The sequence below is a fragment of the Cellulomonas cellasea genome (genome assembly GCF_030372105.1).
In the GTDB taxonomy this organism is placed as follows: domain Bacteria; phylum Actinomycetota; class Actinomycetes; order Actinomycetales; family Cellulomonadaceae; genus Cellulomonas_A; species Cellulomonas_A cellasea_A.
This window is the reverse complement of record NZ_JAUDBQ010000007.1, coordinates 1-54,206: the sequence shown is the minus strand read 5'-3', so window position 1 is coordinate 54,206 and position 54,206 is coordinate 1. Positions and strand designations below refer to the sequence as shown.

At 71.0% G+C, this 54,206-nt stretch carries 65 protein-coding genes and 1 tRNA gene (1 of these 66 running past the window's edge); 17 read left to right on the top strand and 49 right to left on the bottom strand.

All coding sequences use genetic code 11. The features are described from left to right. The 5 genes from QUV83_RS08415 to QUV83_RS08395 form a co-directional block, all read right to left on the bottom strand. Positions 1-1,024, bottom strand: partial view of a TOMM precursor leader peptide-binding protein gene (locus tag QUV83_RS08415; RefSeq protein WP_289563837.1) — the 5' end (the start) only. It extends 1,136 nt beyond the left edge of the window; only the first 1,024 of its 2,160 coding nucleotides appear in the window; it begins with the start codon at positions 1,022-1,024; the stop codon falls past the left edge of the window. Positions 1,025-1,140: 116 nt separating this feature from the next. Continuing rightward, on the bottom strand, positions 1,141-1,332 hold the full coding sequence (locus tag QUV83_RS08410) for a hypothetical protein (RefSeq protein ID WP_066585893.1): 192 nt from the start codon (positions 1,330-1,332) through the stop codon (positions 1,141-1,143). Positions 1,333-1,802: 470 nt separating this feature from the next. Beyond that, positions 1,803-2,417: a response regulator gene (locus QUV83_RS08405; RefSeq protein ID WP_289563834.1), complete on the bottom strand. Its 615-nt coding sequence runs from the start codon at positions 2,415-2,417 to the stop codon at positions 1,803-1,805. A gap of 154 nt (positions 2,418-2,571) precedes the next feature. Then, entirely contained in the window at positions 2,572-4,230 is a 1,659-nt protein-coding gene (locus tag QUV83_RS08400) for a sensor histidine kinase (RefSeq protein ID WP_289563832.1), read from the bottom strand. Continuing rightward, positions 4,227-4,973 (bottom strand): response regulator transcription factor, encoded by a 747-nt coding sequence (locus QUV83_RS08395; protein WP_289563830.1) that lies wholly within the window; start codon positions 4,971-4,973, stop codon positions 4,227-4,229. Before QUV83_RS08395 ends, QUV83_RS08400 begins: the two co-directional genes overlap by 4 nt. A 169-nt stretch (positions 4,974-5,142) precedes the next feature. Between QUV83_RS08395 and QUV83_RS08390 the strand changes: the two genes are divergently transcribed. The 10 genes from QUV83_RS08390 to QUV83_RS08345 all read left to right on the top strand — a co-directional run bounded on the left by QUV83_RS08390 (position 5,143) and on the right by QUV83_RS08345 (position 16,110). Further along, positions 5,143-5,535 carry a hypothetical protein gene (locus tag QUV83_RS08390; protein WP_289563828.1) on the top strand — a complete coding sequence of 131 codons (393 nt, stop codon included), beginning with the start codon at positions 5,143-5,145 and terminating at the stop codon, positions 5,533-5,535. 98 nt (positions 5,536-5,633) lie between these two features. Continuing rightward, a complete protein-coding gene (locus QUV83_RS08385) occupies positions 5,634-6,491 on the top strand; it encodes a phosphatase PAP2 family protein (protein WP_289563826.1) in 858 nt (285 codons plus the stop codon). A gap of 115 nt (positions 6,492-6,606) precedes the next feature. Then, positions 6,607-9,420 carry a type I DNA topoisomerase gene (topA, locus tag QUV83_RS08380; protein WP_289563824.1) on the top strand — a complete coding sequence of 938 codons (2,814 nt, stop codon included), beginning with the start codon at positions 6,607-6,609 and terminating at the stop codon, positions 9,418-9,420. Positions 9,421-9,595: 175 nt separating this feature from the next. After that, positions 9,596-10,591, top strand: coding sequence for a LacI family DNA-binding transcriptional regulator (locus QUV83_RS08375; protein ID WP_289563822.1), 996 nt, complete (start codon positions 9,596-9,598; stop codon positions 10,589-10,591). 191 nt (positions 10,592-10,782) lie between these two features. Beyond that, positions 10,783-11,814: a nucleoside hydrolase gene (locus QUV83_RS08370; RefSeq protein WP_289563820.1), complete on the top strand. Its 1,032-nt coding sequence runs from the start codon at positions 10,783-10,785 to the stop codon at positions 11,812-11,814. A gap of 133 nt (positions 11,815-11,947) precedes the next feature. Further along, positions 11,948-12,829 carry an ECF transporter S component gene (locus tag QUV83_RS08365; protein ID WP_289563818.1) on the top strand — a complete coding sequence of 294 codons (882 nt, stop codon included), beginning with the start codon at positions 11,948-11,950 and terminating at the stop codon, positions 12,827-12,829. Between the two features lie 3 nt (positions 12,830-12,832). Continuing rightward, positions 12,833-13,609: an energy-coupling factor transporter transmembrane component T family protein gene (locus QUV83_RS08360; RefSeq protein ID WP_289563816.1), complete on the top strand. Its 777-nt coding sequence runs from the start codon at positions 12,833-12,835 to the stop codon at positions 13,607-13,609. Next, positions 13,609-14,448, top strand: coding sequence for an energy-coupling factor ABC transporter ATP-binding protein (locus QUV83_RS08355; protein WP_289563815.1), 840 nt, complete (start codon positions 13,609-13,611; stop codon positions 14,446-14,448). The genes QUV83_RS08360 and QUV83_RS08355 overlap by 1 nt, the downstream gene beginning before the upstream one ends. A 1-nt stretch (position 14,449) precedes the next feature. Beyond that, positions 14,450-15,262: an energy-coupling factor ABC transporter ATP-binding protein gene (locus tag QUV83_RS08350; protein ID WP_289563814.1), complete on the top strand. Its 813-nt coding sequence runs from the start codon at positions 14,450-14,452 to the stop codon at positions 15,260-15,262. Next, positions 15,259-16,110: a DMT family transporter gene (locus QUV83_RS08345; RefSeq protein WP_289563813.1), complete on the top strand. Its 852-nt coding sequence runs from the start codon at positions 15,259-15,261 to the stop codon at positions 16,108-16,110. Before QUV83_RS08350 ends, QUV83_RS08345 begins: the two co-directional genes overlap by 4 nt. 31 nt (positions 16,111-16,141) lie before the next feature. Here QUV83_RS08345 and QUV83_RS08340 read toward each other — a convergent pair whose 3' ends face one another. Then, positions 16,142-17,290: a glycerol dehydrogenase gene (locus QUV83_RS08340; protein ID WP_289563811.1), complete on the bottom strand. Its 1,149-nt coding sequence runs from the start codon at positions 17,288-17,290 to the stop codon at positions 16,142-16,144. Positions 17,291-17,429: 139 nt separating this feature from the next. Here QUV83_RS08340 and QUV83_RS08335 point away from each other — a divergent pair, with 139 nt between their 5' ends. Then, positions 17,430-18,434: a Gfo/Idh/MocA family protein gene (locus QUV83_RS08335; protein ID WP_289563810.1), complete on the top strand. Its 1,005-nt coding sequence runs from the start codon at positions 17,430-17,432 to the stop codon at positions 18,432-18,434. On the opposite strand, the gene QUV83_RS08330 is transcribed toward QUV83_RS08335, so the two are convergent. Continuing rightward, complete coding sequence (locus QUV83_RS08330) at positions 18,415-20,160, bottom strand: SpoIIE family protein phosphatase (RefSeq protein ID WP_289563809.1); 1,746 nt, start codon at positions 20,158-20,160, stop codon at positions 18,415-18,417. The genes QUV83_RS08335 and QUV83_RS08330 overlap by 20 nt on opposite strands. A 99-nt stretch (positions 20,161-20,259) precedes the next feature. Between QUV83_RS08330 and tmk the strand changes: the two genes are divergently transcribed. The 5 genes from tmk (at position 20,260) to QUV83_RS08305 (ending at position 24,696) form a co-directional block, all read left to right on the top strand. Further along, positions 20,260-20,907: a dTMP kinase gene (gene tmk, locus QUV83_RS08325; RefSeq protein ID WP_354003933.1), complete on the top strand. Its 648-nt coding sequence runs from the start codon at positions 20,260-20,262 to the stop codon at positions 20,905-20,907. Further along, positions 20,904-22,082, top strand: coding sequence for a DNA polymerase III subunit delta' (locus QUV83_RS08320; protein WP_289563806.1), 1,179 nt, complete (start codon positions 20,904-20,906; stop codon positions 22,080-22,082). The genes tmk and QUV83_RS08320 overlap by 4 nt, the downstream gene beginning before the upstream one ends. 65 nt (positions 22,083-22,147) lie before the next feature. Beyond that, entirely contained in the window at positions 22,148-23,749 is a 1,602-nt protein-coding gene (locus QUV83_RS08315) for an alpha/beta hydrolase (RefSeq protein WP_289563805.1), read from the top strand. A 127-nt stretch (positions 23,750-23,876) separates the two neighbouring features. Then, positions 23,877-23,952: transfer RNA gene (locus tag QUV83_RS08310), tRNA-Thr, on the top strand. Between the two features lie 144 nt (positions 23,953-24,096). Further along, a complete protein-coding gene (locus QUV83_RS08305) occupies positions 24,097-24,696 on the top strand; it encodes a DUF2637 domain-containing protein (protein WP_289563804.1) in 600 nt (199 codons plus the stop codon). 66 nt (positions 24,697-24,762) lie between these two features. Here the strand turns inward: QUV83_RS08305 and QUV83_RS08300 are convergent, their stop codons facing one another. From QUV83_RS08300 to QUV83_RS08255, 10 genes are all read right to left on the bottom strand, one after another. After that, the gene (locus tag QUV83_RS08300) at positions 24,763-26,382 is read right to left on the bottom strand and encodes an SGNH/GDSL hydrolase family protein (protein ID WP_289563803.1); all 1,620 of its coding nucleotides are present in this window, start codon (positions 26,380-26,382) and stop codon (positions 24,763-24,765) included. Between the two features lie 38 nt (positions 26,383-26,420). Further along, the gene (locus tag QUV83_RS08295; RefSeq protein WP_289563802.1) at positions 26,421-26,678 is read right to left on the bottom strand and encodes a hypothetical protein; all 258 of its coding nucleotides are present in this window, start codon (positions 26,676-26,678) and stop codon (positions 26,421-26,423) included. A 2-nt stretch (positions 26,679-26,680) separates the two neighbouring features. Beyond that, positions 26,681-27,580, bottom strand: a complete 900-nt coding sequence (locus QUV83_RS08290) for a M15 family metallopeptidase (protein WP_289563801.1) — start codon at positions 27,578-27,580, stop codon at positions 26,681-26,683. Beyond that, on the bottom strand, positions 27,580-27,876 hold the full coding sequence (locus QUV83_RS08285; protein ID WP_289563800.1) for a hypothetical protein: 297 nt from the start codon (positions 27,874-27,876) through the stop codon (positions 27,580-27,582). Before QUV83_RS08285 ends, QUV83_RS08290 begins: the two co-directional genes overlap by 1 nt. Positions 27,877-27,948: 72 nt before the next feature. Next, complete coding sequence (locus QUV83_RS08280) at positions 27,949-28,140, bottom strand: hypothetical protein (RefSeq protein WP_289563798.1); 192 nt, start codon at positions 28,138-28,140, stop codon at positions 27,949-27,951. Positions 28,141-28,322: 182 nt separating this feature from the next. Next, positions 28,323-29,171 (bottom strand): polymer-forming cytoskeletal protein, encoded by an 849-nt coding sequence (locus QUV83_RS08275; protein WP_289563797.1) that lies wholly within the window; start codon positions 29,169-29,171, stop codon positions 28,323-28,325. Next, positions 29,168-30,409, bottom strand: a complete 1,242-nt coding sequence (locus tag QUV83_RS08270) for a hypothetical protein (protein WP_289563796.1) — start codon at positions 30,407-30,409, stop codon at positions 29,168-29,170. The genes QUV83_RS08275 and QUV83_RS08270 overlap by 4 nt, the downstream gene beginning before the upstream one ends. Position 30,410: 1 nt before the next feature. Continuing rightward, a complete protein-coding gene (locus tag QUV83_RS08265) occupies positions 30,411-31,343 on the bottom strand; it encodes a hypothetical protein (protein ID WP_289563794.1) in 933 nt (310 codons plus the stop codon). 4 nt (positions 31,344-31,347) lie between these two features. Then, positions 31,348-32,229 carry a hypothetical protein gene (locus QUV83_RS08260; protein ID WP_289563792.1) on the bottom strand — a complete coding sequence of 294 codons (882 nt, stop codon included), beginning with the start codon at positions 32,227-32,229 and terminating at the stop codon, positions 31,348-31,350. After that, the gene (locus QUV83_RS08255) at positions 32,229-34,892 is read right to left on the bottom strand and encodes a phage tail tape measure protein (protein WP_289563790.1); all 2,664 of its coding nucleotides are present in this window, start codon (positions 34,890-34,892) and stop codon (positions 32,229-32,231) included. The genes QUV83_RS08260 and QUV83_RS08255 overlap by 1 nt, the downstream gene beginning before the upstream one ends. A gap of 43 nt (positions 34,893-34,935) precedes the next feature. Between QUV83_RS08255 and QUV83_RS08250 the strand changes: the two genes are divergently transcribed. Next, positions 34,936-35,103, top strand: a complete 168-nt coding sequence (locus QUV83_RS08250) for a hypothetical protein (RefSeq protein ID WP_289563789.1) — start codon at positions 34,936-34,938, stop codon at positions 35,101-35,103. Here the strand turns inward: QUV83_RS08250 and QUV83_RS08245 are convergent. The 32 genes from QUV83_RS08245 to QUV83_RS08090 form a co-directional block, all read right to left on the bottom strand. Then, on the bottom strand, positions 35,100-35,438 hold the full coding sequence (locus QUV83_RS08245; protein ID WP_289563787.1) for a hypothetical protein: 339 nt from the start codon (positions 35,436-35,438) through the stop codon (positions 35,100-35,102). The two genes, QUV83_RS08250 and QUV83_RS08245, sit on opposite strands and share 4 nt — an antisense overlap. A 14-nt stretch (positions 35,439-35,452) precedes the next feature. Then, complete coding sequence (locus QUV83_RS08240) at positions 35,453-36,022, bottom strand: hypothetical protein (RefSeq protein WP_289563785.1); 570 nt, start codon at positions 36,020-36,022, stop codon at positions 35,453-35,455. Positions 36,023-36,107: 85 nt separating this feature from the next. Next, complete coding sequence (locus QUV83_RS08235) at positions 36,108-36,623, bottom strand: hypothetical protein (RefSeq protein WP_289563783.1); 516 nt, start codon at positions 36,621-36,623, stop codon at positions 36,108-36,110. Position 36,624: 1 nt separating this feature from the next. Continuing rightward, on the bottom strand, positions 36,625-36,858 hold the full coding sequence (locus tag QUV83_RS08230) for a hypothetical protein (RefSeq protein ID WP_289563781.1): 234 nt from the start codon (positions 36,856-36,858) through the stop codon (positions 36,625-36,627). 41 nt (positions 36,859-36,899) lie between these two features. Continuing rightward, the gene (locus QUV83_RS08225) at positions 36,900-37,238 is read right to left on the bottom strand and encodes a hypothetical protein (protein ID WP_289563779.1); all 339 of its coding nucleotides are present in this window, start codon (positions 37,236-37,238) and stop codon (positions 36,900-36,902) included. 80 nt (positions 37,239-37,318) lie between these two features. Continuing rightward, entirely contained in the window at positions 37,319-37,708 is a 390-nt protein-coding gene (locus tag QUV83_RS08220) for a hypothetical protein (RefSeq protein WP_289563777.1), read from the bottom strand. Further along, positions 37,708-38,121, bottom strand: a complete 414-nt coding sequence (locus tag QUV83_RS08215) for a DUF6093 family protein (RefSeq protein WP_289563775.1) — start codon at positions 38,119-38,121, stop codon at positions 37,708-37,710. Before QUV83_RS08215 ends, QUV83_RS08220 begins: the two co-directional genes overlap by 1 nt. Further along, the gene (locus QUV83_RS08210; protein ID WP_289563773.1) at positions 38,118-38,537 is read right to left on the bottom strand and encodes a Gp19/Gp15/Gp42 family protein; all 420 of its coding nucleotides are present in this window, start codon (positions 38,535-38,537) and stop codon (positions 38,118-38,120) included. Before QUV83_RS08210 ends, QUV83_RS08215 begins: the two co-directional genes overlap by 4 nt. 14 nt (positions 38,538-38,551) lie before the next feature. Further along, complete coding sequence (locus tag QUV83_RS08205; RefSeq protein WP_289563772.1) at positions 38,552-38,797, bottom strand: hypothetical protein; 246 nt, start codon at positions 38,795-38,797, stop codon at positions 38,552-38,554. A gap of 11 nt (positions 38,798-38,808) precedes the next feature. Beyond that, positions 38,809-39,753 carry a phage major capsid protein gene (locus tag QUV83_RS08200; protein WP_289563993.1) on the bottom strand — a complete coding sequence of 315 codons (945 nt, stop codon included), beginning with the start codon at positions 39,751-39,753 and terminating at the stop codon, positions 38,809-38,811. Positions 39,754-39,766: 13 nt separating this feature from the next. Further along, positions 39,767-40,261, bottom strand: coding sequence for a capsid assembly scaffolding protein Gp46 family protein (locus QUV83_RS08195; protein ID WP_289563771.1), 495 nt, complete (start codon positions 40,259-40,261; stop codon positions 39,767-39,769). A 65-nt stretch (positions 40,262-40,326) separates the two neighbouring features. Continuing rightward, on the bottom strand, positions 40,327-41,340 hold the full coding sequence (locus QUV83_RS08190) for a hypothetical protein (protein WP_289563769.1): 1,014 nt from the start codon (positions 41,338-41,340) through the stop codon (positions 40,327-40,329). Then, positions 41,309-42,682 carry a phage portal protein gene (locus QUV83_RS08185; protein ID WP_289563768.1) on the bottom strand — a complete coding sequence of 458 codons (1,374 nt, stop codon included), beginning with the start codon at positions 42,680-42,682 and terminating at the stop codon, positions 41,309-41,311. The genes QUV83_RS08190 and QUV83_RS08185 overlap by 32 nt, the downstream gene beginning before the upstream one ends. Positions 42,683-42,698: 16 nt before the next feature. Then, positions 42,699-44,321 carry a hypothetical protein gene (locus QUV83_RS08180; RefSeq protein ID WP_289563766.1) on the bottom strand — a complete coding sequence of 541 codons (1,623 nt, stop codon included), beginning with the start codon at positions 44,319-44,321 and terminating at the stop codon, positions 42,699-42,701. Continuing rightward, complete coding sequence (locus QUV83_RS08175) at positions 44,311-44,541, bottom strand: hypothetical protein (RefSeq protein ID WP_289563765.1); 231 nt, start codon at positions 44,539-44,541, stop codon at positions 44,311-44,313. The genes QUV83_RS08180 and QUV83_RS08175 overlap by 11 nt, the downstream gene beginning before the upstream one ends. Before the next feature lie 925 nt (positions 44,542-45,466). After that, positions 45,467-45,868: a hypothetical protein gene (locus QUV83_RS08170; protein ID WP_289563763.1), complete on the bottom strand. Its 402-nt coding sequence runs from the start codon at positions 45,866-45,868 to the stop codon at positions 45,467-45,469. A gap of 261 nt (positions 45,869-46,129) precedes the next feature. After that, positions 46,130-46,315: a hypothetical protein gene (locus tag QUV83_RS08165; RefSeq protein WP_289563761.1), complete on the bottom strand. Its 186-nt coding sequence runs from the start codon at positions 46,313-46,315 to the stop codon at positions 46,130-46,132. After that, positions 46,312-46,824 carry a hypothetical protein gene (locus QUV83_RS08160; RefSeq protein WP_289563760.1) on the bottom strand — a complete coding sequence of 171 codons (513 nt, stop codon included), beginning with the start codon at positions 46,822-46,824 and terminating at the stop codon, positions 46,312-46,314. The genes QUV83_RS08165 and QUV83_RS08160 overlap by 4 nt, the downstream gene beginning before the upstream one ends. Next, complete coding sequence (locus QUV83_RS08155) at positions 46,821-47,669, bottom strand: helix-turn-helix transcriptional regulator (RefSeq protein WP_289563759.1); 849 nt, start codon at positions 47,667-47,669, stop codon at positions 46,821-46,823. The genes QUV83_RS08160 and QUV83_RS08155 overlap by 4 nt, the downstream gene beginning before the upstream one ends. After that, positions 47,662-47,886 carry a hypothetical protein gene (locus QUV83_RS08150; protein ID WP_289563757.1) on the bottom strand — a complete coding sequence of 75 codons (225 nt, stop codon included), beginning with the start codon at positions 47,884-47,886 and terminating at the stop codon, positions 47,662-47,664. The genes QUV83_RS08155 and QUV83_RS08150 overlap by 8 nt, the downstream gene beginning before the upstream one ends. Positions 47,887-48,267: 381 nt before the next feature. Further along, complete coding sequence (locus QUV83_RS08145; RefSeq protein WP_289563756.1) at positions 48,268-48,717, bottom strand: hypothetical protein; 450 nt, start codon at positions 48,715-48,717, stop codon at positions 48,268-48,270. 142 nt (positions 48,718-48,859) lie between these two features. Beyond that, the gene (locus QUV83_RS08140) at positions 48,860-49,903 is read right to left on the bottom strand and encodes a hypothetical protein (protein WP_289563755.1); all 1,044 of its coding nucleotides are present in this window, start codon (positions 49,901-49,903) and stop codon (positions 48,860-48,862) included. Further along, a complete protein-coding gene (locus QUV83_RS08135; protein ID WP_289563753.1) occupies positions 49,900-50,079 on the bottom strand; it encodes a hypothetical protein in 180 nt (59 codons plus the stop codon). Before QUV83_RS08135 ends, QUV83_RS08140 begins: the two co-directional genes overlap by 4 nt. Further along, positions 50,076-50,525 carry a hypothetical protein gene (locus QUV83_RS08130; RefSeq protein WP_289563751.1) on the bottom strand — a complete coding sequence of 150 codons (450 nt, stop codon included), beginning with the start codon at positions 50,523-50,525 and terminating at the stop codon, positions 50,076-50,078. Before QUV83_RS08130 ends, QUV83_RS08135 begins: the two co-directional genes overlap by 4 nt. Continuing rightward, positions 50,522-50,929 (bottom strand): hypothetical protein, encoded by a 408-nt coding sequence (locus QUV83_RS08125; protein WP_289563749.1) that lies wholly within the window; start codon positions 50,927-50,929, stop codon positions 50,522-50,524. The genes QUV83_RS08130 and QUV83_RS08125 overlap by 4 nt, the downstream gene beginning before the upstream one ends. An 8-nt stretch (positions 50,930-50,937) precedes the next feature. After that, a complete protein-coding gene (locus QUV83_RS08120) occupies positions 50,938-51,585 on the bottom strand; it encodes a hypothetical protein (protein ID WP_289563747.1) in 648 nt (215 codons plus the stop codon). Beyond that, positions 51,585-51,782, bottom strand: a complete 198-nt coding sequence (locus QUV83_RS08115) for a hypothetical protein (RefSeq protein ID WP_289563746.1) — start codon at positions 51,780-51,782, stop codon at positions 51,585-51,587. Before QUV83_RS08115 ends, QUV83_RS08120 begins: the two co-directional genes overlap by 1 nt. Continuing rightward, complete coding sequence (locus QUV83_RS08110; RefSeq protein ID WP_289563744.1) at positions 51,779-52,174, bottom strand: hypothetical protein; 396 nt, start codon at positions 52,172-52,174, stop codon at positions 51,779-51,781. Before QUV83_RS08110 ends, QUV83_RS08115 begins: the two co-directional genes overlap by 4 nt. Further along, positions 52,168-52,620 (bottom strand): single-stranded DNA-binding protein, encoded by a 453-nt coding sequence (locus tag QUV83_RS08105; RefSeq protein ID WP_289563743.1) that lies wholly within the window; start codon positions 52,618-52,620, stop codon positions 52,168-52,170. Before QUV83_RS08105 ends, QUV83_RS08110 begins: the two co-directional genes overlap by 7 nt. Further along, positions 52,617-52,886 carry a hypothetical protein gene (locus QUV83_RS08100; RefSeq protein WP_289563741.1) on the bottom strand — a complete coding sequence of 90 codons (270 nt, stop codon included), beginning with the start codon at positions 52,884-52,886 and terminating at the stop codon, positions 52,617-52,619. Before QUV83_RS08100 ends, QUV83_RS08105 begins: the two co-directional genes overlap by 4 nt. Continuing rightward, positions 52,883-53,299, bottom strand: coding sequence for a WhiB family transcriptional regulator (locus QUV83_RS08095; protein WP_289563740.1), 417 nt, complete (start codon positions 53,297-53,299; stop codon positions 52,883-52,885). The genes QUV83_RS08100 and QUV83_RS08095 overlap by 4 nt, the downstream gene beginning before the upstream one ends. After that, on the bottom strand, positions 53,296-54,075 hold the full coding sequence (locus QUV83_RS08090) for a hypothetical protein (RefSeq protein WP_289563738.1): 780 nt from the start codon (positions 54,073-54,075) through the stop codon (positions 53,296-53,298). Before QUV83_RS08090 ends, QUV83_RS08095 begins: the two co-directional genes overlap by 4 nt. Between the last annotated feature and the right edge of the window lie 131 nt (positions 54,076-54,206).

The following is a 54,206-nucleotide window of genomic DNA, read 5'->3' as shown; positions in this document are numbered from 1 at the left end:
CGTCCTGCAGTGCCGTCACCACCCCGGTGAGGGGGTCGACCTGCGAGGCGCACAGCGCGTTGAACGCGGCGGCGCTGGTCGAGCGGTAGCCGTGCGCGGGATCGACCGGCGTGGGTGGGAGCGCCGACAGCACGGGAGCCACCCGCGTCTGCTCGGAGGGCCCGCCGCAGCGCGTGCACGTGGGGAACCAGGTGAGCGGGTGCCGGGTCACGGCGAGGGCGCGCACGTCCACGACCGTCAGCTCCCAGGCGGGCGCGGTGATGGCCCCGTGCGCCGGGTCGGCCGGCGCGCCGGCCACGTCGAGCAGCCCGGCGACCCGCGCGGCGACGAGCCCACCGGCGGCGTGCTCCACCGCGCTCGACCAGCCGAGGGGCGCGTCGTGGGGCGGGTCCTGCGCGGCGCCGGGGTGCAACGAGCGGGCCAGGCACGCCGGGCAGCCGAGGTCCACATGCAGCAGCGGGCCGATCCGCAGGGTGTGCTGACCCAGCCCGACGGGCAGCACCCGGGCGCCGGCGGCCAGTGCCGCGTCGTAGGCGTCTCGCGCGGCGCCGCAGGCGAGGTCTGAGGTCAGGACGACGCGCACCGGGGAGCCGTTGGCAGGCTGCGGTGACAGGAGCCCGGCGGCGCGCAGGGCGGCCCGGACGCCGTCGCCGGTGGAGCCCCGGGTGTCACCGGCGACGACCACCTCCGCCGGGGCGAAACTGACGGAGCCGGAGCCGGAGCCGGAGTCGACGTCGGCGCCCGGCGACGTGGGCTCGTCGAGGGCGACGACGCCACGAACGGCGAGGCTCCGCAGCGCGGACCACCACTGCGCCGCGGTGGCCTGCACGCCGGGCGCCACGACCGCCTGGGCGAGGACGTCCACCAGCGCCCGCCGCCCGCCACGCGGGTCGAGGGCGGCCAGCAGCGCACGCTCGGTGGGGGAGGCGACGGCCTCATGTCGGCCCTCGCGCACCAGGCGGACCGAGCCGGGGCGCGCCCACTCCTGGGGCGCCGCGTCTGGCTTTCCTGTGCGGGGTGGCATGCCGGGACGCAGGACGACCCCCGTGCCCTCCGCCAGACTCACGAGCGAGTCGAGTGTCATGCGGACGGGCACGGGGGTCGTCGTCGCCCCGAGAGAGGTTCTCGTGGCGGGAAGGGTCACTTCGGGGCGAACTCCCCGGGGTGGAAGTGGCCGGGGACGCGGAGCGTGAACCAGTAGAACGACTCGAAGTCCTCCACGTGGGCGGCGCCGGTCGCCGGGGCGGCCGTGGGCTCGGCCGTCGGGCCGGCGGCGTCGAGCATGGTGTACAGCTCGTCGAGTGTCGCTTCCGGGCTGATGAGCGTCGTCATGTCGAGCTCCCCTCTCGTGGGCGCCGGTGGCGCCTCGGGCCCCCACTGTCCTCGACGGGCACGGGGTGGGCGTAGTGCGATGTGCACCGAGGAATCGTGGGTTTCGCCCCTTGTCGCCTGGGGCGTTGGGGCCCGCCGGGGCGCAGGGGTGGGGGATGCGCGATGCGCGCGTGAGTTTCGCACTTTCTCCGAAAGGGGACTTCCGTCCCTGCTCAGGGCCGTTAAGTTGACGGAATGCAGCCGATCGTCAGGCTCGGGCGCCGGGGGACGTCCTGACCTGATCGCGGGCGTCGCAGCACCGGAGGCAGGGGGACTGTCCACCGAGTGCGGCGGTAGGTCGCCGGCATCGGACGCGCAGGGGGAAGTCGAGGCGGGCGCTGAACGGGGCGCCCGCCTCGACTGCGTCCAGGGGCGAGGGCGCGCATCGCCCAGCGCTGACGCACGAGACGAGCGCAGCAGCCGCGGACGGATCAGACCCAGCCGTTCGCGCGCGCCATGCGCCCGGCCTCGACGGCGTCCCGGCCACCCACCTTGCGCAGCGCGGCGAGCAGGTGGCGTTGCGCCTCCGACTCCGAGAGCGCGAGCTGGGCAGCCGCGTCAGCGAGCCCGCAGCCGCACGCCATGCGGTCCAGCACCGCCGTCTCCAGCTCGTTCAACGGGCTGTTGCGCAGCCGGTCGGCAGTCGTCTCGAGCTCGGCGCACAGCACGCGCTCACCGGCGGCGGTGCGCCGGATCGCGTCGATCATCTGCCGGGGCGGCGAGTTCTTCAGCATCATGCTGCCGGCCTTCGCGCTGAGCACCGGCAGCACCGAGGTGGGCCGCCCGAGCGTGGTGAGGAGCAGCAGGCGCACCGGCGGGTCCTGGCGGTGCAGGGTCGCCGCGAGGCTCCCGGCGTCGGTGCGCGTGGAGTCGACCAAATCGAGGTCGAGCACGACGAGGTGCGGGCGCCAGGCGGCCGCCGCGTCGACGACCCCGGCACAGGTGTCGACCTCGCCGACGGTGTCGATGTCGTCCTCGGTGTCGAGCAGCGCGGTCAGGGTCTTGCGGACCAGGCTGCTCTCGTCGGCGACGAGGACGCGGATCATCAGCGGTGCTCCCCCCGGTGCGGGAGAAGGGGCTCCCGCACGAGACGAGTCTCCTGAGCGGGAGGCGGGCGCGGCGAGTCCGGACCGCACCACCTGGAGATGTGAAACGCACGACAGGCCGCACGGCGGCCAGGTGGGGCGCCGGGCGAGCTGGTCAGCCCTCGTCGGAACCCGACGGCGTCGCGGGGCCGGCGGGAGGCGTCGCGTCGGCGGCCGTGACCGCGGGCAGCGTGACGGTGAACGTGGTCGCGCCGGGAGTGCCGTCGGCGGTGATCGTGCCGCCATGGGCCAGCACGACGGCGTGCACGATCGCCAGCCCCAGCCCGGTGGAGCCCGTCGCCCGGTTGCGCGAGGAGTCGCCCCGGGTGAACCGCTGGAACAGGCGCGAGCGCAGCGGCTCCGCGATCCCCGGCCCGTCATCCCGGACGGTGAGGCGGACCTGCCCGGCGTTGGCGTGCACCCCCAGCACCACAGTGGTGCCGGCGGGTGTGTGCTCGCGCGCGTTGGACAGCAGATTGGCCAGCACCTGGCGCAGTCGGTGCTCGTCGCCGCGCACCACCGGCGGCGTCGAGTCCTCCGTCTCGTCCATGTCCAGGCGCCACACGTGGTCGCGGCTCGCGGCATGCGCGTCGGCCAGCGCGTCGACGGCCAGCGCCGCCACGTCCACGTCCTGCTGCTCCAGCTCGCGGCCAGCGTCCAGCCGGGCCAGCAGCAGCATGTCCTCCACCAGGGCGGTCATGCGGCGGGACTCGGACTCGACGCGGCTCATGGCGCGCAGCGCGTCGGGCGGCAGCGGGTCGGGCAGGCGGCGGACGAGCTCGGCGTAGCCGCGGATCGACGCGAGGGGGGTGCGCAGCTCATGGCTCGCGTCGGCGACGAACTGCCGCACCTGCGTCTCGGACTCATGCCGTGACGCGAGCGCCGCCTCGACGTGGCCCAGCAGCTGGTTGAGGGCGGCGCCCACCTGGCCGACCTCAGTGGACGGGTCCGTGTCCGGCTCGGGCACGCGCTCGGCGAGCGTCACCTCGCCCCGGGACAGGGGCAGCTCGGCCACCCGGGTCGCCGTCGCTGCCACCCGGTTGAGGGGCCGCAGCTCGCGTCCCATCAGCCACGCGCCGAGGAAGCCGGCGATCAGCAGGCCGGCCAGGGCCACCACGACCTCGACGATGACGTAGTTCTCGACGGTGGCTGTCGCGTCGGCGGTGGAGATCCCGGTGGCGACGACGGCGCCGTCGCTGGTGGTGGTCGCGATGACCCGGTAGTCGCCCAGGTCGGGGATCGCCACTGAGACGGGCACGCCGTCACGCTCCACGTCGGCCAAGGTGCTGGCCTGCTCGGACGTCAACGGCCGGAAATCCCCGGAGTCGTCGAAGTACCCGGCGACGACCATGCCGTCCTGCTCGAAGTAGTTCAGCGCGCCCACGTCTTGCTGGCCGGGCAGGCGCAGCGAGGGCGGCAGGTGCTCGCTGCCGTCCGGCGGGCCGGGCTGGTCGGAGCCGTCCTGGGAGCCCTCGGGGGGCATGGGGCCACCACCCGGGTTGATCCGGTCCGGGGCGCTCGCGGCCCGGGCGCTGGCCGCGACGAGCCGGTTGTCGATCTGGCCCAGCAGCGAGTCCCGCAGGGCCAGCGTCGAGACGACGCCCATCACGGCCGCCACCGCCGCGATGAGCACCAGCAGCACCACGACGAGCCGCCGGCGCAGCGTCCAGCGGCGCCGGCGGGCGCGCTCGGCGCCCGGCTCAGGCGCGGCGCCACCCGGGCCGGGCGCGGGGGCTCCAGGCTCGGGTGCGGGCGCGCCCTGGGCCCAGGTCACGGCGCCTCCGCGCCCTCGGCGGGCTTGAGCACATAGCCGACGCCCCGCAGCGTGTGGATCATCGGGGCGCGCCCCGCGTCGATCTTGCGACGCAGGTAGGAGACGTACAGCTCGACGATGTTCGCCTGGCCGCCGAAGTCGTACTGCCACACCCGGTCGAGGATCTGCGCCTTGGACAGCACGCGCCGCGGGTTGCGCATGAAGTACCGCAGCAGCTCGAACTCGGTGGCGGTCAGCCGGATCTCGTCCTCGCCGCGCCACACCTCATGGCTGTCCTCGTCCATGCGCAGGTCGCCGACAGTCAAGGTGGCCTCCTCGCGCTCGCTGACCGCGCCGACCCGCCGCAGCAGGGCGCGCAGCCGCGCGACGACCTCCTCCAGGCTGAACGGCTTCGTCACGTAGTCGTCGCCGCCCGCCGTGAGGCCGGCGATGCGATCCTCGACGGCGTCCTTCGCGGTGAGGAAGAGCACGGGCACCAGCGGGTCCCGGGCGCGGATCCGCCGCAGCACGTCGAGCCCCGACATGTCGGGGAGCATGACGTCCAGCAGGATCACGTCCGGGTCGAAGGACTTCGCGAGCCTCAGCGCCGCGTTCCCGGTGAGGGCATGCTCCACCTGCCAGCCCTCGTAGCGCAGCGCCGTGGACAGCAGCTCGGCGAGCGTCGCCTCGTCATCCACCACGAGCGCGCGGATGGGGGCGCCATCGCGGCGGGTCAACGTGTCACGGGTCCCCGGGGTGCTCATGACCCCATGGTGCGCGCACTGCCTGTGCTCGGTCTGATCAGTTCCTGTGGGCCTGCTGTGGCTTCTGCTCCCAGGGGATCCCGCGGCTGCTCCCAGCGTGGGCACAGCACCGCGCGCCAGGGTCGGCGGCAAGCGCGAACACGCGACAGGCCGACGAGAGGGAGCCGAGATGACTGCACAGACACAGATGGCCAGGACCGCGATCAGCCCGTCGGGAGGCGCCGGCGGCTGGATCACCGCGACCGTGCGGCCCGCGGGGGAGCTCGGCCAGGTGGACGCCGACCGGCTCGCGATACTGCTGGGCGCGCTGTCGATGAGCGCCTCCGTCGTGGTGCTCGACCTGGAGGCCGCGCGGCTGCGCGGAGGGTTCTCGGCGGCGGTGGTCGACGCGGCGGCCGAGGCCCTCGAGGCGCGGGGCGGCTGCCTGCTGTGCGTCAACGCCGACGACGAGTCGCGCGCGTCGCTGGCCTCCGCAGGCGAGCACGCGGTGCTGCTCGCGCCGGCCGATGGCGCCCTGGCCGGTGCACATGGCCCCGTGTCGTCACCTACCGTGGACGGGTGACGAACGCGAGCCCTTCCCGTGCGCTCCCGCAAACCGCTCGTCCCGCGAGGTCCCGGGGGGCAGGGGCCACGGGGCTGGTCGTCGCCGTCCTGTCAGCCGTGGGCGTGTGGCTGTGCTGGCGGCTCTTCGTGGACACGTGGGCGGGCCAACAGGTCGAGTGGGCTGCCCTGCAAGGCGCCCAGAACGGCCAGGGGCAGCTCTGGCGCGTGGCCGAGCGGGTGCTGGACGTGGTGTCCGTCGGCGCCATCGCCGCCGTGCTGATCGCGGCGGTGCTGATCGCGCTGGTGCGCCGCCGGTGGTCGCTCGCGGTGCAGGCCGCGGTGCTGATGATCGGCGCGAACGTCACGACCCGGGTGACCAAGCTCGTGCTGCTGGACCGCCCCGACCTGGGCGTCGAGGGCGTGTGGGGCAACACGCTGCCCAGCGGGCACACCACCGCCGCCGCGTCGATCTCGGCGGTGCTGCTGCTCGTGGTGCCCCGGCGGATACGGCCCTGGGCGGCGGTGGTCGGCGCCGGGTACACGGCGGCCACCGGCGTCTCGACGCTCGTCGGGCAGTGGCATCGGCCCTCCGACGTGATCGCCGCGGTGCTGGTGGTCACAGGCTGGACGGCGATCTCCTGTGCTGTGGTGGCGCTGATGCCCAGCGCCCACGACGTCGCGGCGCCGCCCCCGGGCCCGCAGGAGCGGCGGTGGTCTCGGCGCGTGACGCTGGGGCTGGTGCTGATCGGCGTCGGCTCCGGCGCTGTGGCGCTCGTCGCGTTGCAGGCCACGTGGATGCACCGGGTCGCGCTGGACTCCCAGGCGGAGATGCTCACCGCCTACCTGGGCGGCGCCGCCGGCGTGGTGGCGGCCTCCTGCCTGGCGTTCGCGTTGCTGCTCGCGCTCACCCGGGCGTCGACGGAGCCCGGCCGTCAGGCGGCGGCCCCGGCAGGGGCGCTTGACGAGACGTCGTAGAGTGCCCGAACGACGGAAGCGCACCGCTGGCCCCACGGGGCGGCCGGGTGCCTCCGCGCACGGGGGCCAGCTTCGGCATCCCCCGAATCCCAGAACTTCGAGGAAGCAGGAACGTATGTCCGCAGGTCGCAAGCTCGTCATCGTGGAGTCGCCCGCCAAGGCACGCACGATCGCCGGCTACCTCGGCTCCGAGTACGAGGTGGAGGCGAGCGTGGGTCACATCCGTGACCTCCCGCAGCCCAGCGAGCTGCCCGCCGACATGAAGAAGGGGCCCTTCGGCAAGTTCGCCGTCGACGTGGACAACGGCTTCGAGCCGTACTACGTCGTCGACCAGGACAAGAAGAAGAAGGTCGCGGAGCTGAAGCGGCTGCTCAAGGACGCCGACGAGCTCTACCTGGCCACTGATGAGGACCGCGAGGGCGAGGCCATCGCCTGGCACCTGCTGCAGGAGCTCAAGCCGAAGGTCCCGGTCAAGCGGATGGTCTTCCACGAGATCACCCGGGAGGCCATCGAGCGCGCGCTGGAGAACACCCGCGAGCTCGACGAGCGCCTGGTCGACGCGCAGGAGACCCGGCGCATCCTCGACCGGCTGTATGGCTACGAGATCTCGCCGGTGCTGTGGCGCAAGGTCCGCCAGGGCCTGTCCGCGGGCCGCGTGCAGTCCGTCGCGACGCGGCTCGTGGTGGAGCGCGAGCGGGAGCGGATGGCGTTCGTCCCCGCCGAGTACTGGGACGTCACCGGCACCTTCGCCGTCGCTGACGCCGCCGAGCCCGACTTCGGCGCGCGCCTCATGCAGGTGGACGGGCGCCGGGTTGCGTCCGGGCGGGACTTCGACGACCGCGGCGCCCTGAAGGCCAGCGGCCAGGACGGGACCGTGCAGCTCGGGGAGGCCCTCGCCACCGCGCTGGCCACCGGCCTGGCGGACGCCCAGTTCACCGTGCGCAGCCTCGAGACCAAGCCGTACACCCGCCGCCCGGCCGCGCCGTTCACGACGTCGACCCTGCAGCAGGAGGCGGGCCGCAAGCTCCGCATGGGGTCGCGGCAGGCGATGCGCACCGCGCAGTCGCTGTACGAGAACGGCTACATCACCTATATGCGCACCGACTCGCCCGCGCTGTCGACGCAGGCGATCGACGCCGCGCGCCGGCAGGCCGCCGAGTTGTACGGCGCGGAGTACGTGCCGGACGCGCCGCGCGTCTACACGTCGAAGAGCAAGGGCGCGCAGGAGGCCCACGAGGCCATCCGCCCCGCCGGCGACCACTTCCGCACGCCCGCCCAGGTGGCGCATGAGCTCTCCGGCGACCAGTTCCGCCTGTACGAGCTGATCTGGAAGCGCACCGTCGCCTCGCAGATGGGCGACGCGCGCGGCTCGACGGCCTCCGTGCGCCTGGCCGCGACGGCCTCGATCCCGGCTGACGTGCCGGCGGAGGGCTTCGCGGGGCGCGATGTCGAGGCGGTGTTCGGGGCGTCGGGCACTGTCATCACGTTCCGTGGCTTCATGGCCGCGTACGAGGAGGGCCGCGACACCGACCGGTACGACGACGCCGAGGGCGCCGCCCGCAAGGGCGAGGCCGACGCGCGGCTGCCGCAGATGGCGGAGGGCGACGAGCTCACCGCGAGCGAGCTCGAGGCCGCCGGCCACCGCACCTCCCCGCCGCCGCGCTTCACGGAGGCGAGCCTGGTCAAGGCGCTCGAGGAGCGCGGCATCGGCCGTCCCTCGACGTACGCGGCCACCATCTCTGTGATCCAGGACCGCGGGTATGTGACCAGCCGCGGGCAGGCCCTGGTGCCGAGCTGGCTCGCGTTCGCCGTGACCCGGCTGTTGGAGGAGAACTTCGACCGGCTCGTCGACTACGACTTCACGGCCGGCATGGAGGAGGACCTCGACGCGATCGCGGCCGGTAGCAAGGACCGGGTGGCGTGGCTGACCAAGTTCTACTTCGGTGACGGCGGCCCGCAGGCCGGTGTCGTGACGGCTGTGGGCGAGGACGTGGGGGGCCTGCACGGCCTGGTCGCGAACCTCGGCGACATCGACGCCCGCGAGGTCAACTCGATCGAGATCGGCGACGGGATCACGCTCCGCGTCGGGCGCTACGGCCCGTACCTGGAGGACTCCACGGCGACGGCCGAGGGCGGGGAGCCCAAGCGCGCGTCGGTGCCCGACGACCTGGCCCCCGACGAGCTCACGGTCGCCAAGGCGCATGAGCTGATCGAGACCCAGCCCGAGGGCGACATCGTCCTGGGCGAGGACCCGGTGACGGGCACCACCATCGTCGCGAAGAAGGGCCGGTTCGGCCCGTACGTGACCGAGCTGCTGCCCGAGCCCGAGCTCGACGAGGGCCTGTCCGCCGCGGCGAAGAAGCGGGCGCTGGCCGCCGCGCCGAAGCCCCGCACCGCGTCGCTGCTCAAGTCGATGCAGCTCGCGACGCTCACGCTGGATGACGCGCTCAAGCTGCTGTCGCTGCCGCGCGTGGTCGGCAAGGACCCCGAGTCCGGCGAGGAGATCACCGCGCAGAACGGCCGCTACGGCCCGTACCTGAAGAAGGGCACGGACTCGCGGACGCTGCCCACCGAGGAGGCGATGTTCGACATCACCCTCGAGGAGGCGCTGGCGATCTACGCGCAGCCCAAGCGGGGGCGTGGCGCCAGCGCGACGGCGCCGCTGCGCGAGCTGGGCGAGGACCCGGCCTCGAAGAAGCCCGTGGTGGTGAAGGACGGCCGGTTCGGCCCCTACGTCACCGACGGCGAGTTCAACGCCACGCTCCGCAAGGAGGACGCGGTGGAGACCATCACGCTCGAGCGCGCGGCCGAGCTGCTCGCGGAGAAGCGCGCGAAGGGCCCGGCCAAGAAGCCGGCCCGCAAGCCCGCCGCCCGCAAGGCCCCGGCGAAGAAGGCGCCCGCGAAGAAGGCGTCCTCCTCGAAGGCGTGAGGTTCCCCCGTCCGGGTGGCAGGTCACCCGGACGGGGGTTGTACACGCCTGCGGTCCCTGGCTACGTTCTACGCGCATAGACAACCGTGCGGAGCACCGTCCTGGTGCGGCACGCGGTCCGGGTCAACGGCGACTGGGGCAAGCAGACATGGGTGTGGCTCAATCGAGCGGGCGCGTGACACGCGCCGACGTCGCAGCGGCGGCGGGCACCTCGGTGGCCGTGGTCAGCTACGTCGTCAACAACGGCCCGCGGCCCGTCTCGGCGGCCACCCGGACTCGCGTGCTCGAGGCCATCGAGCTCACCGGGTACCGGCCCGACGTCGTCGCCCGGGCGCTCGCTGGCGGCTTCACGCACACCTTCGGGCTGCTGGTCCCCGACGTGTCCAACCGGTTCTTCGCGGAGCTCGCGCACCAGGTCGAGGAGCACGTGTACGCCTCGGGCCACCTCATCCTGCTCGCGGACAGCGCCGACGACCCCGTGCGCGAGCGCGAGCTCATGAACGCGCTGATGGAGCGCCGGGTCGACGGGATCATGCTCGCCAGCGTCGACGCCGACCCGGACCTGAGCGGCGCCATCGCGGGCGGGACGCCAGTGGTGCTGCTCGACCGCATCGCGCCCAGCGCGCTGACCTCCTCCGTGGTGCCCGACAACATCGGCGGCGCCCGGGCGGCCACCGAGCACTTGATCGAGCACGGCCGCCGCCGCATCGGCTTCATCGCCGGCCCGGCCGCGCTCCCCACCTCCCAGGACCGCGCCGCCGGATGGGAGTCCGCGCTGGCCGCCGCCGGCCTGGAGCGCGGCCCGCTCGTCGAGGCGCCGTTCTCCCGCGCCGGCGGGCTGGAGGCCGGGCGCCGGCTGCTCACCGGCCCCGACCGGCCCGACGCGATGTTCGCCTCCAATGACCAGCAGGCCGTGGGCCTCCTGCGCGCCGCCCACGACCTGGGCGTGCGCGTGCCGCAGGACCTGGGCGTCATCACCTTCGACGGCTCGCAGGACGCCGCGTTCGCGATCCCGTCCCTGTCGAGCGTGGTGCAGCCCCTCGCCGAGATCGCCGAGCACGCTGTGCGCCTGCTGCTCGCCCGGCCGCACGTCACCGCGCGCGTCACCACCGGCCACACGCTGGCACTGCGCGCGTCCTGCGGCTGCCCGGACGGGCCCACCGCGCCCTGATGGGTGTGCAGCCCCGCCTGCGCCCCGCCCCCCACACCCCCGACATCCCCGGGCTCCGGCCCGCACCGCCCCGGCACGCGACCCGCGCCGCAGGCGACCCGGCACGTCCCCGCTGACCTGGACCGCCCACCCGGCGGGGCGAGGGTCCCGAACGCTCCGGCCCCACCGTTTCGCACCGTTGGAGGCACCCCATGACCCAGAAGTTGATCCTCGACGTCGACACCGGCATCGACGACTCGCTCGCCCTGCTGTACCTGCTCGCCAGCCCCGAGGCCGAGATCCTCGCGATCACCTGCACGGCGGGGAACGTGCCCGCCCGTCAGGTCGCGATCAACAACCTCGCCTGGCTGGAGCTGTGTGGCGCCCCGCAGATCGAGGTGGCGCTCGGCTCCGAGGTGCCCGTGATCGCGCCGCTCATGACCACCGAGGAGACGCACGGCGACCAGGGCATCGGCTGGGCCACGCTGCCCGCGCCGACGCGCGCCCTCTCCGAGCGGCATGCGACGCAGGTGTGGATCGAGCATGTGCGCGCCCACCCCGGCGAGGTGATCGGGCTGGTCACCGGGCCGCTGACGAACCTGGCCCTGGCGCTGCGCATCGAGCCGGAGCTGCCCCGGCTGCTGCAGCGGCTCGTGGTGATGGGCGGGGCGTTCAACCACGAGGGCAACACCACGCCCACCACCGAGTGGAACATCGCCGTGGACCCCGACGCCGCCGCGATCGTGTTCCAGGCGTTCTCCGGGCTGCCCGCGGAGCGCCGCCCGCTGGTGTGCGCGCTGGACCTCACCGAGCAGATCGAGATGAAGCCCGAGCACATCCGGCGGATCGCCGAGCTGGCCGGGTCCACGCCCGCCGAGGTGATCTCCCCGGACGACCCGGAGGGGACGCGCTCGCAGGCGTCCAACCCGGTGGTGCGGCACTTGTCCGACGCGGTGCGGTTCTACATGGAGTTCCACCGCGACCAGGGGCAGGGCTTCCTGGCGCATATGCACGACCCGTTCGCGGCCGCGCTGGCGCTGCACCCGGAGATGGCCGCCACCCGGGCCGCCACCGTGGACGTGGAGCTCTCCGGCACGCTCACCCGCGGCACCACAGTCGCGGACTGGCGCGGCATGTGGGGCAGGGAGCACAACGCGGCCATCGCGTGGGAGACCGACCCCGCCGCGTTCTTCGACCACCTCGTCGAGCGCGTGGGCTCCTTCGCCCGCGCGTTCACCCCCTGATCGCCCGGGGCCGTCTGTCGGACCCCCTGCCACGGGCGGCCCCGGGCTCGCACCAACGCACCAACGCACCAACGCATGCCAGCACCACGCACGCATCGGCATCTTCGCCACCAGCGGATACAAGGAGGTATTCATGACTGGCCAGATCGACACCGCAACGCAGCGTGACACCCGCAACCTCGTCTTGGTGGGGGTGGGGGCCGTCGTCATCGCGGCGACCTACCTCTACCTGATCCTGTTCCAGCCCACCGACATCGCGGACGGGCTCGGGCAGTCGTCGTTCATCGCGATCGCCGGCTACCTGATCGGCGCCCTGCTGATCGTCGTCGGCACGATCCACCGGCTGCCCACCACCACCATCACCCTGGTGCCCGTGGCCATCGCGGTGAACATCGTCATCGGGCAGCTCACCACGGTGCTGGGCCTGCCGCTGTACCTCGACTCGATCGGCACGATCCTGGTGGCGGTGCTCGCCGGGCCTGCCGCTGGCGCCGCCACGGGCGCGCTGACCAACGTGATCTGGGGCATGACCATCAGCCCGGTGGCGCTGCCGTTCGCGGTGACGTCGGTGGTGATCGGCGTGCTCGCCGGGTACGCGGCGCGCACGGGCGTGTTCCGCAAGTTCTTCCTGGCCCCGCTCGCGGGCCTCGCCACCGGGGTCGTGGCGGCGCTCGTCTCGGCGCCGATCGCCGCGTTCGTGTTCGGCGGCGCCACCGCGGCGGGCACCGGCGCCCTCGTGGGGGCGTTCCGCGCGATGGGCAACTCGCTGCTCGCGTCGACCACGATGCAGGGACTGCTGTCCGACCCGATCGACAAGGCCGTGACGTTCACGGTGGTGGCGGCGATCCTGGCGGCGCTGCCGACCCGGTTCCGCCAGCGGTTCCCGTTCGTGCGCCGGTTCCGGGTGTTCTCGGCCGCGACGCCCGTCGCGGTCCCGGCCGCGTCCGCCCCGCCCATCGACGGCGCCGCGCCCACCGACAACGCCGCGTCGACGACCACCCCGCAGCAGGGCTGACCGATGGCGACGACGTTCTACCAGGACCGTGGCTCACCCCTGCACCGGCTCAACCCGGTGACCAAGCTCGTCGGGGTGCTCATGCTCATCGTGATCGTGTTCGCCCTGCCGATCTGGTGGGTGTCCGCCGCGGTCCTGGTGGGCGTCGTCGTCCCGGCCGCGGCGGTCTCCCGGTGCGGCCGGACGCTCGGGGGGATCAGCGTGAAGCTGCTGCTGCCGCTGCTCACCGCGCTCGTGCTGGTGCAGGGCCTGTTCTTCCCGGAGGGCACCACGGTGCTCGCCGAGCTGGGCCCGGCGCGGGTCACCGCCGAGGGCCTGATGTTCGCGCTCGGCATCGCGCTGCGCATCGTGGTGCTGGTCACGGCGTTCCTGCTGCTGCTGCTCACCACCCATCCGGGCGACCTGATGTCGGCGCTGAGCCAGCACGGCATGCCGCCCAAGATCAGCTATGTCATCAGCTCGACGCTGCAGATCGTGCCGGCCTTCCGGGACCGGGCCGACGCGATCCTGCTCGCGCAGCGGGCCCGTGGCCTGCGCACCGACGGCAACGTGCTGCGCCGCGCCAAGGTGCTGCTGCCGCTGGTCACCCCGCTCATCCTCGGGCTGTTCACGGATGTCGAGGAGCGGTCCACGGCGATGGAGGCGCGCGCGTTCGGAGCCACCCGCAAGCGCACCGCCCTCACGGTCGTGGCCGACACGCCAGGCCAGCGGGCCGCCCGCTGGGCGATGGCAGCCGTCGGCGCCGTGGCCGTCGTCTTCCCCTTCATCGGAGGTCTGTGATGATCGCGCTCGACCACGTCACCTACGCCTACCCGGATGCGGCCGTCACCGTGCTCACCGACCTGTCGCTGCATGTCCCGCGGGGCACGCTCTGCGGCGTGGTGGGCGCCTCGGGGGCGGGCAAGTCGACGCTCGCCAAGGTGCTGTCCGGCTTCGTGCCGCACGCCGAGGGCGGGGAACTGGCCGGCAGCGTGCAGGTGGGCGGCATCGACGTGCCGCAGACCCCGCTGGCCGAGGCCATCGAGAAGGTCGGGCTGGTCACCCAGAACCCCTTCAACCAGATCTCCGGCGCGAAGTTCACGGTGCGGGAGGAGATCGCGTTCGGGTTGGAGAACCTCGGCATCGAGCGGGCCGAGATGATCATGCGCATCGAGGCGGTGGGGGAGCTGCTGCGCATCTCGCACCTCATGGACCGCTCGCCGTATGCGCTCTCCGGCGGGCAGATGCAGCTCGTGGCCATCGCCTCGATGCTCGTGATGCGCCCGGCGGTGCTGGTCATGGACGAGCCGACGTCCCAACTCGACCCCGGCGGCACCCGGATGGTGTTCGACGTGGTCTCCGAGCTCACCCGCGACGGCACCACAGTGGTGCTGCTGGAGCACAAGCTCGAGCAGCTCCGCGACCACGCGGACCAGGTCGTGGTGCTGGCCGGCGGCCGCGTCGCATTGCAGGGTGAGCCGCGCGAGGTGCTCAGCGACGAGCGCCTCACCCAGTGGGGCACCGGCTCCACGCGCTACACGCAGGCGGCGCGGTCGGCACGCGACCGGGGCCTCGACGTGCCCGGCCCCACGCCGGTGTCCTTCGACGACGCGCTGCTCACCTTCGGACGGGGAGCCTGACATGGACCTGTACTTCGAGGACGTGCACCACACGTACCCGTCGGGCGTGCACGCGGTGCGGGGCGTGACCCTGCATGTGCCGGCCGGGCAGCGGTTGGCCATCGTCGGCCAGAACGGCGCCGGGAAGACCACGCTGGTGCGGCATCTGAACGGCATCTTCCGGCCCAGTCAGGGGACAGTGCGGGTGGGCGACTGGACGACGTCCGACAAGGACATCGCCGACCTCGCCGCCCGCGTCGGCTACGTGTTCCAGAACCCCGACGAGCAGCTCTTCGCGCGCAAGGTCATCGACGACGTGACCTTCGGGCCGCGGAACCTCGGCTTCGACGCCGAGCGGTCCGCGCAGGCCGTGCGCGAGGCACTATCGGCCACCGGCCTCACCGAGCATGCCCAGGACCACCCGTACCACCTGGCCCTCTCCGAGCGGAAGCGGGTGGCCCTCGCCTCCGTGCTCGCGATGCAGACGCAGGTGGTGGTGCTCGACGAGCCGACCACCGGGCAGGACGAGCGCGGCGTGCAGATGATCGCGCGCATCGTCGCCGACCTCGCCGCCCAGGGCCGCACCGTCGTGGCCATCACCCACGACATGGACTTCTGCGCCGAGAACTTCGACCGCGTGGTGGTCATGGCCGACGGCCAGGTGCGTGCCGACGACGTGCCGGAGAGGGCGTTCCGCCAGGCCGCGGCGCTGGCCGACGCGCAAGTCGAGCCGCCGCAGCTGCTGCGCCTGGCCGACGAGCTCGGCTGGGACTCCTCGCCGCTGACGGTCCCGGCCTTCGTCGACGGCCTCGCGGCGCGTCGGGCGGTCCGTTGATCTGGCTCGCCGTGGTCGCGGCCGCGCTGCTCGGCACCTCCGACTATCTGGGCGGGGCGCTGTCCCGCAAGGTCCCGCTGCTCTTGGTGCTGCTCGGCTCGCAGGTGGTGACGACTGTGGCGCTGGTGCCGAACCTGCTGCGCGGCGACGTCGCAGCGGGCGGCAGCACGGCCTGGGCCTGGGGCGTCGCCGCCGGGGTCGCCACAGCGGTGGCCGTCGCGTCGTTGTTCCGGGCCCTCGCGATCGGCACGATGGGGGTCGTCGCCCCCATCACCGCGCTCAGCGCGCTGGTGCCCGTCGCCGCCGGATGGCTGGACGGGGAGCGGCTCGGCGCCGTGGTGGTGGGCGCGCTCGTCCTCGCGCTGGTCGGCACCGTGCTGGCCAGCGGGCCCGAGGTGCGGGGCGCCACCGGGCACGGCGTGCGGCCCATCGCGCTCGCAGTGCTCGCGGCCGGCGCGTTCGGGCTGGCCAACCTGTCGGTGGCGCGCGGCAGCGCCACGAGCGTGCCCGCCACGCTGTTCGTCGGCGCCGTGGTGACGCTGGGCCTCTACGCGGCGGCCGCCCTGGTCGTCTGGCGCCGGCTCGCCGCACGGCCCTGGGCGGATGCGGATCGCGGCTCGCTGGTGGGCATCGTCGCGATCGGCGTGATCGGGCTGCTCGCGAACGTCTGCTTCGCGCTGGCCTCCCGCTCCGGCGCGCTGTCCCTCGTCGCCGTGCTCGCGTCGCTGTACCCGGTGGTCACGGTGCTGCTCGGCTGGCGGCTGCTGCGCGAACGGCTGCAACCGGTGCAGGTGGCCGGGGTGGCGGCGGTGCTGGCCGGGGTGGCGGTGGTCGCCGCGGCATCCTGACGGCGCCCCGCCTGCCCCCGGCCAGTCGGGCTCAGTGCGCCCGGTACGGCATCGGCTCGGGGAGCCCTGCGGCGGCCCGGACCTCGCGGGACAACGTCTCGATGGCACGCAGCGCGTCCACGAGCTCGGGGACCGTGATGGCGAACGGCATCGCGTGGATCGTCTCGCCCTCGGCGAGCGCGAGCTCTGCCACGCGGGTCAGGTCGTCCACGTCGTCAAGCGACAGGCCGATCTCCGTGAGCGTGTTCGGCAGCCCGACGCGGGTGGTGAACTCCACGAACGCCCCGATCTCGGCGGAGGGCGCGCCCTCGAGCACGAGCTGGGTGACGGACCCGATGTTCACCTTCTGCCCGTGCATCAGGCCGTGGGTCTGCGGGGCCGCTGTCAGGCCGTTGTGGATGGCGTGCGCGGCGGCCAGCCCGCCGGACTCGAAGCCCACCCCCGACAACAGCGTGTTCGCCTCCACGACCCGCTCGACGGCAGGGGTCACCAAGTGGTTCCGCACGGCCCAGACGGCGGGCAGCGCGGACTCCCACAGCACGTCCCAGCTCAGCTTCGCCAGGGCAGTGCCCGTCGTGGTGGGCTGCCCGCCGGCCATCGTCGTCGACCGTGCCTCGGCCACGGCCCGGGCCTCGATCCACGTCGCGAGCGCGTCGCCGACCCCCGCCACCAGGAACCGGGCGGGCGCGTTCGCCACGAGCTGGGTGTCGACCAGCACCAGGTCCGGGTTGTGGGAGAAGAACCGGTACTCCTCGAAGGCGCCGTCCTCGGTGTAGATCACGGACAGCGCGGAGCACGGGGCGTCGGTGGACGCGACGGTCGGCACGCTGACCCAGCGGATGCCCACCAGGTCGCCTGCCGCCTTCACCGCGTCGATGGTGCTGCCACCGCCGACGCCCACCACGACGTCCGAGCCGGTGGAGCGGATCTGCTCGGCGATGCGCTCCACCGCCGCGGCCGTCGCGAACACGCCGAAGCCCTCACGGCGCACCGGCAGGCCAGCGCCCTCGAGCGAGCTGCGGACTCTCTCCTCGACGAGCCCCCACACCACGTCGTCGGCGATGACCAGCGGCTGTCTGCCGATGGGGGCGAGCTGGACGCCCAGCGAGGCCAGGGCTCCACGGCCCTGGGTGTAGCGGGCCGGGCTGATGAAGGTGCGGACGGGCGACTGCGCGGGCATGGGTCCTCCCCGGGACGTGGCATGACGCCGCCGACGGGTGTGCGGCGTCGTCGCGGGGCGACGGGGCCGGCTGACCGGCGACACATCCACGGTAGGCGCCAACCGCCCAGGCCGCAGTGGGGGCGCTAGGTTGGTCGGCATGTCACGCACCGAGGACCCGCGCACCGCACCCCCGATCCGCTGGGGCATCTTGGGGGCTGGCGGAATCGCCGGCGTCTTCGCCGACGCGGTCAACGCGCACACCCGCGCGCAGCTCGTCGCCGTCGGCTCCCGCAACCGGGACCGCGCCGAGCGGTTCGCCACGGCGCACGGCATCCCGACGACGCACGTCGGCTACCGCGACCTCGTCGAGGACCCGCAGGTGGACGTCGTGTACGTCGCCACCCCGCACTCCGAGCACCTCGAGCACGCGCTGCTGGCCATCGCCGCGGGCAAGCACGTGCTCGTCGAGAAGGCGTTCACCCGCAACACCGCCGAGGCCGAGCAGGTCTTCGCCGCCGCGCGCAAGGCGGGGGTCTTCGTGATGGAGGCGATGTGGACGCGGTTCCTGCCGCACATCGCCGCACTGCACCAGGTGGTCGACGCCGGCGAGATCGGCGACATCGTCAACATCACCGCCGATCACGGCCAGCACTTCGCGTTCAACCCGGCCAGCCGCCTGTTCGACCCGGCGCTCGCCGGCGGCGCGCTGCTCGACCTCGGGGTGTACCCGGTGTCCTTCGCGCATGACTTCCTGGGCGCCCCCGAGTCGGTGCACGCCGTGGGCGCGCTCACCGAGACCGGCGTGGACGGCCAGGTGTCGATGGCCCTCACCTACCCGGGCGGCGTGCAGGCGACACTGACCACCACGCTGTGGGCCAAGACGCCGACCACCGCCACGATCTCCGGCACCGAGGGCTTCGTGGAGGTCGCGGGCTCCTTCTACACGCCCACGTCGTTCCGGGTGGTCCGCCGTGACGGCCGGGTGTGGACGTTCGACCTGCCCGCCACCAAGGGCCTGCAGTACGAGGCGGCCGAGGTGTCCCGGCGGATCGCCGCCGGCGATGTCGAGAGCCCCCTGCTCACCTGGGACGACACCCTCGCGGTGATGCGGACCCTCGACGACGTGCGCGCGCAGGTCGGGGTCACGTACCCGGGGGAGTGACCTCCGCGTCGCCGGGGCAGTGGCGGAGCTGCACGGCCAGCAACGCCGTGTCGTCGGACGGCTGACCGCCCACCAACTCGTCGGTCAGGGCACGGACCAGCTTGTCCGGCGGCAGGTGGCTGAGCCGGCCCGCGGTCGCGGTGAGCGTGTCGAGGCTCTCCTGGAGGGGGCGGCCCCGCCGCTCCACCAGGCCGTCGGTGTGCAGCAGCACCGTGTCGCCCGGCAGCAGGTCGTCGACGTGGTCGCGTCGCGCGCGCTGCGGGTTGATGCCCAGCAGCAGGTCGTTGGCGCCATGGCCGCCAAGGGCCCACGCGCCCGCGCCCGGGCGCACCAGCACCGGCGGCGGGTGGCCCGCGCTCGACCAGTGCAACCGGTAGCCGCCGTCCACCCTGTCAATGCGGCCGGCCAACGCCGTCGCCACGGTGCCCAGGCCCAGGCCCTTGATGGCGTGGTCGAGCCGTGCGAGCCAGGTCGAGGGCAGGTCCGGGCGGTCCCAGGCGAAGGCCCGGAGCGTCGACCGGAGTTGGCCCATGCGCGCCGCGGCGTCCATGTCATGGCCGGTGACGTCGCCCACCATCACGGCCACGGAGCCGCCGGGCAGCACCACGGCGTCGTACCAGTCGCCGCCCACCCGGTCCGCGCGGCCCGCGGGCAGGTAGTGCGCGGCCATGGCCAGGTGCTCAGGCTGCGGCAGCGCGGTGAGCATCGCGTCCTGCAGCGTGCGCGCCACGTCGCGGCGCTCCTCGAGGAGCTGGGCCCGCTCCAGCGCTTGCGCGGTGTAGGCGGCCAGGGCGGTCTTGATGGTGCGGTTGTCGTCGTCGAATGACCGCTGCTGCAGCCAGCCGATGCCCAGCACGCCGATGAGCCGGTGCTGGGACACCAGGGGGAGGAATGCCCGCGCCTCGCCCATGAACTCCATCTGCTCGACCACCGGGAAGTCCGCGATGAGCGCGGCGCGGTCCTCGTAGAACAGCGCCGTGCGGGTGCGGGCGACATGCGCGATGGGCCTGTCGTCCGTGAGCCGCGTCCGCCGCCACCGCTCGACGTCGTCGCCGGTGAAGGCGTCCATCGAGATGTACGACAGGCTCTTGCCGTCGCGCTCCAGGGCGGCCAGGCCGGTGAAGGCAGTGCCCAACCCGGTCGCGGCGACCCGGGCCGCCGTGCGCGCCACGTCCCGGACCGTCAGCGCGTCCTGGAACGCGTCGCTGAGCAGGAGCAGCAACCCGCTCTGCCGGTAGGAGCGGGTGGCCTGCTGCTGGGCCCGCCGCGCGCGCTCGCGCTCGCCGCGCAGCCGCAGCTCGGAGCTGCACGCCTCGGCCAGGTCGAGCAGCACAGCGAGGTCGTCCTCAGCCCACTCGCGCGGCTCCACGTCCAGGGCGCACAGCGAGCCCACCACCTGGTCCCGCTCGTCGACGATCGGGAACCCGGCGTAGGCCACGAAGCCCAACTCGCGCACGGCGCCGCTGTCGCTGAGGCGCGGGTCGAGCCGGGCGTCCTGGCTGATCAGCGGGGACGCGTCCGCCACCACGTGCTGGCACAGGGAGAGCGTCAGGGGCAGTGCGCGGGCGGCGTCCAGGTCCGGCGCCAGCCCCACCGCGCCGGGGATGACCTGCCCCTCTTGGGAGATCAGCGAGGCGAGGACCACGGGGGCGCCGAGTTGGCGCTGGGCCAGGCGGCAGAAGCGGTCGAAGGCCTCGTCGGCCTCGGCAGGCAGCGATGCGGACACCGGAAGCCCACTGCTGTCTTCTGCGCGCGGCGTGATAGTCACGGGACAGTGTGGCAGGTGCGGGCGCCCGCGTCAGCCATCGCGGATACCCTGACGGGCGTGACCTCGACTTCCCCCGCCACCCCGACGACCCCCGGGGTGTTCGTCTCCTTCGAGGGCGGGGACGGCGCCGGCAAGTCCACACAGTCCCGCCTGCTCGGCGAGTGGGTGCAGGCCCGCGGCCGCGAGGTCGTCCTCACCCGCGAGCCCGGCGGAACCGCACTGGGCCACCTGCTGCGCGACGCGGTGCTGCACGGCGACCACGTCGACGCCCGCACCGAGGCGCTGCTGTACGCCGCCGATCGCGCGCACCACGTGCACTCCCTGGTCCGGCCGGCGCTCGAGCGCGGCGCCGTGGTCATCACCGACCGCTACCTCGACTCCTCGGTGGCCTACCAGGGCAGCGGGCGCGACCTGGGCGCCCAGGAGGTCGAGGACCTCTCGCTGTGGGCCACCCACGGCCTGATGCCCGCGCTGACCGTGCTGCTCGACCTGGACCCGGTGCTGGGCCGCGCGCGCCTCACCGGCGACCCCGACCGGTTGGAGCGCGCGGGCGACGACTTCCACCGCCGCACCCGGCAGGCGTTCCTGGACCGTGCCGCCGCCGAGCCGGCGCGCTGGCTCGTGCTCGACGCGACCCGCCCTGTCGACGAGATCGCCGCCCAGGTGCGGGACCGGATGGCAGCGCTGTTGGAGCGCGCCTCGTGACGGGCTGGGAGACGGCGACACCGATCGCGACTGGCACTGGCGCGACGGTCTGGGACGACGTCGTCGGGCAGGAGCCCGCCATCGAGGTGCTGCGCGGCGCGGCCGAGAACCCCGCCCAGATGACGCACGCCTGGCTCATCACGGGCCCGCCCGGATCGGGCCGGTCCAACGCCGCGCGCGCCTTCGCCGCCGCCCTGCAGGATCCGAGCGGTGATGTGACCTCGCACGCCTGCGCCACGGTGCTGGCTGGCACGCACCCCGACGTGACAGTCGTCGCCACCGAGGGCGTGCAGATCCGCGCGGAGACGGCACGTCCGCTCGTCGAGCTCGCCCAGCGGTCCCCGTCGCAGGGGCGCTGGCGCGTCATCATCATCGAGGACGCCGACCGGCTCAACGAGACCAGCGGCAACGTGCTGCTCAAGGCCATCGAGGAGCCGCCGCCGCGCACCGTGTGGCTGCTGTGCGCGCCCAGCCCGCAGGACGTGCTGGTCACCATCCGCTCACGCAGCCGCTCCGTGCCCCTGCGGGTGCCGCCCGTCGACGCCGTCGCCGAGCTGCTCGTCCGCCGCGACGGGATCGACCCCGCAGTGGCGGCGGTAGTGGCCCGCGCCGCGCAGAGCCACGTGGGCGTGGCCCGGCGCCTCGCCCGCGACCCCCAGGCACGCGCGCGCCGCGCCAAGGTGCTGTCCATCCCGCCGCGCGTGCGGGGCGTCGGCGACGCCGTGCTCGCCGCCGGGGAGCTCGTGGAGACCGCGCAGGCCGACGCGAAGGCCGCCACCGAGGACCGTGACGCCGCCGAGCGCGCCGCGTTGCTGCGCTCCATGGGCGCCGAGGGCGCCGCGACCATCCCCCCGGCGCTGCGCGCCCAGATCCGCCTGCTCGAAGAGGAGCAGAAGCGCCGGGCCACCCGCGCCCAACGAGATGTGCTCGACCGCGCGATGATCGACCTGCTCTCGCTGTACCGCGACGTCCTCGTGGTGCAGCTCCACGCGGGCGTCGAACTGGTCAACCTCGAGCAGCAGGACGACGTGCGGGCCCTCGCCGCCAGCAGCACCCCCGAGCAGACGCTGCGGCGGATGGACGCCATCGGCGAGGCGCGCACCCGGCTCGCCGGGAACGTCGCGCCGCTCCTCGCTGTGGAGGCGATGACCATCGCGTTGCGCCCGCAGGGCTGACACATCGCCCGTCGGCTTTCCCAGACGGGCATGGCTGGGCGGTCGATCCCGCTTAGGGTGGTGGAGTGCCTCTCGCTCGCCGTGACCTGCGCCGCCCCATGCCCACCAGCCCCCAGGTCCCCGACCAGGGACGCGCCCGCTCGCGCCGCCCGCACCGCGGGGGAAGCGCCGTCGCCATGGCCGCGATCGGCGCGCTCGCCCTCGCCGGGTGCACCAGCCCCAAGCACCAGTCGGAACGCGACGAGCGGCCCTCGATCACCCATGACGTGCCCACCGAGCTGACGCGCTTCTACGAGCAGCAGATCGAGTGGACGCAGTGCGACGCCCTCGAGTGCGGCACCGTCGAGGTGCCGCTCGACTGGGACGACCCCGAGGGCGACGTCATCGAGCTCGCAGTGAACCGGTCGACGGCCACCGGCTCCGACGTGCTGGGCTCGCTGCTGATCAACCCCGGCGGCCCCGGCGGCTCCGGGGTGGACGCCGTCACGACAGTGGTGCTGGACCGCGCCGGCGAGCAGGTCATCGAGAGCTACGACATCGTCGGCTTCGACCCGCGTGGCGTCGCCCGGTCCCAGCCGATCACGTGCGTGGACGGCGAGCAGATGGACCAGATCGTCTCCGCCGACCCGGACTACAGCACCCAGGCCGGCGTCGACGCCGCCGAGGAGGTCTTCGGAACCGTCGGCCAGGCGTGCCTGGAGAACACCGGCGCCCTGTTGGAGCACGTCGACACCGTCAGCGCCGCCCGCGACATGGACGTGCTGCGCGCCGTGCTCGGCGACGAGAAGCTCACCTACCTCGGGTACTCCTACGGCACCCAGCTCGGCGCGACCTACGCCGCGCTCTACCCCGAGAAAGTCGGCCGCCTCGTGCTGGACGGCGCCCTGGACCCCACCCTCACCGCCGACGAGCTCGCCAAGGGCCAGGCCATCGGGTTCGAGTCCGCGTTGCGCGCCTACGTCGAGGACTGCCAGACGGGCTCCGACTGCCCGCTGACCGGCTCCGTGGACGACGGCATGGCCCAGGTCAAGAAGATCCTCGACCGGGCCCGCCGCAGCCCGCTGCCCACCGACGACCCCGACCGGCCGCTGACCGGCAGCCTCGCGTTCTCCGGCATGGCCGTGAGCCTGTACGCCCCCGACTGGTGGCCCTTCCTCACCCAAGGCCTGCGCGCCGCGATGCGCAACGACGGCTCCATGCTGCTGACCCTCTCGGACGCCTACTACGAGCGCGAGTCCGACGGGACGTACGCGTCGAACTCCACCGAGGCGTTCTGGGCCATCAACTGCGCCGACGACCGCTCCCCGTCCGACCTCGAGTCCATGCAGGCCTCCGCCGAGGACATCCAGGCCGCGGCGCCCACCATCGGCTACTACTTCTCCTACGGGGGCGTCGTCTGCGCCCAGTGGCCCGTGCCCGAGGCCGGTGGCCTCGACTCCTACGCCGCCGAGGGCGCCGCGCCCATCCTGGTCATCGGCACCACCAACGACCCCGCCACCCCCTACGCCTGGGCCGAGTCGCTCGCCGAGCTGCTGTCCTCCGGCGTCCTGCTCACCTACGAGGGGGAGGGGCACACCGCCTACGGCCGCTCCAACGAGTGCGTCGACGACGCGGTCGACACCTACCTGCTCACCGGCGAGGCGCCCGCCGACGGGACCCGCTGCTGACCATCGGCCGCCGCCCCTGGCACGCCGTTCCGGTGCGCTGACCAGGGGTCGCGTCCGCCGCTTTGGAGACTGGCCCCTCCGTTGGGTACAGTAGGCGCGCTCGCCGTGCTCCCCGGAGAACGACGATGCCGCCTTAGCTCAGTCGGTAGAGCGTCTCACTCGTAATGAGAAGGTCAACAGTTCGATTCTGTTAGGCGGCTCCACAAGGAAAGGCCCCGTGACCAGCCCACACGCTGGCACGGGGCCTTCCTCGTTCTCGGCCGAGGGTGCTCAGGTGTAGCCAACACTGTAGCCAAGTGGGTTTCGACCCCTTCCCATGTCCGAGATCCCCCGCTACGTTCCCCGCCATGCCCACCACCGCCTCCCGCATCGACCCCGACACCCGCGCCGTCGTCTTGCTGACGGTCGCCCTTGTCGCGACCCTCGGCGCCGTGTCGTTCGCGGTGTCCTTCGCCGGCCTGGTCGCGGTCGCCGAGTGGGCCGAGTTGCCGACGTGGTTGCGGTGGGCAGTCCCTGTGTTCGTCGACGGGGCGCTGCTGGCGTACACGCTGGCGATCTTGGTGCAGCGTGCGCGGGGCGAGAGCACGCGGTTCTCGTGGCTCGCGCTGGCCCTGTTCACTCTCGTGTCGGTCGGTGCGAACGCGTCGCACGTCCTCGGCACGGGTGACGTCGCCGACTGGCGGACCCTCGTCGGCGCCGGGCTCGCGGCACTGGCGCCCCTGGGTGTCCTGGCTGCGACTCACACGGTGGCGGACCTGGCCATCGCGCGTCCCGGGGTGGGGCAGCAGCGGGACGAGCCGGGACAGGTGGTGGACCAGGTCGCGGAGGCTCGGCGGCTGCGGGAGGTCGAGGGGCTGTCGCATCGGGCGATCGCTGGGGTGCTCGGGGTGAGTAAGAGCACGGTGGCGCGGTGGGTGGGGCAGGGTGGGGCGGTCGAGGTGGCGTGACCCCGGACGCACGAATCGCCCCCCACCTGGCCGAAGCCAAGCGGGGGGCGATGTCGTGTGGTGCTGCTACTGGACGCGGATGAACTCGAGGTGCGAGTACGCCTGCAGGTTGATCGACGGGGTGGCGCTCGACGCGAACAGCGCGAACTGCAAGCCGATGGTCCCCGCAGTGTCGCCGATCTCGACGTAGGCGCTCACGTCGACCGCCGTCGTGGAGGAGTGGCACCCCACCTCGATGGAACTCGCGATGGGGAACGACCTAGCCGTGACAGGATCTGCGGTCACCGTCGAGGCCGTGAGCCCTGGGCCGATGACACCCCACCGGCCAACCGTCCCGGTCGGCACCTCGAACTTGAGGTTGACGTCCCCGTCGGCGGGGCCAGTGAAGTACAGCGATCCCTTGACGAGCCACTTCGACCGCACCGGGGCGGTCACGCTGAGCTGCGGGTCGGTCGCCAGGGTCGACGTGGTGCGGTTCGCGTTGGTCGCCTTCACCTTGCGGATCGGGTCGAAGACCGTGGTGGTCGGGCGAGGGGAGACAGTCGCGGTGTCCCGCAGTGACTTGCGGATGATCCGGCCGGCGTCGCCGTAGGACCGGGCGATGCCGAAGGTGTTCGGGTGGTTGTACTGCCCGGTGTTGTACAGCGCGTCCTCGCCGTACGTGGCGACGGCATCGAAGTACGTCCGCTCGGCGTCGAGGAGCAGCGCGCCGTACTTCGCCGCGAGGAGCCGGATCGCCTGGTTTCCGCGACGGAAGCGGTACAGGTAAGGGACGGTGCGCCCATCGGGGAGCGTGAGGCTGCGGATGTGCTCGTTCCCTGGCGACCCGTTCGGCGTGTACGTGGCGTCGGGGTAGGTGATGCCGACCTGCTCCGCGGTGGTCAGCCCGCCGCCGTTGGGCACGCGGCCGGTGTGCATGTGCGGGGTCGTCGCCACGATGATGTCGCACCCGTCCGCACGCCACCGGGACAAGAGCTCCTCGAACAGGGTGACGAAGCCGGACTGCCCAGGGTTCGCGTCGAACGTCTGACCCTTGTGCCATACCGCCGGTGCGAAGTCATTCATCCCGGCCACGACGTACACGACGTCCGGGACGCCGTTCGCGGTCACCCAGGCGGTGTACCGGGCGCGCCAGTCGCCGGCGGCCGACCCGTCCTGCCCGTCGTTGTAGCCGACGAACGACACGGGGCCGACCGGGGCAAACGCGGCGTTGAGTTGGGCCACGAGCAGTGGCAGCGGCCCGTCAGTCCCGTAGTCCGTGACCCCGCCACCCACCATCACCGATGACCCGATGCCGTACACCCGGACGGTCGTCGCCGCGGAGTCCTTGCCGTGGATGACCTTCCCGAGGGACCGCTGCAGGACGGCGGAGATGGGCTGCGGGGTGAGGCCGTCGAGGTCGGCAACGTCGGCGTCGGTCGCATACCGCGCGTCGAGCTGCGCCCGGGTTGCGGTGCCAGCGGCGCCGACGAGCCCCGCGACCTGGTCATCCGCCGGCGCCGCGGCCTGTTCGGCGTAGTCGCGAGCGGCGTTGACGTACCCGACCATCGCGCCGTGGAGTGCCGCGTACTTCGCCTCGCGCTCGTTGAGCGTGGGAGCAGCGACCGGGGTCGAGGGATCGCCGACACCGGTCTTCGGGTCGTAGTTCTTCCAGAAGGTCCCGAAGTCGGACACGTCTACCGTCACGTCATGCTCCTCGCTGGGCCGGTGCTGGCGGGGGAAGGTCAGGCTGTCGGGGCACCGGGCGCGTAGTCCTCGGGGATCCCCTTGGAGAGGATCGAGAAGTACGACGCGGCGCCGGAGAGTGCCGCCGTGACGACACCGCCAGCGAGCCCGAGCCCGAGCCCGAGAGCCCAGTCGCCAGAGAGGGTGACCGCGATCGCGGCGGTGGGGATCGCGGACGAGAGCGACTGTGCAGCGGTGCGGATGAACCCGCGCTTGGCCGCGATGCGTGTCTGTGCGGGGATGAGGTCAGTGGTCATGGTCAGGCTCCTCGGCTGGGCTGGGCGGCGGTGGTCAGTGCGTCGGCGAGGTCACTGAGGGCCTCGCGTGCGGCGGTGTCTGCGATGGCGGCGACGTCGACTGTCCCCGTGGTCGCGCCGGACGCGCGCAGGGCGGCGACCTCCGCGGACAGGTGAGCGAGCTGTACGGCGAGGCCGCGTGACGGGTCGACGATCGAGTTCAGGACCGTCTGCGAGATCGTCGCGCCGGAGTACGCGTTGTCCGTGGTGATCTGCACGGCGCCCCGGACGTCGGCAACGAGGCCCTTGATCGCCTCGCAGTAGAGGTCGAGGTTGCCGGCGCGAGCGTCGATCCTCGCCAGGATCTTCTCCGCGTACTGGTTCTGGTTGTCGAACGCGGCGCGGGCTTCGGCGTCCATGATCAGGTCTCCTGTCAGGTCGATCGGGGTGGGGGCGCTCACGCCCGGGATGTGGGGGACGGCGCCGGGAAGGCTGATGTACGACGAGACGGGGACGACGCCGACAGCCTCGTGGTGCCACGGCTCGAACTGCCCGTTCGCGGGATTGCTGTCGCGCGCCCAGTCGGGATTGACCCAGCCGAACCGGGGGCCGTTCTCCCGCATCCACCGGTGCTCTGGGCTGGTCAGCGAGAAGTTGACGCCGCTACCCAGGTCGAGCGCCGCGCCCCATCCGTGGACCGACTTGCCCGGGGTGGCGGCGAACGACCCCTTCAGCGCCTTCGTGGCGACCTGCTCCTCATAGGAGCGGTACCCGTCGGTGATAATCAGGTCCCTGCCGAACTGCTCCCGGAACGCGGCGCGAAGCGCGATCGTCTGCGGCAGCAGGTCGGCCCGGACTCGCCGGGACGTGCCGGGGATGACCGCCAGCGCGCTGGCCGGCAGGCGCCCGTTGGCGTAGGCCATCACGCGCCTCCCATCGCCTGGGTGACCGTCAGCCCGAGGGCCGCGATCGAGACGATGGCGGCGGCGACGGAGGGCCAGGGCAGGCGGCGGGAGCGGACGTCGCCGCGCAGGTCGCCAATCTCTCGACCGAGCCCGGCGGTGACCGAGTCCACATGCTGATTGCGCATCATCCACTCGCCGCGACCGACGAGCTCGCCGCGCTGGGCGGTGAGTGTGTCGCTGAGGCGGGAGACATCCCCGCGCAGGTCGTCGAGTCGGGCAACTACGACTGCGAGCGTTGCGGCCTCATCGGGCATCGCACACCTCCCACGCCGTCTGGGTGATCTCGTGCATGTCGCCTCCCGGCATGTCGGTGTCTCGCGGTACGGTCATGGGATGCAGACCAGGGGGATCGTGATAGGCGCGACGGGGACCGTTGTCGCGGCGGGGCTGGCGTTCGCGGGGATCGCCGCGGCGAACGCGGACAACGCGCCGGAGCCCACGCCGACGCCGAGCGTCAGCGCGACGCCGACGCCTGAGCCGACGCCCACTCCGACGCCCGAGCTGACCGTGGAGGTCACCGTGAGCCCTGAGCCCGTCGTCGAGGAGCCCGCTGTGGTTGCGCCGGAGCCGGTGCCCGCTGTGGAGCCCGAGCCAGCAGCTCCTGAGGCGCCGAGCGCATCCGGGGATGTCGCAGTCCCTCCCCGCGACCTTGACCTCGGGTCACCTCCACCCCCGAACGAAGGCGGCTTCCCGTCAGGCATTAGCGGCTAAAGAAGGCCACGCCTTCGACCGTCACGAAGTTGGACGCATGCGCCGCGACGCTGGCGGTCGTTTGGACGTCCACCCAAACCTGGACTTGCGTTGACTCAGGGGGGATGGGGTGCGTCACAGAGTGCGGTGCAGAAACGGTCGATTGGAACCCGTTCGCGACGGTGTCCTGGCAGGTAGCGCCCGACCAGGTGTTCCGACCAACCACCTTGGAGCGAGTCTGTGTGTACAGATAGACAGTTGCTCCGGACGTGTTGTAGCAGCGAGCGATTCCCGCCCCGGAGAACGTGAACTTCGTGAATCCAGCAGGGACTGTAAGCGTGCATGTCGCCAGGGACGTCTGGCTCGTCGAGTAGTTGAGCCCTGAATCACTCGCGAACACGTCAACGAATTGAATCGGATTCATGAGCGCGTCGTTGTCGATGATCCCGGCGGGCAGCGAGAGCGTCCCGGTGATCCGCGCGTTGCCGCCGATCTCCGTGTCGCCCGAGAACGTCGCGCTACCCGTCACACTGAGCTCGCCGGTGACCGATGTCGCGGCCCCGAGCGTCGTCACCCCCGTCACGCCCAGCGTCCCGCCGATGGTCGTCTGCGCGCCCACGTCCAGCGTGCCGTCGATCTGCGTCGAGCCCGTCGCGGCCAGGTCGCCCTCGACCGTCAGGGACGACTTGATCGTCATCCCCGACGGCGCAACCCAGATGCCCGCCGACCGCAGCAAGTTCGACGTGGCCTCCCGGATCTTCTCACCCTGGCTCTTGACGACCCCGACGAGCTTCGCGACGCCATTCTCCGGGTGATGCGGGTACTGCTGTGCGATCGGTGTCGCGTACAGGTCGCTCATCGAACCTCCACCATCGGTGCCGTCGTGATCGTGACCGTCGAACCCAGGCCGCCGGAGATGCTGAGGATGCGGACCCGATGGAACCCACCCGGCACCAGGAGTGACAGCAGGGGGTGATCCTCAGGCGTCCAGATGCGCGCCCAGTCGCCGGGGCGGTACGTGCCCAGGCGCGGCATCGAGTCCGCGTCGACCGTGAACTTCCACGTCATCTCAGGGCGTGCGCTGGCCGCGAGACGACCAGATGCCCACGAGTCCAGCGTCTCCTGCCGCTCGACCGACGAGCGCGCCTCCGACACCTCCAGCAGCGGGAATCCATGGTCGATCAAGTGGGAGTCCTCGGCGGCCGCCATGAGCAGCGCCTCATCCATCCCCGAGCCCGTCTCCCACGCCCGCCCCGCCAGTCCGGTCGCGTCACGCCGCACCGAGATCCCCGACACGCCACCACGGGGGACGCGCATGTCCCAGACGTGATCGTCGCCCACCTGGTGCAGCAGCGGGTCGGCCTCCGTGCCGGTACGCATGACCCACTCGACACCCAGTCGGTCGACCGTCAACCTCGGCTCGAACGCAATGTCCGGGCCGCCAATGACACCCGAGAGCTCGTCGAGCCTCTGCAGGACCGTCGCGACCTCGTGCCCGCGGTACGTGCGCTCCCGTGTTCCAGCCTGGTCGGCGGGCAGCACGATCGGCAGCGCGCCACCCGTGTGCGACTGTGCGAGCTGCACCAGCCGTTTCGCGATCGTCCCGAGTGACATCCCCGGGTACGTCACCTGCCACTGGGCAGCAAGGCGCGGGTCCGCGAGGACGCCCATCACCATCCGGTGGTCGAAGATCGACCGCAGGCCCAGCGCGCCGACAGTCAGGATCCCGCTGGCGTCGTCGTAGTCCCACGTCCAGATCGGGCCGGCCTCGAGGACCACATCGCCCTCGATCACCGCCAGGAAGCACCTCGCCGGCTCGACGGCCGCCAGGAACTCCTCACGGATCAGCGGCCCAGGACGCCACACCGGAGTCGCCTCCATCGGGAACGTCGCCGGGCCTGGGAACACGTCGCCGCCCGGGTAGAGGCCACCGAACCAGGTCCGATCCAGCTCCCGGAACTCCTCCGCCCGCAGCGGGATTCTCGCGCTGATCTGCCCCGTGCCGCGGTGCGCCATCGACCACGACGCGTCCGACACGGGGATCTGTGTGATGCGACGCCCGGTGCGGACCTCGCCGACCAGGATCGACCGGGCCACCTCACACCGGCCGGTAGGTGACGTCAACGAAGATCGAGTCCCCAGGGCCCCACGTCCAGGGCGCGGTCGGGGTGATACCGACCACGGGGGAGTCATACATGATCTGCACGACACCCGACGACGTGAGGACCGGGTGCGCGGGATAGACCACACCGGTGGCCCCGCTGACAATGCTCGCCGACCCCGTGATCCGGTACGTGACAGGAGCGCCAGCGCCCGTCCACTGCGCACCGAGCGGCAGCGAGAAGCGCGGGTTATTCGGCGCCGTGAAGCCCGTCGTCCCGAGCACCCACAGGCACCGGGCGTGCACCAGGTCACCCTCACGCCGCCACTCGGTCGTGGAGTGCGCGAGACCACCCGTGCCGACCGCGAAACCAGCCGGCGCCGCGTTGTACGCCGCCCATGGCGACGTCCCGATGAACGACCTGGGCGCCGACTGGGTGATCGAGTTCCCGGACGACGCCGTGGATGTCGCCGACGACGTCATGAGATTGCGGGCGAGCTCGAGCGCACCGGTCGGGATCGTGGGGGGCTGCGCACTCGACGCGGCAGCACCGGACGTCACCCCGAACACCGGCTGTGACGTCGTGTCAGAGTTCTCCGACGCCGACGGGTGGATCACCCAGATGATGTCAATGCGCTGCAGACCCGACCCCGGCGCGACCGGGACAGTCGAGCCCACGCCCGTCGCGCCGATCGTCACAGCACCGTCGTTGCCGAACAGGTGCACGCCGTCGGACGCGCCGCGAGTCGAGACAAACCCGGCCTTGCCGACCGAGTACGCCCACCCAGACGTGCCCGTCACCAGCGGAGAGTCCGCACCAGGCAGGACGCCCGGGCCCGAGAACAGCCACGCGAGACCCTTGCGGACCTCGATCGCGGCCGTGCCACGAGTCGCGTCCTTGCGTGCGCCAATGCTGCGGAAGAGGGCCATGTCTCTACCAGCTTCCTGGCCGGACAACGGCCGTCAGACGGGCGCCCAGATCGACGCCGAGCGGGATGAACGCGAGCTCGATCGAGCCGCCAGGAGGGATCAGAGGCCAGTCGCGGTACGTCAGCAGGCCGCCACGATCAGCAGACCCGTCGATCAGCACGTTGCCCGTCGCGCCGTCCAGCACGAGGACCGAGCCAGCCGACACCGGACCCGAGAACCGCAGCCGGCGATCCGAGTCGACCTGCGCGATGTCGAAGCCCGACGGATCGACCGGGCCCTCGACCTGGAAGAGGATCGGAACCGCCGCGCTGCCAGGATTCGACACCACGATGCGGCCCGTATCCGACGCCTCCCCGTAGTCCAGGTAGCCCAGGTCAGTGCCCGCGCCATCCGTGTACAGGTCGTACTCGAGACCGCCACGCAGCACCGGGAACGTCGTCGCAACCGACATTGGGGGGGAGTAGCGGAGAGGGTCAGGGGCAACCCACTCGATCGCGTACGGGAACCCGCCCGACGCCCACGCCCCACCAAACGTCGGCTTGAAGCGGGTCAGGCGGGCGAACGCCGTGAGCGTCCTCCCGCCGTGCGTGACCACCAGCTCCTCAGTGGAGCCCTGCCCACTCGGCCACGCCGCGGCGCTCTCTAACGCCAGGAGCCGTGCATCACGCTCCTCCGCCGAGTACGTCGACCCCGTGATGATGATCGTCCGCTCGTCAGACCACACAGGGCCGTCGAAGCGACCATGTGCCTGCTGTCGAGGCTCCGTGTCCCGGCGGGCCGGCGGGAGGTCCGACCAGCCCTCGAGGGTTGAGAGCCCGAACGGCGCCCCATGCACCCCGGAGAACGTCAGGCCACGCCACGTGACGGTCGTTGTCGAGAGGTCCATCAGAGGGTCCTCCCTGCCATCGCCCAGGCGACCTCGCGGCCGACATCCTGCGGCGTCCCCTGCACGACCTTCTCGACATGCACCAGCGGCCCCTCTCGGACAGACTGGGCGGGCGCAGAGGGTGCCGGCGATCCGCCGACATAGCCGCCTGTCGCGAACCGCATCGCGTTGAGGTCGTCGAAGAACCCGCGCCCATATCGCTCGACGGCCGCGGTCTTCACCACGAACTCGCCGTGCGATAGGAGTGCCGGGATCGAGTCCGACGTGGACGTGCCCGCCCCGAAGACCGAACCGCCACTGGCGCGACGGACCGAGACCGGCGACTTCGCCGGGTTGTAGTTCGGGTCACCGTCCACCCGGGCTTGGATCGTGATGCCGATCGCCGAAGCGCGCGCCCGGAACGCGTCGATGTCCCGCTCAGCGTCCGACGTGTTCACCGTCACCACCGCGGCCACGTTGCTCGGGATGAGCTTCAGTGAGTCCGCGAGGGCGTACGCCTCATCGGATGACATACCCATCGCCGTCGCGGCCTCCACGAACCGGTCGCGCGACACCTGCATCGACGCCTGGATCTCCGACTGGCTGGCGCCATTCGCCCGCAGCGACTCGATGAGCCGCCAGCTCGCATCGGCGATATCGTCGAGTGCGGACTGGTTCGCCCGCCCCTTCGACGTCGTGATGTCGAGAGTCTGCCCGTTGTCCTTGAGCGCCTCAGTCGCATCGTCGAGCGCCTGCTCAAACCCGCGCTGGGCAGCGCGCAGCGTCAGTACGACACCGGCGAGATCCGACTGCCCCTCGATGAGCGCGTCGATGGCGTCAACCTGCTCCTCGATGGCGACCGTGGTCCCCTCGTAGGAGTCCGCGACGTCACCCTGGTCCTTCGCGGCGCCCTCATCCGCCTCGGCCTTCTGGCCCGCGATGCGAATGGCTTCCTCGAGTGACTTGCTACTGCCGGCCACCGACTGCTCGACGGTCATCTGCGCCGCGACATAGTCGCTGAGCGAGACGCCCGCCGCCTTGGCCGCGGCCGACGTGCCCTTGATGTCGCCGTCGAACTTGTGGAGCTCGGCGTCCACCTTGCGCATCGCCTCGACGTTGCCCATCGCCGCGTCAGTGACGAGGTCCAGGTTCACCCCGAGGACCTTCGCGCTGTCGAAGGCGGACTCCTTCTTGAACACCCACCAGCCCTGTCGTGCGGCCAGGTCGTTCTTCGTGATCTCCCGGGTGTTCTTCGTGATGGCGCCGGACGTCGAGTCGAGCGACGCGAGCAGCTCCTGCACCTTGGCGTCCGCGCTCGCGCTCGCCTGAGCCCAGGCCGTGAGGCCGACAGTGGCGATCGCCAGCGCACCGCCGACCGAGCTCACGAGGATCCCAGCAGTCTTGGCAGACATGCCGAGGCCCTGGATCGCGACCTTCGTGCTGTTCACCCCGACGAGCAGCTTGCCCATGCCGGCGACGCCGAGCGCCACGAGCCCGGCGCTACCCGTGAGGAACAGGGTCGCCTGCTGCACGCCCGAAGGGAGCTCGTTGAACTTGTTCACGACCGCGGTCGCGCCCTGCACCAGGTCGCGCAGCATGGCGTCGCCACCACTCCCGGCCTGGATGAAGGCGGTCTCAAGGGCCCCCGTGAACTCCTCGATGTCACCCTTGAGGTTGTCCATGCGGGTCGCGGCCACCTGAGCCGCGTACCCCTGGTCGTCGACGGCCGCGATCCAGTCGCGGATCCCCACCTCGCCCTGGGTGTAGAGGATGTTCGCGGCCCGAACGGCGTCCGACCCGAACATGACGCTCATCGCGGAGTTCCGCGCCTCGGGGGTGAGGTCCTTCATCGCGTTCTTGAGACGACCCGAGAACTCTGCAAGGCCGACAAACTCACCGTTGGCGTCATATGCGCTCAAGCCGAGCGCATCGAAGGCCTTCTGCGCCTCCTCGGACTGCGGGGTGAGGCGCTGCAACATCGTCTTCAGGGATGTGCCGGCGTCGGACCCGAGCAGGCCGGCAGAGGCGAACGCGGACAGGGCGCCCGTTGTCTCCTCGATTGACAGGCCCGTCTGAGCGGCGATGAGGCCGCCCTGCTTGAGGGCCATCCCAAGGTCGGTGACGTCACCCATCGCCTTGCCCGCGCCGGCGGCCAGGAGGTCCGCGACGTGCGAGACGTCCTTGCCCTTGAGGCCGAACTGCGTCAGGGCGATGCTCGCGATCTCCGCCGCCTCGCCGACTCCCAGGCCGCCAGCGGCGGCGAGGTCGAGCGCCCCATCGAGGCCGCCGCCGAGGATGTCCGCGGCAGAGATACCAGCCTTCGCCATGTTCTCGATCGCCGCCGCGGCCTCAGTCGCGGAGAACGCCGTCCGCGCGCCCGCGTCAATAGCGGCCTCGCGCAACTCCACCATCGAGTTCCGCGCGTCGTCACCAGTGGCCGCGACCTCCGACATGGCCTGGTCGAAGTCGGCGAACTTCTTCACAGCGAGGAGCGCGACGCCAGTCAAGGCGAGCCCCATCGCGCCGACCGAATTCGTCAGCTGGTTGATGTGCTGCTCGTTCTTGCCGACCGCAGTTAGGCCCTTCGAGGCGAAGTCCTCGGTCGCCTGCTGAGCGGTCTTCATGCCGGCCACGAGGCCCTGCACATTGGCCATGAGCTTGATCGAGATGGACCGGTCGGCCACGACGAATCACCCCTATCAAGGTCGAAGGTGCTTTGATGGGGGAATGACTCGCGAGTGGTGGACCTTCAGCCGCATCTGGATGGCGGTGGTCATCGGCGCTTTAGTCGTTTTTGCGATCGTCGCGGCCGTCGCAAGCGGCAACGCGAACCGCGAACGCACGCAGTTGCTCGTCTGCATCCAGAGCGGCACGCCCGCCGCGCTCTGCGACTAGCCAGCCGTCGCTGAGAACAGCAGCGCGCGGGGCTCATCCGACTTCTCGTCGTACGGCTTTCGCGCCTTCATCACCGACGTCGTCGCGTAGCAGCGCGTTGGCGGGGTCGTCGTCCAGCGCCCCTCAGACGCCGGGTCCGTGCACACGGACAGCGGGCGCCCACACAGCGGGCACTGCCGCGATTCATGCTCGGCGAGGGCGAGCATCCACGCCCGCTCCTGCTCATCCCACTCGGCCTCACGGGTCGTCACCGACCGGATCAGCCGCCCGTCCTCGTCGTACTCGTAGTCGGTGAACTCCGCCGGCTCCCAGCCTGAGAGCCGGCGGTAGGACACACCGAGCGTGCGAGCTACTGAGAGGTCTCGGACGAGGCCCGGCTCGTCGTCGAGGCGGCGCGCGAGAAAGGGACCGAGACGCTGCCTCGGTTCAGCGTGAACACCGCGTCGGCGAAGTCCGCGTACTGCCGGTCCGTCATCTCGTCAGCGAGGGATGCCCAGTCCTTCGCCGGGTCGAACTCGACCGGCTCGTCGCCGCGCTTCACGTCCACGATGGTCCGCACGTCCCGCGGCCGGTCCTTGTCGACGTACATCAGGACGGCCTCGAAGAAGGCCTCCTTGTTGCCGCCGAACGCCTTGTGCTCCGGATCGTCCGTGGCGGGGTTCTCAGCCAGGACTTTCGCCCAGGTCGAGCGGGGCAGCCCGCGCAGGCGGAAGTGGACGACCTGCTCGAGCATCTGCCCCTCGATCGCCTGCACCTCCGCGGCCAGGCGCGTGACCTCCGCGTTGCCCGTCAGGCGGTCACTTGCGGGGGCCTTGCGTGCCTGCACGAGGGCAGCCTCAGCCCGCTCCCACTCGACCTGCAGCGAGGCGTCAAGGCACAGCGGCACAAGCTTCTCAGGGCGCTTGATGATCAGACTCATGATGGATCTCCCGGCTCAAGGGGTTCCGGCTCGGAAAGGGGGACCCCCGCCCGACCTGAGCCGGTAGGTCGGGCGGGGGAGTAGGTCACGAGGTGGCGATCGCCACGTCGGTGCGCACAGGGCCGGTGACGAACAGCTTCTGCGCCGTCTTGAGCACGCTGTTCGCCTCGGGCGGCAGGTCGCTGTACTGGCCCGGCTTGATCGGCCAGACCGAGACCTTCTGCGTGGTCGCTGCCAGAGCGGCGTCGAACGGCAGCCCGCGGCGCACCACCAGGTAGGCGCTCGACCCGGGGATGAGCGTCGACTTCGCCTTGTTGTCCGTCGCGGCGTTCGGCGAGTTCGTGTTGTCGATGTACACGACATCGAGACCGCGCGAGGATCGGCCAGGCTGCTCGAAGGTCTGCGTCGAGCACAGCCGCTCATCCGCGATGGCCTGCTCGCTCAGCGACGGAGTGAACCCGTCCGACGTCAGGTAGCACGAGATGTCGGCGACACTCACCGCGTTCAGCTCGCTGAGCTTCGGGGCGTCGGGGTCGGCGAGCGTGGGGACGATGAGCACCATGACGTTGCCGTCAGCAGGTGTCGAGGGGATGTCGGCCATGTCAGTTCTCCTTCTCGGTGGCCTCGCCCGCGCCAGATGGCTTGGGCTTCGAACGCGCGGCCGACTGGCCCGCGAGCGTCAGGTGGTGCTTCGGACGGCGCTCCATGAAGGCCGGCGGGTACCGGTCCGACTTCACGCGCTCGAACGCGGTGCCGATGCGCGGGTCGTCCTCGTAGACGTCGAACTCGTGGCGCGTGTCGACATCGCGGACGCGCACGAACATGCGTCGAGGCATGGCAAGTCGCCCCTCTCAGGGGTCAGGGGGTGAGGGAGGTGTTAGGCCGTGCGGGCTGCGGTGAACTGATACTCGAGCACCCCGTACATCGGGTGCTTCCCAGTCGTCACGACCGTCACGTCACGGTCCTCGACCGGCTCCCGCGTGTTCACGAGCTCGAGCGGCGACGTCGACCAGCCAGTCGCGACAGGACGCTTCCCCTCGAGCGCGACCTTGTCGGCCACGATCCGCGCACCCTGCGCCGTCCCCGCGTACACGAGCACACGGACACGACACGTGTAGAGCGCCGCAGTACGCGCCTGTGAGCGCTCAGAGGGCGTGGGGAGTGACATCGTCACGTACAGCCACGGCGGGGCAGGGACCTTGCCGTCAGGCGTCATCACCTGCCCGTCATGGACAGGGAGTGTGGGGTCGGCAGGGAAGAGCGCCAGGACCGCGGCACCGAGGCTCACAGCGCCCGTCATCCGAGCAGCCGTTCAGCGACATCCCCGAGGGCCTTGAGCATCCGAGGCTCCTCCTCGCGGACCGGCTTGTCGATGTCGCCAGTCCCGCCGCCGCCAATGACCCCGCCGAAGAAGAAGATGTTCCCGAGCGCACCGCCGCGGCGATCCTTGTCGGGCCCGATGGTCGACGTGATGCCACGCGGCCCCTCGGTCGTCTCGTACGTCACAGACCCGGCCATCCCACGGAAGTGCCGGGACTTCGCAGCCTGCTCGTTGAGGTCGTTCTTGATGTTCAGCGACCCCTTCTGCACCACACTGCGGATCTCAGTCGAGACGCGCGCAGGGGCAGCAGCAAGGGCCGCGATGAGGCTGTTCAGCTCCGACGTGTCGATCTCGAAGCCCGCCATCAGACGACCTCCTCGACACTCAGCCGGTACGCGGTTGCCGCCGTCTTGTGCAGTAGCGCCACCACCCGGAACTGGTTCCCCGCGAGGTGCGGATCCAGTGCAGCCGCCGTGATCGTCACGACCTGACCGATCGCCGGCGAGAACGCCCCGACCGGGACATGCACCGAGTACCGCTGGATCGTCATGGTCGCGCCGCCGACCTCGGGGTTGCGCTCGTAGGGCTCGTACGTCTGGACCTTGCAGCGGCCCCTGTGGGGCTCGATTGCCGGGCCGTAGACCGTCGCGTACGTCGGAGTGTCAACACCCGTCAGGGGGTCCGTCGTCGTGCCCGTGATGGCCTGGACGGCGCACGCGTCGGTCATCTGGCGTTCGGCGAGCTGACGACCTTGCAGGACCGCGCTGTGGGCGCTCACAGGTTGAGCTCCCACCAGTTCAGCGGGTAGCCCGACACCCAGTCAGGCTCGAACCCGGGCCGAGTGGAGAATGCCGCTGACACACTCGCTGGCGTGAGTAGCGCCCACTCGTCGTCCGTCAGGAAGATCTCACCCTTGCGGGCGTTCTCGTTGAGCCGGTAGTTGTAGTCATCGACCCCCTCGGAGACCTTCCCGTCAGGGTTCTTGATCTTCCGGATGACCGCGTTCGCCTCGACCGACAGGACGGTCGTCGCGGCCGGGAAGCCCGCGGCCACAAGGGTGAGCAGGTTCGGGATCCGGGCCAAGATCAGGCCCTCGACGTCACCGAGCCAGGCGTTGACCTGGGCGATCTCGTTGGCGTCGGCGATGGGGCGGCCAAGCCGCACGCCGACATCAGTGATGTTCGCGAACGTCATGGCCGCCCCACCTCCTACTCGGTCGCCTCGACCGCGTCGACCGCGGCCTTGATGTCCTCACGCTTGGCGTCCTCGGCGTACTCGACTCCGAGGGAGTCGGCGTACTCCGCCCACGCTTCGCGGCCGGCGTTGCCCCGCGGGCGCCCGCCCTCGTCGTCGGACTCGTCGGCAGGGCGGTAGCCGCCACCGAGGAGCTTGGCCTCGAGGTCGCCGTCAGCGTGGACGACCGTTCCGGTCTCGCGGTTCTTCAGTCGGGTCACGGGGTGCCTCCTCAGGCGGTGTGGTCGGTGTACTTCACGAACGCCGCCGTGTCGTTGATGAGGAGGCCATACTCAGCCTCCGCGCGGATCGCGACGAGGTTGTTCTCCCACAGCGACGTCAGGGCGCCGTTGATGGTGACCGTGGCCTGGGTCGACACGTCATAGGAGATGCCTCCCACGACGCCCCAGATAGCCTGCGACCAGTCGCCGCCGTAGCCGACGATGCCGCCCGTGTTCGGCGTGCCCGTCACGACGGGGGTGGCAAGACCGTCGCCGATGAACGCAGGCCGACCGATGAGACGACCCGGGGTGACGACCGAGGTCGTGTCCTCGAGTGGAGTCTCCACGAACAGGGGTCGGCCGTTGTTGTCGACGGCGCCCAGGAAGGTCGGCTCGACGACGCGGTCGAATGCGAAGCCTGTGAGCTTCTTCTTGTCCGTGACGAGCAACTTGAGGCCGGCGACGATGTCGCCATACACCCCACCGCTCGCCTTCACGGTCGTGCCCAGCTCGACGATCTTCGCCGACTGGTCCACGTGCTGCCCGAACGGGGTGCTCGTGCCGTGGAACGCCGCCGCGTCGAACGCGACCGCGAACGCCTCGGCGATGTCCTCCCGCAGGAGGCTCATGTAGTTGCCCGGGTTGGCACGCACGACCTCCGCGGAGACCACGGCGATGGCCGCGATCTTCTTCGGGGTGATGGTCTTGATGCCGAGCTCGCCCTTGGACGCCGGCTTCTGCCCGCCCTCAGCGACCCACCCGGCCGTCGCCTTGCTGGTGACGACAGGGACCTCGGCGCCATTGATGCCGAGCGGCACCTGACGGGCGAGCTGCATGAACGAAGACGACTTGCGCGCCTGGGCGAAGTACGCCTCGGCCTGGTCGGGCTTGAGGAACCCAGCGAACTCGCTGGTCTTGCTGGCGGCGGTGATCGCCATGGTGTCCTCCTGGGACAGGGAAGGGCGTCGCCTACGCGATGCCGAGAGCGTTCTTGAGCGCCGACTCGATGCCGTCGCCGTTCAGTGCGAGCGCGCCCGTGGACCCCTGGGAGGGGTCGGGCCGCGGTGTCGTCGGAGCGTTGAGCCGCGCGAGGAGGACGTCCGCCTTGGTCGAGATCTCGTCCTCGGTCTCGCCCGTCAGGAACTCCACGAGGTCAGCCGGCACGCCCTTGGCGAGCGCGACCTTGTTCACGGTGTTCTGACGGGTGACCTCAGCGAGCTGGTCGCGGTACGCCTGAGCGTCCTGCTGCGCCTTCTCGAGGTCGGACAGGTTCGCTCGGCTGATCTCGTCGAGCTTGGCCTGCAGTTCGGCCGCCGACTTCTCGGCTGCCTTGCGGGCCGCTCGCTCGTCAGTGAGCGCCTTCTCACCGTTGGGCCCGAGCGGCTTGTCCGCAGGATCGCCCTGCTGGGCCGCCGGCTCGGTGGTCTCTGCGCCCGGAGCGGACGCGGTCGTGGTCTCCGACATGGGTCTCCCAATCGCTGGGGTGGAACCCGACACCGCATCGCGCGGGCGGGAGGATGTGAGGAGGGTCAGAGGACCCACCCATAGAGCCGCAGGAGGCGTTCCTGGTCGGCCTTGCTGGTCGCGATCTGCGCGATGGACTCGGGCATGAGCCTCGGCGCCTTGAGCTGCATGTAGCGGCCCGACTTGGACTCGCCCATGGCGCGCACGTAGCCCGCCTGGGACATGCGCGCGCGAGCGAAGCCGCGACGCGTCGTGCCCTCGGTCGTGTACTTGATGCCGCGCCCGTAGACCTGCGCCGGCCGGACGCCACCGCCCTTGCGGTAGGCGTTGAGGATCTGGTTGATGTCGGCGTCGTGGTCTCGCACCGCGGCGGCATTTGCCTTCGACCCCATGAGCCGCGCCTGCCCCGCCTCGTCCAGCGAGTCGAAGTACGCGCGCGAGTCGATCGTCAGGTCATCCGCCAGAGACTCCGCGGCGGGGATCGACCGGCAGTCGCAGCCCGGGTGCCGCTGGAACGCCACGGACGAGTGCGACCGCTTCCCAGCGAGGACCACGCATCGGCCGCACGACGGCGGGTTGAGCATCCGCACGTACCCCGTGACCGGGCGGGCCATCGTCGCGAGCTTCTCCGACGACCGGCCCGTGTCCGACAGGAGCGTGCCGACCGCGGTCGACAGCCACTGCGACGACGACGCCAAAGCCTCACGCGTCGACGCGCCGGCAGCCACACGCTGCTTCGCGTGGATCACCGACCCATACAGCAGCGAGTCCGTCGGCATCCCGTCGCCCGCGAAGCCCACCAGGGACTCTGCGTTGACCGCGAACGCCGCAGACAGTGCGCGACGTTGACCCGTCTCCTCGAGGACCGCGGGGATGTACTCCTGCGCACCCGCGAGGACCCGGGCCTGCGCCGTGTCCGCGATCGTCAGCAGCGCCGGCTCGATCGTCAGATACGACGCGTCGAAGTCCTCGCCCATCCGGCGCCACTGGCGCTGAATGGCCGACACTGCGGCGCTGATCTCCGCGCGCTGGTCTCGCGCGTACGCCTCAGCCGACGACGGCAGGCTCTGACGCAGCACGGTCAACCTCCCCCTTCTCCCTCACCAGAGCGAGATACGGGTCGACCTCCTCCGCCCGCTCCCGGGCCAGGTACTCCCGCTCCTTCGCCTTGCGCGCCTCGGACCAGCCGAGCTCGTCCCAGTAGCCCTCGCGGGACAGCACGCCGGCGGCGCGCCGCTTGGCGAGCGCGTCCTCACGCTGCGAGACGGTCGGCGTGGCGGGGTCGAAGAAGTCCACGCGAACGCGGTTGCCGTCCACCCATGTGTCGGTTGCGAACCGCAGCGCGAGCGCCGCGACCCACCCCAACGTCATGCCGACCTGCTCGTTGTCCGCCTCGATGCCGCGAGTCAGGTTCGCCTCGTCAGCGTGGATGGCGCCCTCGGTGGGCGGGTTCGTCGACGTGATGCCCCAGTAGCGGGCCGGGAAACCCGTCACCGTGGACGCCTGCGTCCCGTACACCTTGAGCGCCGTCTCGAAGTTCTTGAGGTCGGCAGCCGAGAACTGGCCCCACTTCGAGTCCTTGTCCGACAAGATCTTGATGACGTCGAAATACGCCTCGAACTGGGGGACAGGCTTGCCCTGGGCGTCCACAAAGTCGCCCTTGGTGACGCCCGTCGCCCAGATGCCCGGGATGCCATGCGCCTCCTGGGCGAACTGCATGTTCGTCAGGGAGCGGGTCGCCGCGTCCACCAACGGGATCAGGTCGGTCAGCTCCGACTCGCCCGACCAAGAGCCCGACCGGCGCCTGTTCAGGTGCATCACGACCGGCACCGAGCCGAGCCTGTGCTCGTCCCGGCTGGTCTCGACCCACACGCCCTGATCCTTCGCCGCCCACACGGTGGCATCTGGCTGCAGCAGCGTCACGAGCTTCGGGCTCAGGTCTTCGTCGGTCGCCCCGTACAGCCGGCACGCCGAGGTGATGACCTCGGTGCGGGGGTCGACGAACGCGCTCATCTCCCGCGGGGACTCCACGCGCACCAGGGGCAGCGACTTGTCCTTCTCGTTCGCCCCCACGCTCATGAACGCACGGCCGTAGACCATCCGGTCGACGTTGAACATCGACGTGTGCGCCGACAGGTTCGAGGCGTCCCAGATGGCACGCAGCTTCGGGTCCGCAGTCTCCTCACCAGGCAGGATCAGCGACCGCACCTGCTGCCGAGCGTTCTTCGTGTCAACGAACGTCCGGCACCAGTTCGCGATGACCATGAAGCGCCGCAGGTTCGGCGGGATCGCCATACCCAGGTGCTCCACGCGCTGCGCGCCGAGGTAGTACCGCAGCAGCAGCTCGTCGGTGTGTGCACGGCTCTCGAGGTCGCGCTGGTGCTTCTCGATCAGCGCCAGTTCGCTGGGGGTCAGTGCCACAGGTCCCCCTTCGAGGTCAGCGTGGAAGTCGGATGTACGCCGGCCCGGACTCGGTCCAGCCGTCAGCACGCATGTCAGCGGCGGCCTCGTGCGCGAGCACGTCGGCCATCAGGACGTCGATCTTCTGGTTCTCGGACGGCTTACCGAGGATGTACTTGTCGCCCGCCTTCGCGACCTTCCGGGCCGCGAGGGCATGAAGCGTCGCCGTGGGGTCGCCGTCATGCGTCGTGGCGAGCTCCGTCGTGTCCTCAAGGAACCGGGACAGCGCGTCAAACATGCGGCTGATCTGGTTCGTCGGCCACAGCACGACAACGTCGTCACCATGCTCGAGCGCCCACTCATCCGCCTGCGTCTCCCAGTGCCGCGGGTCCACGTACATCCGCGCGACCTCGTACTTCGCGAAGATCTCCGCGACCGCGGCCTTGACCTCCCCGCGGGGGATGCGACCCTCCCAAGCGGCCGGGTCCCAGATCGTCGGGCGATTGTCAGGCCCGTACGTCGGCGTGAACCGGTACCCATCCGCCGTCTCGCAGCGAATCGCCGTCCAGTCGCCCGAACGCGACCCGTCGAACCCGATCGCGATCCGACGCTCCGAGGAAGGCGTCTTCGCGGCGGAGTTCGTCCAGAGCTTCTCGGGCATGTACGACCCGAGACCCTGCACCAGGCGGTTCCCGTAGAACCGCTCAGCCTGCGTCGGATCCGTCTCGACAAGCTCGTTCGCCTCGGCGTCAATCGACTCCGGGTCAACCCATGGCGAGTCCGCGTACACGTGCACGTGGATCTTGTGGCGCTCGGCCTTCTTCTTGTACGACAGGTTCACCGGCGGCTTCCGGTAGTACCGGAAGATGTCCGTCTGGCGCGAGTCGAACGCGATCTGCGCCGCAGAGTTCTCCATCGGGTCCCACGGGTTCGTGAGCTCGATCGTGCGCCCCTGCATGGCGGCGATGCCACGACGCATGGTCTGCCACGTGTCGAGCACCTTGTTCCGCGCCGTGTAGAGGCCAGACTCATCAGCGAGGCCACCAGTCAACGGCTGCCCCAGCTTCGACTTCGCAGCCGCCGACAACGGGACGATCTTCCCCCGGTTCGGCAGGCGGATGAAGCCCTCACGGACATGCACGAAGTCACGGAGCGGACCCGACTGGATCATCGTCTGCAACGGCTCGTACACGTTCTGCGTCTGCGACTCCGCATAGGCGAGCAACCCCAGCAGCGACTTCCGCCGAGGGGCACCCATCGCCTCGCCAGGCGCGTACTCGTACTCCCACCCGCACCCGCACCCGTGGTCCTCGCAGCGGTACACCTCACCGCCGGCCGCCCAGCCCGCGAACGTCGTCGGGCCCACACCCTCAGCCAGCAGCATCCCCGCGCCCCAGGGCGACTTCCCGCACTTCTGCGGGCCCACCACGATCGAGCGACGGTAGTGGAACGGCGCCAGCAGGCGACGAGGGTCAACGACCGCATCCGGCTTGATCCGGTAGTGGTTCGCCGTGCAGTAGAGCTGCCAGCCGTTGAACAGCAACGGCTCGCCCTCGTACACGCCACCAGGCACCTTGCAGTGCTGCTCAACCCAGTCAGTGACCAGGAAGCCGAGCGTGTGCAGCGGGTTGAAGTCGAGGGCGAGAGAGTCAGCCGCCACCGTTGACCACCGACAGGCGGTCACGCGACGAACGACGCGGGGGAGCGGCAGCCTCAGCGTTCGCAGCAGCCTTCGCCGCAACCTCGTCGGCGGCGATCGCCCAGCCGTTCTCCTTGAGGCCGGCAGGAGTCAGACCAAGATCCGCACGGGCAGCACGAAGAGCCGCGTACACCCCAACCGGGGCATCCTCACCCTCGCCACGCACCTGCATACGGACCATGTCAGCGATCTGCCCCCACCGCCACGACTGCATCGACCACGCACACGCCTGCGGAGTAGCCCACAGGCCATCCCACACGGCGAGCTCACGGTCAGACGCGCCAGGCAGAGGGAAGTCAGGGACCTCACCCTTGTAGCCCTCACTCGGGAGAGCCGTCAGTTTGTAGCCGCGACGCTCACTGCGGCCCGAGTTGGGGTCCGCAGCAGGGCCGGACCGGTTGCGTGCACCGCCTCGAGCCATGTTCATCACTCCTCGACGGCATCGCGCCGCCATCAGGGTCGGGGGAGCATCGCGCTCCACCCAGAGACTTGACCAAACCATGACCAAAGTGGGCCCAGTGCGGAAGGTCTGAACCCTCCGCACATCTGAGGCCCCTCACCGGCGGTGCGGCAGGGTGCCCCTCGGCCCCATCCCCTGGGGTGTTCATGGTCTTCCTTGACCTGTCCTTGACCTACTCGTGACGCGCTCTTGCTCCACGTCGACCACCGTCGCCCGTGTTACAGGTGACGGTCTGCGGCCCGAGGTAGGCACTGCGGTCCTCGGTGTGCCCGAGGTGCCAGATGCGTCCGGTGATGCGTTGCCCGCAACCATCGGCGCACATGACGATCTCGCCGGCGTTGATGCGGCGCTGCCAGTCAGCTCGCAAGGCCGCGTGCTCTGCCCCATACCCACGCTGTGTGGGGGTGCCACGTCGGGCCTCGTACTCCCGTGCATGGGTGGGGCAGTAGCGCTCGGTGCCGGTCAGGATGGTCGGGCATCGCTGGCCTGGGCATCGTCGTCCGGCCATCGTCACCCCCTACGACGTTGCCCCCACCCGCGCATGGTCGCTCGCCCCGGTCAGCACACGTGTAGGTCGGGGGGTTCCAGACGCGCGGGTGGGAGTGGTCGCGGTGCCGCGCCTAGGTGCGGCCCGCTGTCTGTGGGGTCAGGCGACTCGCTCGCCGTAGTACCCGTGCGCGTAGAGCGCGTTCACGAGTGCGTCGAACAGGTCGCTGTAGAGGTGGGCGAACGGCTCGTTGGTAAACACCAGGTGCTCACCGTCGGGCTCGCCTCGCACTGCGGCGCCGTAGATCCCGGTCGCAGCGTGGTGCACCTCGTGGGAGACGATCATGTTGCTGAGGTAGCCGCGAGCAAGGCGGATCACGGGGACGAAGCCACCGTCGGCAGTGATGTACCCCTGCGTGATGCCGCCCGAGCCGGACAGGTCGTTGCCGTTGAAGCGCTGGCCGGCGTCGCACATCTCGTCGGCGGTGTCGTAGACCCGGACGATGACGCGGTGCTTGGGGCCGAGGGCACGGCTGCTGATGCGGATCCGGCGAGAGGCCATCGTGCGACCTCCCGCTGTCTGTGAGACGCGCACCATCGCCCGGCGGTGACGCGAGGTCGGTGCCGGGCGAGAGGGTGCGCTGCCAGTAGCCCGTGCCACAGTCGATCCGACTGGCCGTCTCTCCCTGACCGGCTCCAACGGATTGCATGATCCCTTGGCGACTGTGGTTGTCCGGGGCATGCGAAGAGGCCGGGAGCGTCTGCTCACCGGCCTCATGGCTAAATCCCTACCGTATCAACATAGGGCCGCCACGCCCTCACGTCAAGTCGGGGTCAAGCGCCGCCTGATCTCGGCGAGGAAGCGGTCCACCGCGACCACCATCGGCGTCAGGATCTCGTCCTGGGTCACCCACCCGAAGGCGTGGAACTCCCGGTGCGCCTCCATGCGGTCCCGCATCAGGGGCGACTCGGCCACGGTCGGCACGTCGCACCACTCGCAGACGCTCACGCCAGCACCTCGATCGGGGTGTCGAGCAGCATCTCACCCGAGTGCCAGCCGTCTACCCCGATCCGCGCCGTCACGCTTCCGATGACGAACCGGGCGATCGTCGATGAGAGGTCTCGCTCTTCGATGATCGCGCCCTTCGCTTCGACCTCGGTCAGCACTCCCTCGTGCAGCGCGTCTCCGCTGCGCACCCGCACCCGCCGACCGATGTCGTTCGCCGTCACCTCACCGAGCGTCTTCCTCGTGCCCGCGGCGGGGGCTCGGACCGCATCCAAGTACCGAGCCGCGGCGTCTGCCGGGACCTGCACCGTGCGCTCCACGAACCGGTCCTCGGCGTTCGGTCCCGGGTGCGCGTCACGGTCGAAGATGTGGACCCGCAACTCCGTGCCGTCGAGCCGGAAGCCGTCGTCGGCCAGAACCTCTGACGGCGACAGGCCGACCTCGTTGAGCAGGGTCACCCTCGCCCTTCGGACGATCTCGACCTCGCGCTCGTAGTCCTTCATGCTGCTCACGCCGCCACCTCCACCCTCACTGTTCGCTTCTCCGCCAGCGCCTTAGCGTCCGCCAGCGGGTACAACCCCATGCCGCCCTCGACCTTCACGGCCTCGACGAGATCCCCTCGCGCGATCCAGCGTCGCACCGTCGACTCCGACGCGGGGCAGTCCAGCATCTTGAGCGCCACGACGATCTCCGGCACGGTCATGAGCCGGTCGTCGAGCTGAGCGACCAGGTACTTCCACTGGTCGTCAATCGCCGTCCGCTCGCCACACTCAGGGCATAGCGCACTCGTCGACGAGCCCTTCACCACGAGCATCCCAAGGCAGTCCTTCGCCGGGCATGGTCCGAGGTAGCCGGGCGCCACACGTGGGTCGAGCGTCATCGTCACCCGCTCCCGGAAGTCGTGCGCCATGTCGGCCAGGTCCAACGCCTCACGCTCGTCCGCGGCGAAGTGCCCGACATGCCGGGCGACCTGCTCGAGCAGCGTCGGCATCGTCGACGTCGTGATCGGGTCGCGCCGCTGCGGGCAGTCCCACCCGGTTGGCACGGGCAGTCCGGGCGTCTGTGCTGCGGCAGCGAACCAGTCGGCCACGCACTTCCCGTCGCACCCGTGCTCGGGCTCGACCTCGTCGTCGATGACCTGACCGTAGAACCGCGCCTGGTCCTCGATCTCCCGCATGAGGTCCGACACGTACACGTCGATGGGCACCCCGGACGCCTCGCCACCGCGCGGCATCCCCGTCAGCGCTTTCCCACCACCGGGCACGAGCCGGGCGACGAGCTGGGGCCACGCTGCGACGATGGCGAGCAGGTCGTCCCGTGCGTCGAGCGCCGAGACCTGCGGGCGGGAGTCAGTCATCGTTGGCGGCCCCCTCGTCCATCATCGGCATCTGCCTGGTGACCGCCTGCGCGGTCCGACACGGGGACTCTTGTCCACACTCGGGGCAGATGGTCCAGTTGCCGTCGTGCAGGTCGAGGACCGCGATGATGGCGTCTTCGAGGATCGGCTGCGCTATGAGCGTGTTCCGCGTGAGGGTCGCGCTCATCGCCGCAAACTCGGCGTCGATGTCGCTCACGCGCGCCACTCCCCACAAGCCGACAGCCTGGTAACGGTTGAAACAAGGGCTGAGCCTTGTGCGACATCGGCCTTGTGCTCCCGATGCCACGCCTTGCGCTGGCTGCTCGACGGGAGGATCGGCGAGAGGGTGCCGCACACACACTTCGCGCACCCGCTGCCGCCGGTGGTGAAGTTGTTGGTCCAAAGATGGCGCCCGGACTCATCGAAAGGACCGCCTTCATTCAGCAGCCCATGTCCCGCGATTCGCACCACACGCCCCCTCCGTCGCCGTGCGCACATTCTACCGGAATACCCGTGCATCCCCTAGCCGGGAATGCCCACCCGAGGGTGAATGGCGGGACGGTGGAATACCGCCCCGCCATTCGGGTCCGGGGCATTCTCAGCGCTGGGTCTCGGGCGTGCAGTACGGGTTGGGTGTGTCGTCGTCCTTCGCGTCGGTGCCGAAGTTGCCGTCCTGGCAGTGCTCCCAGCCGACCTCGAACCCCTCGTCCCACGCCTCCGCCCGCACTGCGGCGAGCATCGCGTCGAATTGCTGACCCCACCCGCTTGAGATGACCCCCACCTGCATCTCGCGGTCAGCCACGTAGATGTCACGCACCCACGAGACGTCGAGGATGTCGGACGTGACGGCCGTCGGGCCGGGTGCCAGAAGACCAGCAGCGGCGAGGGCTTCGGCGACGTGGCGTCCGTGATCCACGGCCCACGCGAGGCTGGACGACCCCAGCCATCCGCACCGGCACTCGGGGAGGAAGGTGAACCGCTGATCACGCACGGGCGGCTTGGCTGCGTGTGCCGCCAGCACCTCCACCGCGCTCGGCTGGCCCGTCATCGCTGGACCTCGACGCGGCTCGGGCACCCGTTCTTGCATGTGGCAGACCCTGGCCCGCAGATGCAGCACGACCCGCGGTGTCCTGGCGACATCGTGCAGCCCGGGTGGGCGCGGCAGTATTCCGCCGCACGCAGGTCGGCGCTCATCGCTGGACCTCCCCAGCACGGGCAGCGGTGAGGGCGGCGGCCGCGATCCGCGCGGCCCAGGGGCACACGGTCACGCTCGGGTCTTGCGGCTCCTCCCCGTCATGCTCCATGCAGTACGAGAACCGGTTCTGGCATCTGCACGGCATCGAGTCGTCCATGTGTGCGCAGTCGGCGTCCTCGACTCGGACGTCACACCTGGCCGCAGCCATGACCGCCCGCTCCACCGCGTCGGCGGCCACCGGGGCGGGGCAGTGGGTGTGCCGCACGGCGTCCGGCTCCTCGGCGCCAGGTGAGGCGAGCCACTGGCGCGCGGCGGGGTCGGTCACCTCGGCCCGCGTCAGGGTGACGCCACACTCGTCGCAGTCCCACGAGGACGCGTCGGCGTCCACCGACGAGGGGGTCGGCTGGGTGGCGAGGAATGCCAGCACGGCGTCCACGACCTTCGCGGTCAGCGGGGCGATGGACTGCCCGAGCAGCTGCACCTGAATCGCGTCGGGGTAGTTCGTGACGCTGCACAGCACACTGCCGACGACCGTGCTGAGCGCCTCCCGGTCCACAGTGGCCGTCGGTGCGGCAGGCGGGGCGTCGGGGCGGTGGAGGAGGGTCAGGGGCGCGCCATCGTCGATGACGAGGCTGGCGCGGATCTGCCTCGTGCCGTTCGCCGCGCACCAGTGGTCGTAGAGGTCGCGCCAGACGGCCTGCCCGCCTTTGTCCAGGAGCACGCTCCCGACCGGCAGCTCATCCAGCTCGCCCGCCGTCGTGATGACGTCGCCCACCGTGGGGCTCACGACGTCGTCGCACCCGCACGTCGCCGTGTGGAGGCTCCCGTGCTTCCCGTCGCTACCGAGCGGCCGGTGATGGTCGCACTCGTCGATCAGGCGCTGGAGGCGGGTGATGTGCTCGTCGTCCCGGTCGCCGGTGCCGGTGGCGCGCGCGACAGCGGCGGCCGCGACGCACAGCGTCTCCCGGAGCATCTTCGGGTCGTCGGGCGCGGTCAGGGTGGTGACCACCGTGGGGCTGGGCGGGGTGATGGGGGTCATCGGGTCACGTCCGCGGGGGTCGCGTTGGACCACAGTGCCTCGCTGGCCTGGCTGCTGTGTGCCCAGCCGTTGTGGTCGGTGGCGAGGTCGCAGCGGAAGTCCTCGCCGCGGACGTTCAGGTGCGAGCCACACTGGCCCGCGCTCGTGTCAGTGATGGGTCGGATGTCGCTGCTCATCGTTCGTTCCTTCCGTCGGTGGTGCTGTGGGTGGTCTCGCGGCGTTCAGCTCTGGCGATGCGCCCGTCAAGGACACTGAGCCGCTGGTACAGCTCGGCGGCACGGGCGAGCGCCCGGTCCGCTCGGGCTTGGTGTCGTGCGGTGCGTGCCCGACCGAGCGCGACGCCGTGGGACGCAGCCCGGTCGGGGAGTGCGGCCGAGTCGGACAGCCGGCGGATCTCGGCGTCGACCCGGTCGCGATCGGCTCGCAGTGACTCCGCCGTGCGGTACGTGCGCGGCGTCGTCTGCCGCTTCGGTGCCGTGGTGGGCAGGGCGACGAGGGCTTCGTCTCCCGGGCGGATGAACCACTCGAGGAGCGGCCTGACCCACGCGCGGGCAGTCGGGTGCTCGGCCTCGTAGGCGTCGCGTCGCTGCTCGAGGAGGGCCATGTACTCGTCGCCGGTCATGACGTGGCCCCGGTGCTGTGGTTTGCGAGGATCTGGCGGACGCGTGCGGGGTCGAGTCCCACACGTGTCTGCGGGGTGGGTGTGGGGTCGAGGTCGTCCTTCGCGCACGCACCGCAGTTGTGGGCCGCGTAGGACGTGTGACCGATGACGGGGCAGCGGGCGAACGTGCTCGAGGTGGCTTCCCCGAGCACCTTGCCCCTGGTCCAGTGCGGGCCGGGGAGGGCGATGATGGCCGGTGTGCGGTTCTTCTCGTCCTGGGCTGCGTGGAGTGCGGCGAGGGCGATGTCGAACGGTGTGCCCCTGTCGGCTGCCTTCCGGAGCTCGGCGACGATGCCAGGGATGCCCCAGTCGCTCCGCAGCTCGTGGATCAGGGCGGCGAGTGCGTGTCCTTGCTTCGAGGTCATCGTCATCATCAAGACGCCCTCTGGTGAGGTTCAGTACGCAACTTGGATGATGACTCGGAGCCAGGGAGGAAGGGAGTTAGGGAGTTAGGGAGTGTGGCATCAATTTCGGAAGGGTTCCCCGAAGGGTTCCTGGAAGGGTTACCCGAAGGGTTTGCGGAAGGGTTCCGGGGCAACTCGGCGACTGCTTCCGAAAGGGTTGCGGACCGCTTCTTGAGGAGCTTCTCGACCTCCTTGAGGTTCCATCCTGTGAGTTGCGGCTGAGCGATCTCAAGCCGCTTGAGCTGGTCAATGACGACGGCGCGGAGGGTGGCCGATGCGATCTCGGCGTGGGCCTTGACGAGTGCCTTCGCCATGTTGGGTGAGCGCATGAGGCCGTCGTGCTTCACGAAGGACCGGACGAGCGCCTCTTCGCTGTCCCGGTCGATCACGAGGTACTCGCCGGTCTCCAACTCGGCCGCGAACATCTCGATGTCATGTGCCGTGAGCTCGCGGGTGTGGGCGGCGATCCTGGCTGGTCGCCAGTCCGCGACGCCGGCGAACGACAGCGTCGGGTGGGTCAGCAGGTGCATGTAGAGCCACTGCCCCGAGGATGTGAGCTCGCGGAAGTCGTCGTCGGCCCAGATGTCGAGCCGGATGCGGGCGTGGTCGCGTGCCATCAGCCATCGCCCCCTGGTCGCTCGATCGCCTGGGCGACGCGTGTCTCGGTCCCGGACAGTGAGTGCCCGTGGAGCTGCTGGTGTCGCCGGCGCTCGTCGCTGGTGTTGGTGTCGGGGCGTCCGCAGGTGCAGATGACGACGACACCTTCGGAGAGGAGTCGTGCGACGGCCTGCACCTCGGCCGGGTCGCGGGTCATGAGTGGTCTCCTGGCTGGTCGGTGGCGGCGAACACGAAGCGGAGGGTGTGCAGACCGGTCCGTCCGGTGGGGTGGGGTTCGCGTCGGGGGTCGGGTCCGGTGAGGTGAGTGGAGTCGTCGTCGGGCCACAGTCCGGCGTCGGTGAAGCCGTCGATGGCGGCCTTGATGACGGGGTACGCGTTCCCGGGGTCGGCGGTGGTGCGGGTCGGGTAGCCGACGTGCACGGTGACGTGGACGTGGTGCAGGGCCTCGATCTGTGCGACCCGGGCGGCGTGCTTGGCGAGGGTGCGTATGGCCTTGGTCCTCTTTGCCTTCGCGGCCCAGTGGAGGCGGTCGTTCGAGGTCATCCAGAGCCCGCGGGGGATGTCGACGGTGAGGGTTGTGGTCACCATCCCGGCACCTGCTCGGGCTCGATGGCCGGCGTCGCCCACGGGTCGTCCTGGGCGAGTCCGTCGGCGTGCCGGGCTGTGGCGGCAGAGGCGGCGCCCGCGTGCCGCTGCTGCCCGCCGCGCTGGACGTGCTCGCGGATGCCGACGATGGCCCGGTGGATCTCGGGGGACTTGCCCTTGCCGCCGTCGCGGTTCTCGTACTCGCGGATGCGGGGCTCACCGGTGACGACGACGAGGGTTCCCTTGTGGAGGCGTTCGGCGTAGGCCTCGGCGTCGTCGCGCCAGAGGGTGACGCGCCAGAACGAGGTGCCGTCGTCGGCCCACTGGTCGCCGGTCTTCTTGCGGTGGTTGTCGGCGACGCTGAGCTCGAGCTTTGGTGCGCCGGACGGCGTGAAGGTGAGCTCGGCGTCGGCTGTGAGGCGGCCCTGGAGGGTGATGGTGGAGTTCATGCTGCGTCCTGTCTGGGGGTGTCGAGGTTGATGTCGTGGAGGCGTCGGGCCTGCTCGATCGCCGTGTAGCCGGGGGTCCCGTCGAGTGCTGCGCGGACCTGCTCGGAGTCGGTGCGGACCTGCTGGCCCGAGGTCGCTTCGACCGCGCGGATGCGCTCAGCCGCGGCGTCGAGGAGGGCGTGCTGGCGGGCGAGGATCTCGGCGGCCTTGACCCGGGCCGTGTTGGTCATCCGCTCGTAGTCCTGGACGGACGGTGCGCGTCTCATGCGCCGAACCAGCGTCCGCGTCGGGCCCGTGCGATGTCGTCACGCTCGGCAGCGGTGAGGCCGCCCCGGATGGTCACCGCGTCGCCCTCGTCGAATGCCCCGTCGAGGCATTCCTGGGTGACAGGGCAGCGGTCGCAGTAGGACTTGGCGTCAGCGATGCGCTCCCTGCGCTCACTCGCGGACTCATGGCCGCTGGGCTCATGAAACAGCGTCGGGTCGGCGTCACCACACGCGCGGTACGCGGCCCAGTGCTCCCCCTTCTCGTGCTCGTCGACGTCGGCTGGTCGGATCAAGTGGCGCTGTGCGGGCATGGCGGTCTCCTGGGCGTAGGGGCGGATGCAGTCGCGGCATCGGGAGCCGCGGTTGTGGACGGGCAGGGTGCAGCGGGTGCAGGCGTGGGTGGGGAGGCTCATGCGGCGGCGCTGCTCGTGATCTGGTCGAGCACCTGGGCACCGATGTGCTCGGTATAGGCCGGGGGGATCGACAGGAAGCACCCGGTCTCGCTCATCCAGGGGGTGCCGAGCATCGTGCGGATGACGTCCAGGTCGGCCGGGACGTACCCCCCCCGTCGGACCTCCCGGGCCTCCCGCTTGTCGCGTCGGGCCCCTCCGTAGGCGCCGGCGACTTGCACGCTCTTGTCGTGCTTGACATGGGGTCCGGGCGGCAGGATCAGCAGGTCGGGGCTGGCCTCGAACAGTCGGTGCCGGTCGACGACGAGCGGCGTGCCGTCGGTGTCGGTGGCGCCGAGGCCGAACATGCGCCCGCAGTACAGGACGGGGTTGACCAGCTCGGGCTTCGCGTCGGCGACGTTCTCGATGACGTACGGCAGGCCCATCTCGATGAACATCTGCCGGGTCACGGCGATGAGCCGGTCGTAGCGGGTGAGCCGGTCCGGGATTGCCGCGGTGCCGCGGGTATAGCCGGTGCACGGCGGAGAGCCGAAGACCGCTATGAAGTCGGGCAGTGACAGGCACTCGACGGTGCCGTCCGGGTGCGTGAAGTCGATCGCCTCGCCCGCGATGAGCCGGACCATGACATCGATCGCGTCGCCCTGGTGGTGCGGGTAGGGGTAGCGGGTCAGACGGGCCGGCGCGTTGTCGACGCCGTAGATGTCGAACCCGGCGCGGTGGTAGCCGGTGGACGCCCCGCCCTCGCCGCTGAAGAAGTCGATCGCTCTGGGCCGCGTCATGACCGCCCCTTCCGCCCGCCAACACCCGCGGCCCAGGTGATCCCGAGGCAGAACCCGAGGCTGACGACGAAGCCGGTGGCGAGGAGTGCGAGGGCGCTCACCGTTCCCACCTCATGACCCACCCGGCGGCG

What these genes read in the sequence shown, in the direction of transcription:
- QUV83_RS08410 (WP_066585893.1), bottom strand. Translation starts at nt 1,332, where the DNA reads ATGACGACGCTCATCAGCCCGGAAGCGACACTCGACGAGCTGTACACC.
- QUV83_RS08405 (WP_289563834.1), bottom strand. Translation starts at nt 2,417, where the DNA reads ATGATCCGCGTCCTCGTCGCCGACGAGAGCAGCCTGGTCCGCAAGACC.
- QUV83_RS08395 (WP_289563830.1), bottom strand. Translation starts at nt 4,973, where the DNA reads ATGAGCACCCCGGGGACCCGTGACACGTTGACCCGCCGCGATGGCGCC.
- QUV83_RS08390 (WP_289563828.1), top strand. Translation starts at nt 5,143, where the DNA reads ATGACTGCACAGACACAGATGGCCAGGACCGCGATCAGCCCGTCGGGA.
- topA (WP_289563824.1), top strand. Translation starts at nt 6,607, where the DNA reads ATGTCCGCAGGTCGCAAGCTCGTCATCGTGGAGTCGCCCGCCAAGGCA.
- QUV83_RS08370 (WP_289563820.1), top strand. Translation starts at nt 10,783, where the DNA reads ATGACCCAGAAGTTGATCCTCGACGTCGACACCGGCATCGACGACTCG.
- QUV83_RS08365 (WP_289563818.1), top strand. Translation starts at nt 11,948, where the DNA reads ATGACTGGCCAGATCGACACCGCAACGCAGCGTGACACCCGCAACCTC.
- QUV83_RS08360 (WP_289563816.1), top strand. Translation starts at nt 12,833, where the DNA reads ATGGCGACGACGTTCTACCAGGACCGTGGCTCACCCCTGCACCGGCTC.
- QUV83_RS08355 (WP_289563815.1), top strand. Translation starts at nt 13,609, where the DNA reads ATGATCGCGCTCGACCACGTCACCTACGCCTACCCGGATGCGGCCGTC.
- QUV83_RS08350 (WP_289563814.1), top strand. Translation starts at nt 14,450, where the DNA reads ATGGACCTGTACTTCGAGGACGTGCACCACACGTACCCGTCGGGCGTG.
- QUV83_RS08340 (WP_289563811.1), bottom strand. Translation starts at nt 17,290, where the DNA reads ATGCCCGCGCAGTCGCCCGTCCGCACCTTCATCAGCCCGGCCCGCTAC.
- QUV83_RS08335 (WP_289563810.1), top strand. Translation starts at nt 17,430, where the DNA reads ATGTCACGCACCGAGGACCCGCGCACCGCACCCCCGATCCGCTGGGGC.
- QUV83_RS08305 (WP_289563804.1), top strand. Translation starts at nt 24,097, where the DNA reads ATGCCCACCACCGCCTCCCGCATCGACCCCGACACCCGCGCCGTCGTC.
- QUV83_RS08295 (WP_289563802.1), bottom strand. Translation starts at nt 26,678, where the DNA reads ATGACCACTGACCTCATCCCCGCACAGACACGCATCGCGGCCAAGCGC.
- QUV83_RS08290 (WP_289563801.1), bottom strand. Translation starts at nt 27,580, where the DNA reads ATGGCCTACGCCAACGGGCGCCTGCCGGCCAGCGCGCTGGCGGTCATC.
- QUV83_RS08285 (WP_289563800.1), bottom strand. Translation starts at nt 27,876, where the DNA reads ATGCCCGATGAGGCCGCAACGCTCGCAGTCGTAGTTGCCCGACTCGAC.
- QUV83_RS08275 (WP_289563797.1), bottom strand. Translation starts at nt 29,171, where the DNA reads ATGAGCGACCTGTACGCGACACCGATCGCACAGCAGTACCCGCATCAC.
- QUV83_RS08265 (WP_289563794.1), bottom strand. Translation starts at nt 31,343, where the DNA reads ATGGCCCTCTTCCGCAGCATTGGCGCACGCAAGGACGCGACTCGTGGC.
- QUV83_RS08260 (WP_289563792.1), bottom strand. Translation starts at nt 32,229, where the DNA reads ATGGACCTCTCGACAACGACCGTCACGTGGCGTGGCCTGACGTTCTCC.
- QUV83_RS08250 (WP_289563789.1), top strand. Translation starts at nt 34,936, where the DNA reads ATGACTCGCGAGTGGTGGACCTTCAGCCGCATCTGGATGGCGGTGGTC.
- QUV83_RS08240 (WP_289563785.1), bottom strand. Translation starts at nt 36,022, where the DNA reads ATGAGTCTGATCATCAAGCGCCCTGAGAAGCTTGTGCCGCTGTGCCTT.
- QUV83_RS08235 (WP_289563783.1), bottom strand. Translation starts at nt 36,623, where the DNA reads ATGGCCGACATCCCCTCGACACCTGCTGACGGCAACGTCATGGTGCTC.
- QUV83_RS08230 (WP_289563781.1), bottom strand. Translation starts at nt 36,858, where the DNA reads ATGCCTCGACGCATGTTCGTGCGCGTCCGCGATGTCGACACGCGCCAC.
- QUV83_RS08225 (WP_289563779.1), bottom strand. Translation starts at nt 37,238, where the DNA reads ATGACGCCTGACGGCAAGGTCCCTGCCCCGCCGTGGCTGTACGTGACG.
- QUV83_RS08220 (WP_289563777.1), bottom strand. Translation starts at nt 37,708, where the DNA reads ATGGCGGGCTTCGAGATCGACACGTCGGAGCTGAACAGCCTCATCGCG.
- QUV83_RS08210 (WP_289563773.1), bottom strand. Translation starts at nt 38,537, where the DNA reads ATGACGTTCGCGAACATCACTGATGTCGGCGTGCGGCTTGGCCGCCCC.
- QUV83_RS08195 (WP_289563771.1), bottom strand. Translation starts at nt 40,261, where the DNA reads ATGTCGGAGACCACGACCGCGTCCGCTCCGGGCGCAGAGACCACCGAG.
- QUV83_RS08175 (WP_289563765.1), bottom strand. Translation starts at nt 44,541, where the DNA reads ATGGTCCGTATGCAGGTGCGTGGCGAGGGTGAGGATGCCCCGGTTGGG.
- QUV83_RS08170 (WP_289563763.1), bottom strand. Translation starts at nt 45,868, where the DNA reads ATGGCCTCTCGCCGGATCCGCATCAGCAGCCGTGCCCTCGGCCCCAAG.
- QUV83_RS08155 (WP_289563759.1), bottom strand. Translation starts at nt 47,669, where the DNA reads ATGACTGACTCCCGCCCGCAGGTCTCGGCGCTCGACGCACGGGACGAC.
- QUV83_RS08145 (WP_289563756.1), bottom strand. Translation starts at nt 48,717, where the DNA reads ATGACGGGCCAGCCGAGCGCGGTGGAGGTGCTGGCGGCACACGCAGCC.
- QUV83_RS08140 (WP_289563755.1), bottom strand. Translation starts at nt 49,903, where the DNA reads ATGACCCCCATCACCCCGCCCAGCCCCACGGTGGTCACCACCCTGACC.
- QUV83_RS08135 (WP_289563753.1), bottom strand. Translation starts at nt 50,079, where the DNA reads ATGAGCAGCGACATCCGACCCATCACTGACACGAGCGCGGGCCAGTGT.
- QUV83_RS08130 (WP_289563751.1), bottom strand. Translation starts at nt 50,525, where the DNA reads ATGACCGGCGACGAGTACATGGCCCTCCTCGAGCAGCGACGCGACGCC.
- QUV83_RS08125 (WP_289563749.1), bottom strand. Translation starts at nt 50,929, where the DNA reads ATGACCTCGAAGCAAGGACACGCACTCGCCGCCCTGATCCACGAGCTG.
- QUV83_RS08120 (WP_289563747.1), bottom strand. Translation starts at nt 51,585, where the DNA reads ATGGCACGCGACCACGCCCGCATCCGGCTCGACATCTGGGCCGACGAC.
- QUV83_RS08115 (WP_289563746.1), bottom strand. Translation starts at nt 51,782, where the DNA reads ATGACCCGCGACCCGGCCGAGGTGCAGGCCGTCGCACGACTCCTCTCC.
- QUV83_RS08110 (WP_289563744.1), bottom strand. Translation starts at nt 52,174, where the DNA reads ATGGTGACCACAACCCTCACCGTCGACATCCCCCGCGGGCTCTGGATG.
- QUV83_RS08105 (WP_289563743.1), bottom strand. Translation starts at nt 52,620, where the DNA reads ATGAACTCCACCATCACCCTCCAGGGCCGCCTCACAGCCGACGCCGAG.
- QUV83_RS08100 (WP_289563741.1), bottom strand. Translation starts at nt 52,886, where the DNA reads ATGAGACGCGCACCGTCCGTCCAGGACTACGAGCGGATGACCAACACG.
- QUV83_RS08095 (WP_289563740.1), bottom strand. Translation starts at nt 53,299, where the DNA reads ATGAGCCTCCCCACCCACGCCTGCACCCGCTGCACCCTGCCCGTCCAC.
- QUV83_RS08090 (WP_289563738.1), bottom strand. Translation starts at nt 54,075, where the DNA reads ATGACGCGGCCCAGAGCGATCGACTTCTTCAGCGGCGAGGGCGGGGCG.